General features: G+C 32.8%; 59 protein-coding genes (2 of these 59 running past the window's edge). 36 read left to right on the top strand and 23 right to left on the bottom strand.

The features are described 5' to 3' along the window. Positions 1-1,512 carry the 5' portion of an endonuclease MutS2 gene (locus TD18_RS04625; RefSeq protein ID WP_040249143.1) on the bottom strand. 654 nt of this gene lie to the left of the window's left edge, so the window shows 1,512 of its 2,166 coding nt (coding positions 1-1,512); it begins with the start codon at positions 1,510-1,512; its stop codon lies off the left edge, out of view. 87 nt (positions 1,513-1,599) lie between these two features. Then, the gene (locus tag TD18_RS04620) at positions 1,600-2,472 is read right to left on the bottom strand and encodes a cupin-like domain-containing protein (protein WP_040249140.1); all 873 of its coding nucleotides are present in this window, start codon (positions 2,470-2,472) and stop codon (positions 1,600-1,602) included. 96 nt (positions 2,473-2,568) lie between these two features. Between TD18_RS04620 and TD18_RS04615 the strand changes: the two genes are divergently transcribed. Then, a complete protein-coding gene (locus tag TD18_RS04615; protein WP_040249138.1) occupies positions 2,569-3,234 on the top strand; it encodes a uracil-DNA glycosylase in 666 nt (221 codons plus the stop codon). A 409-nt stretch (positions 3,235-3,643) separates the two neighbouring features. Here TD18_RS04615 and TD18_RS04610 read toward each other — a convergent pair whose 3' ends face one another. The 5 genes from TD18_RS04610 to TD18_RS04590 all read right to left on the bottom strand — a co-directional run bounded on the left by TD18_RS04610 (position 3,644) and on the right by TD18_RS04590 (position 7,689). Then, complete coding sequence (locus TD18_RS04610) at positions 3,644-4,501, bottom strand: substrate-binding domain-containing protein (protein WP_040249135.1); 858 nt, start codon at positions 4,499-4,501, stop codon at positions 3,644-3,646. A gap of 38 nt (positions 4,502-4,539) precedes the next feature. Continuing rightward, positions 4,540-5,412: a nucleoside phosphorylase gene (locus tag TD18_RS04605; RefSeq protein WP_040249132.1), complete on the bottom strand. Its 873-nt coding sequence runs from the start codon at positions 5,410-5,412 to the stop codon at positions 4,540-4,542. After that, positions 5,402-6,340, bottom strand: a complete 939-nt coding sequence (locus TD18_RS04600) for a DUF1835 domain-containing protein (protein WP_040249129.1) — start codon at positions 6,338-6,340, stop codon at positions 5,402-5,404. Before TD18_RS04600 ends, TD18_RS04605 begins: the two co-directional genes overlap by 11 nt. 2 nt (positions 6,341-6,342) lie before the next feature. Further along, entirely contained in the window at positions 6,343-6,675 is a 333-nt protein-coding gene (locus tag TD18_RS04595) for a translation initiation factor (protein ID WP_040249770.1), read from the bottom strand. A 66-nt stretch (positions 6,676-6,741) separates the two neighbouring features. Further along, positions 6,742-7,689, bottom strand: coding sequence for an isopenicillin N synthase family dioxygenase (locus tag TD18_RS04590; RefSeq protein WP_040249126.1), 948 nt, complete (start codon positions 7,687-7,689; stop codon positions 6,742-6,744). 152 nt (positions 7,690-7,841) lie between these two features. On the opposite strand from TD18_RS04590, the gene TD18_RS04585 reads away from it, so the two are divergent. Next, on the top strand, positions 7,842-9,842 hold the full coding sequence (locus tag TD18_RS04585) for an alpha-ketoacid dehydrogenase subunit alpha/beta (RefSeq protein WP_040249124.1): 2,001 nt from the start codon (positions 7,842-7,844) through the stop codon (positions 9,840-9,842). Positions 9,843-9,853: 11 nt separating this feature from the next. On the opposite strand, the gene TD18_RS04580 is transcribed toward TD18_RS04585, so the two are convergent. Continuing rightward, the gene (locus TD18_RS04580) at positions 9,854-10,126 is read right to left on the bottom strand and encodes a hypothetical protein (RefSeq protein ID WP_040249122.1); all 273 of its coding nucleotides are present in this window, start codon (positions 10,124-10,126) and stop codon (positions 9,854-9,856) included. Positions 10,127-10,214: 88 nt separating this feature from the next. Between TD18_RS04580 and TD18_RS04575 the strand changes: the two genes are divergently transcribed. Continuing rightward, positions 10,215-10,646, top strand: a complete 432-nt coding sequence (locus tag TD18_RS04575) for a 3D domain-containing protein (protein ID WP_241480641.1) — start codon at positions 10,215-10,217, stop codon at positions 10,644-10,646. On the opposite strand, the gene TD18_RS04570 is transcribed toward TD18_RS04575, so the two are convergent. Further along, positions 10,647-11,207: an ExbD/TolR family protein gene (locus TD18_RS04570; protein ID WP_040249119.1), complete on the bottom strand. Its 561-nt coding sequence runs from the start codon at positions 11,205-11,207 to the stop codon at positions 10,647-10,649. It abuts the gene before it with no gap. 582 nt (positions 11,208-11,789) lie between these two features. On the opposite strand from TD18_RS04570, the gene TD18_RS04565 reads away from it, so the two are divergent. The 3 genes from TD18_RS04565 (at position 11,790) to TD18_RS16590 (ending at position 14,770) form a co-directional block, all read left to right on the top strand. Next, the gene (locus TD18_RS04565; RefSeq protein ID WP_040249117.1) at positions 11,790-12,251 is read left to right on the top strand and encodes an Hsp20/alpha crystallin family protein; all 462 of its coding nucleotides are present in this window, start codon (positions 11,790-11,792) and stop codon (positions 12,249-12,251) included. Positions 12,252-12,382: 131 nt separating this feature from the next. Then, a complete protein-coding gene (locus TD18_RS04560; RefSeq protein WP_040249113.1) occupies positions 12,383-13,897 on the top strand; it encodes a DEAD/DEAH box helicase in 1,515 nt (504 codons plus the stop codon). Between the two features lie 168 nt (positions 13,898-14,065). Then, positions 14,066-14,770: a hypothetical protein gene (locus TD18_RS16590; protein WP_052461045.1), complete on the top strand. Its 705-nt coding sequence runs from the start codon at positions 14,066-14,068 to the stop codon at positions 14,768-14,770. 4 nt (positions 14,771-14,774) lie between these two features. Here the strand turns inward: TD18_RS16590 and TD18_RS04550 are convergent, their stop codons facing one another. From TD18_RS04550 to TD18_RS04535, 4 genes are read right to left on the bottom strand one after another with little or no spacing between them, the layout of a single operon-like run. Then, positions 14,775-16,190: a TolC family protein gene (locus tag TD18_RS04550; protein WP_040249110.1), complete on the bottom strand. Its 1,416-nt coding sequence runs from the start codon at positions 16,188-16,190 to the stop codon at positions 14,775-14,777. 8 nt (positions 16,191-16,198) lie between these two features. Continuing rightward, entirely contained in the window at positions 16,199-17,554 is a 1,356-nt protein-coding gene (locus tag TD18_RS04545; protein WP_040249107.1) for an HlyD family secretion protein, read from the bottom strand. Positions 17,555-17,558: 4 nt separating this feature from the next. Beyond that, positions 17,559-19,226 carry a peptidase domain-containing ABC transporter gene (locus TD18_RS04540; protein ID WP_040249106.1) on the bottom strand — a complete coding sequence of 556 codons (1,668 nt, stop codon included), beginning with the start codon at positions 19,224-19,226 and terminating at the stop codon, positions 17,559-17,561. Continuing rightward, on the bottom strand, positions 19,223-19,903 hold the full coding sequence (locus TD18_RS04535) for a TetR/AcrR family transcriptional regulator (protein ID WP_040249104.1): 681 nt from the start codon (positions 19,901-19,903) through the stop codon (positions 19,223-19,225). Before TD18_RS04535 ends, TD18_RS04540 begins: the two co-directional genes overlap by 4 nt. Before the next feature lie 167 nt (positions 19,904-20,070). On the opposite strand from TD18_RS04535, the gene TD18_RS04530 reads away from it, so the two are divergent. Further along, positions 20,071-20,529, top strand: coding sequence for a cold-shock protein (locus TD18_RS04530; RefSeq protein ID WP_040249101.1), 459 nt, complete (start codon positions 20,071-20,073; stop codon positions 20,527-20,529). 91 nt (positions 20,530-20,620) lie between these two features. On the opposite strand, the gene TD18_RS04525 is transcribed toward TD18_RS04530, so the two are convergent. From TD18_RS04525 to TD18_RS04515, 3 genes are all read right to left on the bottom strand, one after another. Next, positions 20,621-21,190: a pseudouridine synthase gene (locus TD18_RS04525; protein ID WP_040249098.1), complete on the bottom strand. Its 570-nt coding sequence runs from the start codon at positions 21,188-21,190 to the stop codon at positions 20,621-20,623. Between the two features lies 1 nt (position 21,191). Beyond that, positions 21,192-23,510, bottom strand: a complete 2,319-nt coding sequence (locus TD18_RS04520; RefSeq protein ID WP_040249095.1) for a type IA DNA topoisomerase — start codon at positions 23,508-23,510, stop codon at positions 21,192-21,194. A 94-nt stretch (positions 23,511-23,604) separates the two neighbouring features. Further along, positions 23,605-24,312 carry a DUF1853 family protein gene (locus TD18_RS04515; protein ID WP_052461044.1) on the bottom strand — a complete coding sequence of 236 codons (708 nt, stop codon included), beginning with the start codon at positions 24,310-24,312 and terminating at the stop codon, positions 23,605-23,607. A 210-nt stretch (positions 24,313-24,522) separates the two neighbouring features. Between TD18_RS04515 and TD18_RS04510 the strand changes: the two genes are divergently transcribed. Continuing rightward, a complete protein-coding gene (locus TD18_RS04510) occupies positions 24,523-25,149 on the top strand; it encodes an NADPH-dependent F420 reductase (protein ID WP_040249761.1) in 627 nt (208 codons plus the stop codon). Positions 25,150-25,212: 63 nt separating this feature from the next. Here the strand turns inward: TD18_RS04510 and TD18_RS04505 are convergent, their stop codons facing one another. Together TD18_RS04505 and TD18_RS04500 are read right to left on the bottom strand one after the other, a co-directional pair. Next, positions 25,213-25,491 carry a hypothetical protein gene (locus tag TD18_RS04505; RefSeq protein WP_040249090.1) on the bottom strand — a complete coding sequence of 93 codons (279 nt, stop codon included), beginning with the start codon at positions 25,489-25,491 and terminating at the stop codon, positions 25,213-25,215. Between the two features lie 22 nt (positions 25,492-25,513). Then, entirely contained in the window at positions 25,514-25,666 is a 153-nt protein-coding gene (locus TD18_RS04500) for a YqaE/Pmp3 family membrane protein (protein WP_040249087.1), read from the bottom strand. A gap of 171 nt (positions 25,667-25,837) precedes the next feature. Between TD18_RS04500 and TD18_RS04495 the strand changes: the two genes are divergently transcribed. From TD18_RS04495 to TD18_RS04425, 15 genes are all read left to right on the top strand, one after another. Next, positions 25,838-26,260 (top strand): PepSY-like domain-containing protein, encoded by a 423-nt coding sequence (locus TD18_RS04495; RefSeq protein WP_040249084.1) that lies wholly within the window; start codon positions 25,838-25,840, stop codon positions 26,258-26,260. Positions 26,261-26,382: 122 nt separating this feature from the next. Continuing rightward, entirely contained in the window at positions 26,383-27,129 is a 747-nt protein-coding gene (gene fabG / locus TD18_RS04490; protein WP_040249081.1) for a 3-oxoacyl-[acyl-carrier-protein] reductase, read from the top strand. Between the two features lie 7 nt (positions 27,130-27,136). Then, entirely contained in the window at positions 27,137-27,493 is a 357-nt protein-coding gene (locus tag TD18_RS04485) for a bleomycin resistance protein (protein WP_040249077.1), read from the top strand. Between the two features lie 16 nt (positions 27,494-27,509). Next, entirely contained in the window at positions 27,510-29,543 is a 2,034-nt protein-coding gene (locus TD18_RS04480) for a hypothetical protein (protein WP_040249074.1), read from the top strand. A gap of 12 nt (positions 29,544-29,555) precedes the next feature. Continuing rightward, entirely contained in the window at positions 29,556-30,368 is an 813-nt protein-coding gene (locus TD18_RS04475) for a prohibitin family protein (protein ID WP_040249070.1), read from the top strand. 257 nt (positions 30,369-30,625) lie between these two features. Continuing rightward, entirely contained in the window at positions 30,626-31,483 is an 858-nt protein-coding gene (gene hisG, locus TD18_RS04470; RefSeq protein ID WP_040249068.1) for an ATP phosphoribosyltransferase, read from the top strand. Next, the gene (hisD, locus tag TD18_RS04465) at positions 31,483-32,769 is read left to right on the top strand and encodes a histidinol dehydrogenase (protein ID WP_040249065.1); all 1,287 of its coding nucleotides are present in this window, start codon (positions 31,483-31,485) and stop codon (positions 32,767-32,769) included. Before hisG ends, hisD begins: the two co-directional genes overlap by 1 nt. Then, positions 32,766-33,812: a histidinol-phosphate transaminase gene (gene hisC, locus TD18_RS04460; protein ID WP_040249062.1), complete on the top strand. Its 1,047-nt coding sequence runs from the start codon at positions 32,766-32,768 to the stop codon at positions 33,810-33,812. Before hisD ends, hisC begins: the two co-directional genes overlap by 4 nt. Further along, complete coding sequence (gene hisB / locus TD18_RS04455; protein ID WP_040249060.1) at positions 33,809-34,942, top strand: bifunctional histidinol-phosphatase/imidazoleglycerol-phosphate dehydratase HisB; 1,134 nt, start codon at positions 33,809-33,811, stop codon at positions 34,940-34,942. The genes hisC and hisB overlap by 4 nt, the downstream gene beginning before the upstream one ends. Further along, complete coding sequence (gene hisH / locus TD18_RS04450) at positions 34,942-35,523, top strand: imidazole glycerol phosphate synthase subunit HisH (RefSeq protein ID WP_040249058.1); 582 nt, start codon at positions 34,942-34,944, stop codon at positions 35,521-35,523. Before hisB ends, hisH begins: the two co-directional genes overlap by 1 nt. Beyond that, entirely contained in the window at positions 35,520-36,236 is a 717-nt protein-coding gene (gene hisA / locus TD18_RS04445) for a 1-(5-phosphoribosyl)-5-[(5-phosphoribosylamino)methylideneamino]imidazole-4-carboxamide isomerase (protein WP_040249056.1), read from the top strand. The genes hisH and hisA overlap by 4 nt, the downstream gene beginning before the upstream one ends. A gap of 3 nt (positions 36,237-36,239) precedes the next feature. After that, positions 36,240-36,995: an imidazole glycerol phosphate synthase subunit HisF gene (gene hisF, locus TD18_RS04440; protein ID WP_040249053.1), complete on the top strand. Its 756-nt coding sequence runs from the start codon at positions 36,240-36,242 to the stop codon at positions 36,993-36,995. Positions 36,996-37,041: 46 nt separating this feature from the next. After that, positions 37,042-37,638, top strand: coding sequence for a bifunctional phosphoribosyl-AMP cyclohydrolase/phosphoribosyl-ATP diphosphatase HisIE (gene hisIE / locus TD18_RS04435; protein WP_040249050.1), 597 nt, complete (start codon positions 37,042-37,044; stop codon positions 37,636-37,638). Positions 37,639-37,740: 102 nt separating this feature from the next. Continuing rightward, complete coding sequence (locus TD18_RS04430) at positions 37,741-40,887, top strand: zinc-dependent metalloprotease (protein WP_040249046.1); 3,147 nt, start codon at positions 37,741-37,743, stop codon at positions 40,885-40,887. Positions 40,888-40,976: 89 nt separating this feature from the next. Next, a complete protein-coding gene (locus TD18_RS04425) occupies positions 40,977-41,759 on the top strand; it encodes a tRNA pseudouridine synthase A (RefSeq protein WP_040249043.1) in 783 nt (260 codons plus the stop codon). Between the two features lie 181 nt (positions 41,760-41,940). On the opposite strand, the gene tsaD is transcribed toward TD18_RS04425, so the two are convergent. Further along, positions 41,941-42,963: a tRNA (adenosine(37)-N6)-threonylcarbamoyltransferase complex transferase subunit TsaD gene (tsaD, locus tag TD18_RS04420; protein WP_040249040.1), complete on the bottom strand. Its 1,023-nt coding sequence runs from the start codon at positions 42,961-42,963 to the stop codon at positions 41,941-41,943. 112 nt (positions 42,964-43,075) lie between these two features. On the opposite strand from tsaD, the gene TD18_RS04415 reads away from it, so the two are divergent. The 4 genes from TD18_RS04415 to TD18_RS04400 all read left to right on the top strand — a co-directional run bounded on the left by TD18_RS04415 (position 43,076) and on the right by TD18_RS04400 (position 50,580). Continuing rightward, positions 43,076-47,479 carry a translocation/assembly module TamB domain-containing protein gene (locus tag TD18_RS04415; protein ID WP_241480640.1) on the top strand — a complete coding sequence of 1,468 codons (4,404 nt, stop codon included), beginning with the start codon at positions 43,076-43,078 and terminating at the stop codon, positions 47,477-47,479. Positions 47,480-47,616: 137 nt separating this feature from the next. Continuing rightward, positions 47,617-48,603, top strand: a complete 987-nt coding sequence (gene pfkA / locus TD18_RS04410; protein WP_040249037.1) for a 6-phosphofructokinase — start codon at positions 47,617-47,619, stop codon at positions 48,601-48,603. A gap of 44 nt (positions 48,604-48,647) precedes the next feature. Next, on the top strand, positions 48,648-49,640 hold the full coding sequence (gene gap / locus TD18_RS04405) for a type I glyceraldehyde-3-phosphate dehydrogenase (RefSeq protein WP_040249034.1): 993 nt from the start codon (positions 48,648-48,650) through the stop codon (positions 49,638-49,640). Between the two features lie 79 nt (positions 49,641-49,719). Then, positions 49,720-50,580, top strand: a complete 861-nt coding sequence (locus TD18_RS04400) for a BadF/BadG/BcrA/BcrD ATPase family protein (RefSeq protein ID WP_040249031.1) — start codon at positions 49,720-49,722, stop codon at positions 50,578-50,580. An 84-nt stretch (positions 50,581-50,664) separates the two neighbouring features. Here TD18_RS04400 and TD18_RS04395 read toward each other — a convergent pair whose 3' ends face one another. Next, positions 50,665-51,087, bottom strand: a complete 423-nt coding sequence (locus tag TD18_RS04395; RefSeq protein ID WP_040249028.1) for a hypothetical protein — start codon at positions 51,085-51,087, stop codon at positions 50,665-50,667. Between the two features lie 126 nt (positions 51,088-51,213). After that, positions 51,214-51,438, bottom strand: coding sequence for a hypothetical protein (locus TD18_RS04390; protein ID WP_040249025.1), 225 nt, complete (start codon positions 51,436-51,438; stop codon positions 51,214-51,216). A gap of 199 nt (positions 51,439-51,637) precedes the next feature. On the opposite strand from TD18_RS04390, the gene corA reads away from it, so the two are divergent. The 8 genes from corA to TD18_RS04355 all read left to right on the top strand — a co-directional run bounded on the left by corA (position 51,638) and on the right by TD18_RS04355 (position 56,466). Next, a complete protein-coding gene (corA, locus tag TD18_RS04385; RefSeq protein WP_040249022.1) occupies positions 51,638-52,708 on the top strand; it encodes a magnesium/cobalt transporter CorA in 1,071 nt (356 codons plus the stop codon). 119 nt (positions 52,709-52,827) lie between these two features. Further along, positions 52,828-53,331, top strand: a complete 504-nt coding sequence (locus TD18_RS04380; protein ID WP_040249019.1) for a Dps family protein — start codon at positions 52,828-52,830, stop codon at positions 53,329-53,331. A 141-nt stretch (positions 53,332-53,472) separates the two neighbouring features. Then, positions 53,473-54,375 (top strand): mechanosensitive ion channel family protein, encoded by a 903-nt coding sequence (locus TD18_RS04375; RefSeq protein WP_040249015.1) that lies wholly within the window; start codon positions 53,473-53,475, stop codon positions 54,373-54,375. 118 nt (positions 54,376-54,493) lie between these two features. Beyond that, the gene (locus TD18_RS16950) at positions 54,494-54,655 is read left to right on the top strand and encodes a DUF1328 family protein (protein ID WP_084205842.1); all 162 of its coding nucleotides are present in this window, start codon (positions 54,494-54,496) and stop codon (positions 54,653-54,655) included. A gap of 45 nt (positions 54,656-54,700) precedes the next feature. After that, positions 54,701-54,883, top strand: coding sequence for a hypothetical protein (locus TD18_RS04370; RefSeq protein WP_040249012.1), 183 nt, complete (start codon positions 54,701-54,703; stop codon positions 54,881-54,883). A 14-nt stretch (positions 54,884-54,897) separates the two neighbouring features. Next, the gene (locus TD18_RS04365) at positions 54,898-55,116 is read left to right on the top strand and encodes a YtxH domain-containing protein (protein WP_040249009.1); all 219 of its coding nucleotides are present in this window, start codon (positions 54,898-54,900) and stop codon (positions 55,114-55,116) included. A 44-nt stretch (positions 55,117-55,160) separates the two neighbouring features. Next, positions 55,161-55,706 carry a hypothetical protein gene (locus TD18_RS04360; protein WP_152611309.1) on the top strand — a complete coding sequence of 182 codons (546 nt, stop codon included), beginning with the start codon at positions 55,161-55,163 and terminating at the stop codon, positions 55,704-55,706. Positions 55,707-55,785: 79 nt separating this feature from the next. Beyond that, complete coding sequence (locus TD18_RS04355) at positions 55,786-56,466, top strand: DUF2461 domain-containing protein (protein WP_040249003.1); 681 nt, start codon at positions 55,786-55,788, stop codon at positions 56,464-56,466. On the opposite strand, the gene TD18_RS04350 is transcribed toward TD18_RS04355, so the two are convergent. Then, on the bottom strand, positions 56,459-56,908 hold the full coding sequence (locus TD18_RS04350) for a GreA/GreB family elongation factor (RefSeq protein ID WP_040249000.1): 450 nt from the start codon (positions 56,906-56,908) through the stop codon (positions 56,459-56,461). The two genes, TD18_RS04355 and TD18_RS04350, sit on opposite strands and share 8 nt — an antisense overlap. Then, complete coding sequence (locus TD18_RS04345) at positions 56,905-57,318, bottom strand: hypothetical protein (RefSeq protein WP_040248997.1); 414 nt, start codon at positions 57,316-57,318, stop codon at positions 56,905-56,907. The genes TD18_RS04350 and TD18_RS04345 overlap by 4 nt, the downstream gene beginning before the upstream one ends. Positions 57,319-57,617: 299 nt before the next feature. Here TD18_RS04345 and TD18_RS04340 point away from each other — a divergent pair, with 299 nt between their 5' ends. Then, positions 57,618-57,671: the start of an acyl-CoA thioesterase gene (locus tag TD18_RS04340; RefSeq protein WP_040248994.1), read on the top strand. It continues 339 nt past the right edge of the window; the window shows 54 of its 393 coding nt (coding positions 1-54); it begins with the start codon at positions 57,618-57,620; its stop codon lies off the right edge, out of view.

Genomic DNA, 57,671 nt, shown 5'->3' with positions numbered 1-57,671 from the left:
TTTTTGTGCAACTTCAAAAGTAAACGAACTTCCTGCTTGTCCGAGAGCCAGTTTAAACATAGGCTCTAATGATTTTTCATCAAACATCATATTTGCATTTTGCATATATGGCAACTCGTTTGCTAATACTTTTAAGTTGGAGTAGTGGGTTGTAATTATTCCGTAGGCTTCACGATGGTAAAATTCTTCTAAAAAAGTTTCAGCTAAAGCACCACCAAGTTCGGGATCACTTCCAGTTCCAAATTCATCAATAAGAAATAAGGTGTTTTTATTACATTTCTTCAGAAAGTAGTTCATCTGTTTCAAACGATAACTGTACGTAGATAAATGATTTTCGATAGATTGATTATCTCCAATATCGCTAATGATTCTGTTAAACAAACAGATATTACTCTTTTCATGTACAGGAATTAACAAGCCACATTGAATCATGACCTGAAGTAATCCAATCGTCTTTAAGGTGATACTTTTTCCTCCGGCATTAGGTCCTGAAATGACAATAATTCTATTTTCTGGATGAAGAATAATCGACTGAGGATAGGTTTTCTTGCCTTGATTTTTGTTAGATAAAAACAGTAGCGGATGAAATGCATCTTTAACCTCATAAATTTTAGCGTCATTTATTTGAGGTAATATGCCATTTATAGACTGCGCATATTTTGCTTTTGCATAAATAACATCTAGGGTTGCTAAAAATGATTGATATTCGTCTAAAACATTGGTATGAGGTCTAACATATTCTGTGAGATTGCGCAAAATACTATCAACTTCTTCCTTTTCCTCAAATTCTAGATTATTTAATTCTCTTGCATACTGAAAAGTAGTTTCTGGCTGAATGTAAACGATGCTACCTGTTTTGCTACTACCCATAATGCTTCCCTTAACTTTTCGTCTGTACATCGCTTTTACAGCTAAAACGCGTTTGTTTTCAACTACAGATTCTCGTATATCATCAAGGTAATCTAGATTATGATAGGTATTTAAAGCTGATGTAAAACTTTGGTTAATTCTTCCTCTAACCGAATTTATAGATTGACGGATTTGGAATAACGTAGGAGTAGCATTGTCTTTGACATCACCAAATCGATCAATGATAGCATCTATTTCTGAAACAAGATGGGAAACGATTTCAATAGTTGAGGCCGATTTGTATAACGAAGGATAATACTCTTCAAAGCTTTTTAAAAACTTAAGAATATCAGTTACTGTTATGGTTATCGAAGCTATTTTCTGAAAACTTTTGGTTTCCAGATATGAATTTTCAATTTTTAAAAGTTTGAGCTCTTTAGTAATGGGCTCAAAACCGTGATTAGGAATTCGGTTATCATTATAAAACGAAGAGACATATTCATTTGTGAATTGCAGTGATAGTAAAACACTTTCTTTTGAAGAAAAGGGTCTGATTTTCAAGGCTTCAATTCGTCCTAAATCTGTAATACACAATTCTGACACCTGTTTTAGAACCGTGTAAAATTCAATATCCTGTAATGTTTTGTCGTGAATATTAATCATTAAATATTTTCCCTAAAACCAAGTAAAGTTGCAAAGGTACTTATTAATGATGTAGTAATAAAATGAAAATGTATTGGTTATTAGATGTTATCGTCTAACACGTTTTCCTTCATTATTTACATAGTGACATACGCAATCTTTAGAGCCAAACAAACCTACACTATGTAATTTACGTTTGATGAGTTCAGAGGTTTTCATTTTAAAATTATCAATAGGCGTAAAGGCAAAATTGTTAGAGCTAATAGAAATATCTAGGCCATAAACACAATGCCACCATGTTTGTGGGATGAATAGCATTTCACCAGGATTGATTATGGTGTATTGCACATTAAGATCTTTAAAAGCTGCATGTTTGTTTTCATCAAAGTTTTCCATATTCACATCACTCAATCGTGAACCTGGTTCGTACTTTTCACTTGGATACATGTCTTTAGAGTCTTTCGGACTGACTAAAAACACTAATTTACGTCCTTCAATTAAAGCTAAAATATTATTAGCAAGACGATCTGTGTGCCAACCCGTTAAAGTACCAGGAGGACCTATCCATAATGAGGTTGAGTTTCTGACTGTATTCTTAGATATCAATGAAAAATCTACATGTTCTAAAAGTTCAGGAAACATTTGAGCAATTGGCATGTTACCGAGATATGTGTCTGTATTTTCACTTCTAATTTCATTTAAATAATCTTGAAAAGCGCCGAATTGCCAATTGGTGTCATTCTGTCTAATGTTACCTTTATACATGTAAGTTTCTTTGTCTTTCCCTATTTTTTCAAAGTAATCAAGAGACCAAAGTTCTGTTGCTTTCCAGTGATCCATCATTCGTGTGATTTTAACTGGAGTGTTCTTTTTTAGATAATTGTTAAAAAAATCATCATGCGAAATTTTATCTATAGTTTTAATATCCTGTAGTGGATTGTTTAAAATATTCTGTACGCGTTTAATAATCTCTTTTTCCATGATTTCAGGTTTTACAGAAACGAATATACTATATTTGTTATTACAATTTTATGACATTTTTCATATTTTAGACCATAGGATTCTTTTTTAGATAAAATGAATGTGAACATACACGAAAGCTGGCAGAAATTACTGATAGACGAATTCAATAAACCTTATTTCGAAACACTTGCTGCATTTGTAAAATCAGAATATACACATCACAAGTGTTATCCTCCTGGAAAGCAAATATTTTCAGCGTTTAATCAGTGCCATTTTGATAATGTTAAAATAGTTATTATTGGTCAAGACCCTTATCATGGCGCTGGTCAGGCTAACGGACTTTGTTTTTCGGTGAATGAAGGTATCTCACATCCACCTTCTCTAATAAACATTTTTAAAGAGATTGAAAAAGATTTAGATAAACAATATCCTAAATCTGGAAATCTTGAACGATGGGCAAAGCAAGGTGTTCTTTTATTAAATGCAACACTTACAGTTAGAGCTCATGAAGCTGGTAGTCACCAAAAAAAAGGCTGGGAAATATTTACTGATACAGTGATTAAAACCATTAGTGATCATAAAGAACATGTTGTGTTTCTTCTTTGGGGAGGATTTGCGAAACAAAAATCAAAACTTATAAATTCTAATAAACATCAAATTTTCACCTCAGGTCATCCATCACCATTAAGTGCGAATAGAGGCTATTGGTTTGGTAATAACCACTTCAGTAAAACAAATCTCTATTTAGCAGAAAAAGGTTATGAACCGATAAACTGGTAAATAAAATATATAGGAAAATTTAAATTCTAGCTTCCAGTAGGAGCGAGTTGAGTTCTACCAATATGTTTAGTAGGCAATGAGGATTTAGATGTTTTGACACGTTCAGTTGGTTTGAGTATCACAGAATGATCGCTAGTAGTTTTCTTTGTAGTTTTATTACAACTGAATATAAGTAATAAGAAATTTATGGCAACTAAGAAAGATATAGTTAGAGTAATAATCATTATCATAGTCTTTAAGTTTTGTTAAGTTAATAGCACGTTCGGGATATAACAAATGTAACTAAATTTTTGAAAAATAGAAACTTATGAGAAAAAACATTAAAATTATGTTAATTTTTAATTCTTCTAAATTTGGTTGTTCTTTCAATACTATAACAATAATCTAAGAAAAACTCCTACCTAAAAGTTTATTTTAAATCGTGAATCAAATCAGTATATTTTATGGCTTTGGGTATGATATCCAAATCTAAAAGTTTGTCTTGAACAGTCATAATAGTTTTTTCATTAATAAGATCTTGCGACCATTCAGTTAATGATAACCATTCTTGTACGTCTTCTAACTTTTGATCATAGCGATTGGCTATAGTAACATCAATACTTGGAATGTGCTTAAACTCTTTGGTTGTATTATTAATTATATTTAAAATGGTTTTAACATCGTCTTCATTTGATTTCAGAAAATCACTGTTTACAGCAATTACAAAACATGGCCAAGGTGTAGGGCAATCTGCTATACGTCTAAATACACCTTCATCAACAATGGGTTTTGTTGTAAATTTTTCCCACATAAAATAATCAGCTATACCATTTGACAATCCTTCAACAGCGCCATCAAGATTTTTTATGACCTGAAAATCTAAATCTTTTTCAAGATCCCAATCGTTATTTTCAGCATTGATATATGCCATTAAATGTGAGCCTGAACCATATCTGCTTATCGCAGCTTTGGTTCCTTTTAAATCTTCTATTTTATAAAAATTAGAATCGTGAGCTACATGAATTCCCCAGATTAATGGTGATTGAACAAAGGTTTGTACGATTTTACTAGGATTACCATCTATGATATCTTTTATAATACCTTCAGTGAGAATAACAGCCATATCGATTTCTCCCTCACGCAAACCTTTATTCATTGCGCCTGTGCCTCCAAAGTAATCTTTCCACCTTAGGTTGATGCCTTTGTCTTTATACTCTCCATTTTTAAGCGTTAAATACCAGGCCAAATTAAAATGCTCTGGAACACCACCAATATTTATTATTTTCATGTTATTATCCTGGAAATACGTTTTCGTTCTTAAATAACTTATATGTTTACAATACGCTTTAAGGCATAAATAATTAAGTTTTCAACAGTTTGCTTTGGATCTTTACTAAAATCACCATTTGGTCGGTTAGCAATTATAGCACTCAACGATAAAGCCTCATGTCCTAAAAGCTTTGATAGACCATAAATGACCGATGTTTCCATCTCAAAATTTGTGATTCTGAAATCTTTATATGAAAAGGAATCTAATTTTGAATTTAAGGATGCATCCTGAAGTGGCAATCTGAGCACTCTTCCTTGCGGTCCGTAAAATCCACCTGCAGTACCAGTCATACCTTTAAAAACCTGATCACTATCAAAATAGTTTTCTAAATATTTACTGTTATTAATAACAATTGGTCTAGCCTTGTTTTTATCCCAGTCTGTATGTGCGATAAACGCATTTTCAATTTCAGGATTACTAATAGCATCAATTTGATAAAAATGTAACATGCCGTTAATATCTAAACCATGTGTGCTAATCACAAACGAATCTACAGGAACATCTTTCTGAAGAGATCCTGATGTCCCAATTCTAATAATGTTCAAACTTGTTAAATCTGATTTTGGTTGACGCGTTTCAAGATTAATATTAACGAGTGCATCAAGTTCATTTAATACAATATCGATATTGTCTGGACCAATTCCGGTAGAAATTACAGTAATTCGCTTATCCTGATAATAACCAGTTTGCGTTTTAAATTCTCGCTTTTGTGTGCTAAATTCTACGCTATCAAAATGCTTTGTTATTTTTTCAACGCGATCTTGATCTCCCACAAAAATAATGGTATCAGAAATATTTTCAGGTTTCAGATTTAAATGGTAAACACTACCATCAGGATTAAGTATTAATTCAGAATTTTTAATGGACATTGACATTTGTTTTTACAAGTTTATTTTCATTCTTATTAAATTGAAAATCTAATCGATTTACACCTCCATAAGTCATATTATTATTGATTTCGATTGAAAAATTGTGTATTTTGACTAATGCTTCATGACCTTTTCTATTAAGCTTTATCCCATTTTCATTTTCGGTAAAAAACAGTGATAATTGATTTATCATACGTTCTAATTGCAAGTCACCATAACCATAAAATCCTTGATAATTCAATATGTAACCTAATAAATGATGCCTAGATTTAATATCGTTGTTTTTTACTATTTCAAGCGTATTTTTTTCCAAAATACCCAAACCACTTTGGGAATCAGGAAAACGTCTTAAGTGCGCTTTTAAACAATTACTCAGATATTTGAAAGATGATTTTTTCACAATGTAAGGCTTAAACAAATTATGATCTTTTCCACAATACGTTCTCCAAAGCGTAATCGCTAAATCTTTATCATCATCTGTCAATACTATGCGATCATCATAATGTTTAAGTAGTTGCTCTTGAGAAAGTTCGGTTAAACCTTTCAGATTTTTTTCACCTTCAACTCGTCCGCTACTAACCAGATAGAGTGGTAGATTGATTTGTTTTTGATGCAATAAACTCATCACACCAATAAGATTAATATGGCAAAATAAATCGTATTCAAACCATAAGATGATTTCTTTATAGTTTTCAATACTGTTCAATTTGTTCAATTCCTTTTTAAGTTCACTTACATCAATTTCAATGTTGTAAAACTCGCTTAAAAATTGTTTTCGTTTCTCTATAAATTCGTCAGAATCAATATGAGCAATTGTTGGTCCTTCACACAGCATTTCTTGCCAGGTAAGAATATCGCCTTGTATTTCAAGCTCATCGAGAACTGAGGTTAAGGCATTACCATTTGTAATATGTAGTGTTTTGCTCATAATTATCCACCAACTCGTTTAACCGAGAAACCTTTATCGCTAAGGATCTGCATAATTTTATCTCTATAATCTCCCTGAATGATGATTTTATCATCTTTAAAACTGCCACCTACACTTAATTTCTGTTTTAACTCTTTAGCAAGTTTTTTAAAATCTTCATCAGCACCTGTATAACCTTCTAAAATTGTTATTGGTTTTCCTTTACGTTTTTCGTATTTACAAATAATAGGATCGTCTTGTAGCCAAATATCCTGAGCTTTTGAATCCTTGTCATCAGAAACTTCTTCGGAAGCATGATCAGGAAACAGATTTTTTAATTGATCTTTTAAATCCATTTTATAATGATAAGTAATCAATATTTAGTAATTAGCTTGCCATGAAAGCAAACTCAAAACAACATACTATTTTTTAAGTCCTAGCTCAATTAATCGTTCATTCAAAAACTCTCCAGCTGTAATGTCTTCAAATTGTTTTGGGTTTTCTTCATCAATACAACTGTCTAACACATTCAGTTTCATTTCACTTATAGGATGCATAAAGAAAGGAATAGAGTAACGAGATGTGCCCCAAAGTTCTCTTGGTGGATTTACAACGCGATGTATGGTTGACTTCAATTTGTTATTGGTGTGTCTTGATAACATATCTCCAACGTTGATCATTAATTCATCTGGCTCTGCAATGGCATCGATCCATTCGCCTTTGTGGTTTTGAACCTGTAATCCTCGACCTTGAGCTCCCATTAATAATGTGATTAAATTAATATCACCATGTGCTGCAGCACGAACTGCATTCTCAGGTTCTGATGTAATTGGTGGATAATGAATTGGTCTTAAAATAGAATTTCCATTATGTATATAATTATCAAAATAAGTTTCTTCTAAATCGAGATGTAAGGCTAATGCTCTTAATACATATTTAGCAGTTTTTTCGAGCATACCATAGGCCTCTTTACCAACCTCATTAAATTCTGGCAATTCTTCAACGACCACGTTTTCAGGATATTCTTTTGCACGTTCAAGATCGTCTTCTACGTACTGACCAAAATGCCAGAATTCTTTCAAATCTCCTTCTTTTTTGCCTTTTGCGCTTTCTTTCCCGAAAGAAATATAACCACGCTGACCAGCAATACCTTCAATTTCATATTTGCGTTTAGTTTCGACTGGCAGACTAAAAAAGTTTTTAACCTCTCCATATAATTTATCAACTAAAGCGTCATCTAAAAAATGGCCTTTTAATGCGACAAAACCAATTTCTTCGTAAGCTTTTCCTATTTCATCAATAAATTTTTGTTTTCTATTTGGGTCGCCTGAAATGAAATCTTCAAGATTAACACTAGGTATTCTATCCATGATTAAGTTTTTAAGTTATTACTGCAATACTACAAAAATAACGAAAACATCGGTAAAATCATATAGCATTATATGCTTAAAAAAAATATGGTTTAAAGGCATTTCAATCAATTTTTAATTACATTTGATTTATCAATGCAATACAAATTACTATGCTGACTTCCACAAGGAGTACAATAACTTTTGACAAAAAGAATTTAGACGACCAAACGCTTTTAAAGCTATATAAAAACATGCTGAAGCCCAGGTTGATAGAAGAAAAAATGCTGATTCTATTACGTCAGGGAAAAATATCAAAATGGTTCTCTGGAATTGGTCAGGAAGCAATTTCTGTTGGCGTTACCATGGCTCTTGAACCTGAAGAATATATTTTGCCGATGCACAGAAACTTAGGTGTATTTACATCTAGAAACATTCCATTACATAGATTGTTTAGTCAGTGGCAAGGAAAAGCAAACGGGTTCACCAAAGGTCGTGATCGCTCTTTTCATTTTGGTACTCAAGAGTTTAATATTGTAGGGATGATTTCTCATCTCGGTCCACAATTAGGAGTTGCCGATGGTATTGCATTAGCAAGTTTATTAAAAAACAAGAATCAGGTGACTGCAGTTTTTACAGGAGAAGGCGGGACAAGTGAAGGTGATTTTCATGAAGCCTTAAATGTGGCATCTGTTTGGCAATTACCTGTGTTGTTTTGTGTTGAAAATAATGGTTACGGTTTGTCAACTCCAACCAATGAGCAATATCGATGTAAAGACATTGCAGATCGTGGTAAAGGTTATGGTATGGAGGCATTTGTATTGGATGGGAACAATGTTGTTGAAGTTTATTCAAAAATTAAAAAGCTTGTTCAGAGTATTCGTAAGCGTCCGAGACCAATTCTAGTGGAGTTTAAAACCTTCCGAATGCGTGGTCATGAAGAAGCCAGCGGAACGAAATACGTACCGAAGGAATTAATGCAGGAATGGGCAAAAAAAGACCCAGTTGAAAATTTTCAGGAGTTTTTAAAAAATGAAAAGATTTTGACTGAAAAACAAGAGGTTGCTATTAAGGAAGGAATTGTTCATGAAATTAATGAAAATTTACAGATAGCCTTTGATGAAGCTCCTATTGAAGCTGATTTAACTACAGAATTACATGACGTATATAAACCTTTTGAATATAAGGAAGTTAGTCCGAAATCAAAAACTGAAGAACTCCGTCTAATTGATGCTATTTCTCAAGGCTTACGGCAATCGATGCAACAACATAAAGATCTGGTCATTATGGGTCAGGATATTGCTGAATATGGAGGTGTTTTTAAAATCACAGATGGCTTTGTAAAGGAGTTTGGAAAAGACCGTGTTCGCAATACACCTATTTGTGAATCTGCTATTGTTGAAGCAGCCATGGGATTATCTATTGCAGGACTAAAATCTGTTGTAGAAATGCAATTTGCTGATTTTGTAACTTCCGGATTTAATCCTGTGGTGAATTATTTGGCTAAATCGCATTATCGCTGGAATCAGGAAGCCGATGTTGTTATACGTATGCCTTGTGGTGGAGGTGTTGCCGCAGGACCATTCCATTCGCAAACTAATGAAGCTTGGTTTACTAAAACGCCTGGTTTAAAAGTGGTTTATCCTGCATTTCCGTATGATGCCAAAGGATTATTAGCAACAGCAATTAATGATCCGAATCCAGTATTGTTTTTTGAACATAAAGCTTTATACAGAAGTATTCGTCAAGATGTTCCAACTGAGTATTACACGTTACCATTTGGTAAAGCTGCTTTATTAAAAGAAGGTAATGATGTTACTGTTATTTCTTATGGAGCAGGCGTGCATTGGGCTTTGGAAACTTTAGATAATAATATAGAGATTAATGCAGATCTAATCGACTTAAGAACGCTTCAGCCCTTAGATACAGAAACCATTTACAATTCGGTGAAAAAAACCGGTAAGGTAATTATTTTACAAGAGGACTCACTTTTTGGAGGTATTGCCAGTGATATTTCAGCTTTAATTATGGAACAGTGTTTTGAACATTTAGATGCTCCTGTAAAGCGAGTAGCGAGTTTAGAAACTCCTATTCCATTTATCAATCAGCTAGAAGATCAATATATGGCCAAAGGAAGATTTGAAGCTGCTTTGAAAGAATTACTAGCATATTAAAAATACATGATTTATCCTAATACAAGAAAAGCTATTCGATCTGCACTAACTACTGTTGTGCTCATTGTCTGCTTTATAATCCTGAAGACTCTAACAAATTTAGAAGTAATTGGTATAAATGTGTATTCGGTTGTAAGCGGTATTCTTATTTTACTCATCTTTTTCATGACAATAGTAGGTTTTATTTTTGCTCTTAAAACAATAAATGAACCTAGAACAAAACTAAAGACTATTGCTTTGGTGCTTAATTCAATTTTAATGGCTCTGTTGGTTGTTTCAGTCATTAATATAGTGATAGAACTATTTAATTATTCAAAATTGCATTGATATAAATATTGCAATGTCTACAATCAAAAAGTCTTATCTTTAGACATGATGTTCTTAAATGTAAGTCGGTTAGTAACTATTTTAAGTATTTGTCTATTTCTTTTTAATTGTAAAGATGATGAATCTCATAGTTATGAATGGAAAACACTTGAAGTCACTGCAACAGCTTATAATTCATTACCGTATCAAACTAATGACAATCCTTTTATAACGGCATTTGGAGATAGTTTAAAACCAGGTGTGCGATACATTGCCATTTCCAGAGATCTTTTAAAATTAGGTCTTACGCATAATACTTTAGTACAAGTTGAAGGTTTAGAAGGCACCTATCTTGTTAAAGATAAAATGCATTATCGCTGGAGAAATAAGATAGATATTTATATGGGAACTGATGTCAAGCTTGCAAAAGAGTGGGGCAGACGCAAAGTTAACATCACTTATAGAGTTAAGAAATTAAAAGATAGTTTGCAAAACTAATTATTTCAATTCCGCTTCAGATAAAATAAAAGGATAGGCTTCTCTAACTTCTAACAATTCCGCTTTTGTTAATGCGTTTACAGATTTCTTAAATTTAGTAGTAGCATAGTTTGACCTGAGCTCATAATAAGCATTGGTGAGTTCATCCTGTATCTGAATATAAAAGTCATACGAGGTTTGTGAATCGTTTTTTAGAGAAATAACAGCTTCTTTAGGATTATCAGATGACGCGTTTAAATTTTTGCCATTGCAATAATTACAAGACTTATCGCCATTATTATCTAAAAATTCTATAGCTAAAGCTTTTAAGTTTTCAATTTTCACAATCTCATTTTCGACGAAAAGCTCGTTGTTTGAATTTACATGAACTTCAAGCATATTTCTTTTATTTATTTGTGTGTCACATATTTCTCCATACGGACAAGGCGTTGGTAATTTTCGATTAATGCCTTTGTCTTTAGGTATCATCGCAGTAACTAAAAAGAAAATCAATAATAAAAAAGCTATGTCTGCCATTGATCCAGCATTAACCTGAGGCATGGAATGTCTTGAGTTTTTCATGAGTATAGTTTTTAAGATTCATTTAAAACTCTCAATAATGATACCAACTTTAAAACGCCAATAAGCACTTGTGAAATAAATTCTTAAGTGCTTATTCCTAATTTAAAACCAATTTAATGTAGGTTATTTTCCGGTATTTAAATCGTCGTTAGCTGTATGCGACGTGTTGATTATTCTATTTAATATTTTCATGGTAGATTGATGATTTGATTGATAATTGGCTACAGAATTTATCTATAACGTCTTTTCTGATTCCAAGTAAATGTTTTTGTTTCTGTTCTTGTACTTGTTAATTGATTACTGTTTAATGTTCTCATGATTGTTCGATTTTTAATTGATTGTTATACTAGATAGACGATGATAAATCAAAAATGTTACAGTACTATGCATTACAAAGTAGTAATTTAACATATTTTAACACTTAAATCCTTTATTAGTAGTGTTTTATATATACCCGTAAAAATGTCATTTTGACTTTTAAAATTGAAAATTTGTCAGATATCCTAGCTAAAAACGGTATTGGTATTTTATTTGTTTATTAATAAACGAATAAATAAATGTTTAACTTAAAACTGATTTACAATGAGTACATTAATGAAATCGCCAATTAATGGCAATGAAACTTCAACTCAAAAAAGTTTGTCGTCTTGGGTTGACAACTTCTTTGAAAACGGATTAGGAACAGGTTTTCTTTCGAATTTTAATACAGGAATTACATTACCTGCTGTTAATATTAAAGAAAATGCTGACGAATACATATTAGAACTTGCTATTCCTGGCATGAAAAAATCTGATTTTAACATCGACTTAGATAATAAAGTATTATCTATATCTTCTGAAGTTGAAACTGAAAATGAAGAAAATAACGATAACTATACGCGTAGAGAATTTGGTTATTCATCTTTCAAAAGAACGTTCACGCTTCCAGATACTATAGAGTCAGATCATGTCAAGGCAAACTATGAAGATGGAATCTTATGCATCACGCTTCCAAAACGAGAAGAAGCGAAGCAAAAACCACCTAAGCGAATAGAAGTTTCGTAATACGAATTCAAATTTTGACAAGAGGAGCTTTAAGTTCCTCTTTTTTTTTCATTTGTTTTTAACAATATGCCTAGATAACCTTATAAAACCTTAATTTTGTAAGAATTTTTTTTTCAGAAGCTATTAATTATATGTCCTCAACCTTAGAAATAGATAATCAAAAAATTGCCAAAAAGAGTCTCTATGACTATCAAATTGCCGATCTCAATCGCATTTTTGAAGTTTTAGAAAACGCTCCAGATAATTATAACTTGTTATACCAACTACCAACAGGAGGTGGTAAAACCGTTATATTCTCTGAAATTGTTAGGCGTTATATTAAAAAGCATAAGAAAAAAGTAGTGATTCTTACACATCGAATTGAATTATGCAAACAGACGTCAAAAGTGCTGCATGGTTTTGATGTGAATAATAAAATCATCAATAGCAAAGTAAAAGAGCTTCCTGATCAAGATCAGTACGAATGCTTTGTGGCCATGGTTGAAACACTAAACAACCGACTTAATGACGAGAAACTCAAATTAGAAGATATTGGTTTAGTGATTATTGACGAAGCACACTATAATTCGTTTCGTAAATTATTTAAGTTTTTTGATAATTGTTTTATTCTTGGCGTTACAGCGACACCATTAAGTAGCAATATCAAGCTTCCAATGAAAGATAATTATAAAGAGCTCATTGTTGGAGATGATATTTCTACATTAATAAAAAATGGTTTTTTAGCTACTGCAGATGTTTATAATTACGACGTTTCGCTGAACAGTTTAAAGATTGGTATTAATGGCGATTATACGGTAAAGTCTTCCGAAGCATTATACACCAATGCAACGATGCAAGGTAAATTATTGTTTGCCTATGAAGAGTTATCCAAAGGGAAGAAGACACTAATTTTCAATAACGGAATCAATACGTCTAAAGAAGTGTATTATACTTTTAAGCGTGCGGGTTATAATATTAGACACTTAGATAATACCTCTTCAAAACAAGACCGTAAGGATATTTTGAAATGGTTTAAAAATACACCTGATGGCATTTTAACTTCTGTTAGTATTTTAACCACTGGTTTTGATGAACCTTCAGTCGAATCTATCATACTTAATAGAGCGACTCGTTCATTAACACTTTATTTCCAAATGATTGGTAGAGGTTCCAGAATTCATAAAAATAAATCCACTTTTAAAGTGATTGATTTAGGAAACAATGTGATTCGTTTTGGTCCTTGGAGTCAGCCTGTCGATTGGCAGCATATCTTTAAAAATCCGGATTACTACTTAGAAAACCTAAGACTTGATGAGGATATTGAACGTGATTTCGTTTACGAAATGCCAGATTCATTACGTAAGCGATTTAAAAAGAATCCGAATGATGATTTTGATATTAAAGAGGAATACAAAAATGTTATTCGTCAAGGTCATAAATCTATGAAGGCTATCGAAAACTCCATTGCACAACATTCTGAACTCGTGATTGCAAACAGTGAAGATGTCTTTGAAGCCAGAGAGCTTGCCAAACTTTTACATGATGACATTTGTTATCGTATCAAGCAATACTGTTACTGTATCATGAATAGTACAAAAAACTACAAAGACTGGTTGCTTGAAGAATATACGCGTAAACTTCGATTAAGTTTTAACGGTAAGTTTTAAAGGTTCTTAACGACTTAACAAAATTATAACACCTAAATAAAGTGTTAATATTAAAATTTTTTAGGCTGAATGTCGTTATTTTGAATTAAGGAACGGTTTTTGATTTTCCGAAGTTATCAAGTTATAATACAAATGAAACTTAAAGCACTATTCGTATTTTTTTTATGTATGACATCACTTGTCTATGGACAAACTGATCCTGATGGTGAAAAAAAATCTATTAAAATTCCAGCGAAAGAAACTAAAGAAAAAGATTCTACGCCAACACCTATTAAAATAAAGCCAAATCCTAAAATTGATATTACTAAAACAGACGAAAACATAAGTGGTATTCCTGTAAAAATCAGAGAATTGAAACCTGAAAAGAAAGAATTTTCCATGTTTGACGATAGCAATCTAAGAGATCCAGGGGAAATTTTTGAAAAGCGTTACAATGCAAAACTTGAAGAGCAAGGTTTGAAAATAAAAACCATGTCTGATATGTTTTTAGGAGACGTAAGAGTTAATGGCGAATTTGCAAACATTAGATGTCGAGATCACGAATATCCAGATGGAGATTTGGTTCAAGTCGTTGTTAATGATGAAGTATTTATTCCAAGGCTTTTACTGACCTCAAATTTTAAATCTTTTGATATTCCACTAAAAGAAGGAATTAATACTGTTGTTTTTATTGCCTTAAATCAAGGTGAATCGGGTCCTAACACAGCTGAATTTTTAGTGTACGATGATAATGAAGTTCTTGTTTCTTCTAAACGATGGAATTTACTCACTGGAGTAAAGGCCAAAATATTAGTCATTAAAAGCAATGACTTTCCTCAATTAAAACAGAAAGAAAAGGTAGACACAGAGGGAACAAAAGACAACGAAAACTAACTTTTTAGAGGTTTTCTAAATCTCTTGCCAAACTGTTAAATAATTTTGCTTTAGCTTTCAAATACTTATTTTGTAATTCAATAGCTTTAAGTTGTGAATCGATTAAGCTTTTTTCTCGTGAATTAATCAAAAACAACGAGCTTTCACCAAAACTAAACTTACGTTCTTCTGCATTAAGCATTGTTGTATAATCGTCAACAATTTCACCAATTAATTGATTTTGAGTTTCAAAGGATTCTAATTCCCTATAAATTGCTAATACTTTGTTTTGAATTGAGATACGTTCGTTTTGGATGTCAAATTCCAAATCTTGAAGTTTGAACTTTGCCAGTTTTAAATCGCCACGCTCTTTGCGTAAGAATAAAGGAAATGCAATATTGAAACCTCCTTTGTAAGTATTACTATTGAACGAACGTGCGATATCAGGATTTTCGGTTAAAAAGTTATATTGAACATCTACAATGGGTAAGAGCTTATTAGCTTTAAGGCGTTTATCAACCTGCAATCCTTCATATTTTAAATTTAAAGATCTCAGTTTCGGGTGATTCTCTAAAATAAAATCTGTTAAAGGTAGACCAGCTATCTCTAGAACATCATCTATTGTTGTTTCTATTGTCATATCTGGCACAACATTATCTTGTATTTCTACAGGTATGTTGTCATTCAGCCACAAAAATGTCGATAGATCTAAAGCTGCTTTCATGAGTTTTACTCTAGATTGTTCTAAGCCCAAAGCTCTATTTTTTACAGTTATATTAGCTTCAGTGACATCAATTTGAGCTTTATCACCATTTTCTGCGCTTCGCTTTACACCTTCAGCTCTTATTCTGGCATTATTTAAAAAACGTTCGTAAGTTTTAACTTCTGTAAAGGCTTGTAACCAATTGAAATACGAAATAGAAGCCTCATATAAAATTTGATTGACCAATATTTCTCTATCTGCAATGGTTTGCTCTTTAAAAAATTTAGCCTTCTTAACGTCTGCCATTCTTTGATTTATGAATAAGCCTTGTCCTAAGGACGCAGAAATTCCTGCACTATACAAACCATCTTCTGGCACAAAGGCTTCAGGATTTAAGAAATCACCTTCGTTTTGTTCAAAATTACCTTTCAACTCAATACCATACCACGTTGGTATTTTAAATGTAGCATTAAGCTGATCATAATATGCTGTGTTTTTAAATTTTTTACGATTGTGATCAACTTCTACCTTAGGGTCAAATCCGCCACGTGCTTTCATAAGATTAGCCTGACCAATTTGAATGGTTAATTGAGCCTGTTTAGCTATAGGATGAAATTTCTTTACATAGCCTAAATACTCACTAAAACTAAATACCAGAGTATCTTTAAGTTGAGTTTGCTCTTGGGAAAAACCAACTGAAGCTAATACAAAGAATAAAATGCTAAAATGTTTATTCATAATTGGTCTTATTTATAATCAGATTTTGACGAATTACTACCTTCTGGTTGGTAATAGTTAGGAGGGAAGCCATTAAGTTTTCGCCATAATTCGAACCAAATAGGAACATCATCAAGTAAGGCAATTGTTAATGCACCTGAACCTACCCGAATAGCCTCTGGCCATTTGTGTGCATCTTCATCTGGTGCAAGTAAAACTCTAAACTTCCCATTCGGACTAATAAAGTTTTCAATAGCAACAACTTTTGCTCCATAGGTTCCATAGGATATGTTAGGCCATCCACTAAATACGATTGCAGGCCAGCCATCAAACTGAACCCTAACGTCTTCACCAATATGAATGAGTGGTAAATCAATAGGATTAACAAACATTTCTACTGCTAAATCGTAGTTTGCAGGCATAATACCAACCAGCTGTTCTCCTTCTTTGAATGTTTCTCCGATACCTCCTTTTATAGCTTTATTTATAAAACCATCTTGAGGTGCTCTTATGTAATATAAATCGTTTCGTATTTCGTAACTCGTAAAATCACTTTCTAATTTTGTTACCTGAGCTTCAGCATCAAATTGGTTGGATTGTGCCGTGAATTTATCGCTTTCAGCTTTTGAAATTTTATCGACATATTCTGCTTGTACGCGATTAATTTCAACCATAGCGTTTATCACCTCATTTTTTGACGATAAATATTTATTTTCTTGAGAAATTAATTTGGCTTGTTTCTCTTGAAATTTAGAACGTTTTTCTTCTAATTCGGTCAGAGATTTTAACCCTTCATCATATAAGTTTTGGATGGCACCAATTTGACGTTCAGCAATTTTTAAATCAATCTTTGCAGCTTCAAAATCGATACTATCACTCTGGACTTTTAATCGTGCCTGAAGCAATTTATTTTCGGCCTGTTGCAACTTTAATTTACGTTCGTTCTGTAAAGCTCCTATTTGATTATTCAAAGAATTCACCTTAGAACCATAGGAATTTACTGAAGCTTCTTTGGCTTTAATTTGTTGACCAGTTCTATTAACAAGATTAGGATCGAAATACTCATTTTTTATTTCAGAAATAAATAGAATTGTATCTCCTTTTTTAACACGATCACCTTCTCTTACATACCATTTCTCTATACGACCTGGAATAGGAGATTGTATGGTTTGCGGACGTTGGTCTGGTGTTAAGGTGGTAACATTACCACGACTGTTTATATTCTGCGTCCATGGTAAAAACATAATAATGATTCCAGTAATAGCAAAAGCCAATAAAAACCGGTTAAAATGTTTAAAATGCCTATTGTGAAACACTTTTTGAACAGACTTATAACCTGATAAGTCCACTTTTTTATTCAGTTTATTGTGTGAAATATTAAGCATCTTTTTATCTGTTTAAGAGTATTTTACCTTCTTCTAAATTAATAACTCTATTACAATTTGACTTCCATTCTAAATTGTAACTAACAACTACCAAAGACCAAGGATTGTTATTATCAGTTAAAAACGCCATGATACTTTTGGCTTCTTGTCTATCAAATTGATCTAATGGATCTTTAAGTAATAATAGCTTAGGTTTTTTAAGAATACTTCTGGCTAAAACAATTTTTTTAGATATTGTTCTAGACAGGCGTTGCCCTTCAGGATATAAAATAGTATTCAATCCGTTTGGTTGAGATTTTACAAAATCTACCAGTAATGTTTTCTTTAGAACGAAATTGATATTTTCGTCTGTGATAGATTCATCTCCAAAAGTGAGATTCTCTCTTATGGTTCCTTCAAAAGGTGATTCTTCTGGAAGTGACTGACCAATGAGCGCTCTGTAATTATTCAGTTTAATTCCACTTAGTGAAATATCATTGATATAAACGCCGCCTTTAGATGGTGCAATAATTCCAGCGATGAGTTTAAGCAAACTAGATTTTCCAGAGCCATGAGATCCATAAATTAGGATTCTGTCTTTAGGTTCAATCGTCATTGAGATATCTTCAAGAATTGGCGTAGTTCTTTCAGGTACAGAGTAACTTACTTTTTCAAGTTCTACTTTAATCGATTTATTGTCAGAGCACACAGCGTCACCTTCCTGAGGTTCTAATTCTTTATCAACCACTTGGCCGAGTTTTTCAATGGATGTTAAAACATCGTAAAAGGATTCCAAACCTAGTATTAGCTTTTCAACAGAACTAATAACCAATAAAATAATAATTTCAGCAGCTACAAATTGTCCAATATTCATTTGCTGATTTAGAACAAGAAATCCACCTATTACTAATAATCCAGCAGTAACGAGTATTTTAAATCCGATTAATTTAATAAACTGTTGAATTAAAACTTTAAAGTGACTTTCTCTGGCATCCAGATACTGTGAAACAAGAATATCATTTTTATTTAATGCTAAACTTGTTCTTCCAGAAAGTTTAAAACTTACGATTGAACGTGCAACTTCCTGGAGCCAATGAGCCACTTTATACTTTTGCTTTGACTCATCTAAACTGGTGTCTAAACCACGTTGTGCTGAAAATTTAAAAACGATATAGATTAAAAGAATAAGTAAGATTCCATATATGATGAAAAAGGGATGGTAGAACGAGAGCAGTAATAATCCAAAAATGATTTGAAGAATTGCTGCCGGAAAATCTACAAGAATTTTTGACAAGCCCTTTTGCACAGTCAAGGTATCAAAAAAGCGATTGGCTAATTCTGGTGGATAATAATCTCTCAATTCACTCATTTTTATCTTCGGAAAACGATATGCAAATTCAAATGATGATCTCGTGAATATTTTTTGCTGAACGTTTTCAATAATTCTCATTTGCATGAGTTGTAATAGTCCGACAAAAGCAACTCCTAAGGTCACTAAAATTACGAGAACAATCCACGAGCTACTTATTTGTGCACCTTGAATTAAATTTATAATCGCCTGAATTCCCAATGGAAGGGAGAGGTTTACGACACCTGCGAAAATGGCATAATAAAATACTTGCTTAATGTCTTTTCGATCTAATTTTAATAATCCTATTAAGCGTTGCCAAGCTGTTAATATGGTTTTTGTCATTTTTTGATATCTAAGGCATTAAAAACTAAATGTTTAAAATAATCTGAAGGCTGCACAACATTATCGCAATCGGTTAGCGATTTGAAATGATCTTTTAAAAAGTGCTGATGTAGTGCACCTTCTAAAACTGTACTAGCTAGACTGTTTGGAAATTTATAATCAGAATTGACATCAATTATCATGTCATGTAATCGACTAACTAAACGTTTATAGATGGCAAAGTATCCATCCTTATTTTCCTCATCAACCTCTTTAGTTAAGTATGATTTTGAATACTCGTTGATAATTACACGATTCAAAACAACTTCATCGATGTGCGCAAATGAAGAATCAGATTCTATCGTTCTGGTTAAAATATCGATGGCTTTTTCTAATTTTTCATTTGGATTTAAAATATTAGTCGTAGAAAATACCAATTGATACTCTAACCAAGCCCAGTACCAGGACGTTAAGTAGAGTAGGAGCTTGTGCTTACCTTCAAAATAACGGTAAATAGAACTTTCATTTGAGCCAATGATAATTCCTAATTTTTTAAAGGTAAAGCTATCAAATCCTATTTCATCTATAAGTTTAATACTGTGTTCAATGATTCTTTTACCAAGATCTGATGATTGCGGGTCTTTCAGGTAAATTTTATCGTTGATATCAATTTTTAAATTTGATAGTAAATATTTCATGTTAATATAAATTACACGCAAATATAATAGTAATACTATTAGAATATAAATCTTTAACTTTTGATTAACTTATTGATTTAATCCTATAATAATCCAATAATAACCGTTATCTTTACCGTAACTGTTGTATTGTACGACAGATAAATTAAAACCCTTTAAGATAAAGAATGGCAAAGTCGCAACAGACCTTCAACAAAAGTGAAAAAGAAAAAAAACGATTAAAGAAACGTGAGGATAAACGTAAAAAGATGGAAGCTCGCAAACTCGAAAAAGAGGAGAATGGCGGAGAAAGTATTCCTTTTGCGTACGTAGATCAATTTGGAAATCTTACAGATACACCACCAGATCCATCTGAAAAAATTAAAGTGAAGGCTAAAAATATTGTGCTTGGTATTCCTAAAAAAGAAGAAGGAGACGAAGAAGAATTTGATCCAATTCGTAAGGGAAAAGTGTCATTTTTTGATAATTCAAAAGGTTTCGGTTTTATTATCGATACCGAAGATCAGGAAAAATATTTCTGCCATGTAAGTGGTTTAATTGATGAGATTCAGGAAAATGATAAAGTACAATTTGAATTGGAAAAAGGACAACGTGGTATGAATGCTGTTCGCGTAAAATTGATATAGTTTTTACTAAATATTATAATGAAAGCCAAAGACTCGTCCTTGGCTTTTTTAGTTAGCTTACGTTTAAAAATACCGTAGATATCATAGGTTGCTAAATCTGACTCAATTCTTTAACTTCTCCCATTTTTAAATCTTCCAAAGTAATAGCACCAACCCGAACTCGAACCAATCGCAAGGTTGGAAATCCGACCTGAGCAGTCATTTTTCTAACTTGCCTAAACTTCCCTTCATTGATTGTGATAGAAATCCATGAGGTTTTTCCATGTCGCGCGTCACGAATTTTTTTAGCTCTTTCAGGAAAATCAGGTTCCTCTTTTAGTTGAGACACTTGACATGGCTTCGTTGTGTAAGTTTCACTTTTATGACTAATATTTACACCTTGTTTGAGTGCTAGAATTGCTTCATTTGTAATCTCTCCATCAACCTGAACATAGTATTCTTTATCTGTTTTTGAGCTTGTGATGTCAAAACTCACTTTTCCGTCAGTTGTCAACAGCAATAAGCCTTCAGAATCTTTATCCAAACGACCAATGGCCATAATTCCTTCAGGAAAATGGTATAATTCGCCTAAAAACTTCTTGTTAATCTCATGTCTGGCATTGGTTTGAAACTGGCTTAAGTAGCCATAAGGTTTAAAGAGTTTAAAATGTCTATGTTTCATCTTAGTAATCACCTTTTAAAATGGCATAGACCAAATCTTTGGTGAGCTTTCTATCTTGAGCTTTTGCACGAATGCTTTCGAAAGACATTTTAAAATCACAACCCAATTTATAGTTACTACAGCCATAAGCTGTTTTTCCTCTAATAATTTCTCCTTTATTGCATTTAGGACAAATTACGGTTTCTTTGGTTTTTATTTCTGAAGCTTTTAAAGCTTGTTTCTTTGGCTCCAGTACCAGTTTAAAATTATCATCAAAACGCAACAAACCTTCAGTTTTACCAGCTTCTGAATCGAAACCTTTCATATTTACCGTAGAACCTTTTTGTAATAATCGAATGCATTGTTTTTCAGAAATCTTTTTTCCGAAGACTTTAAAAGGCAATACAAAATCACAACCGGATTTAAACTGACTACAGCCATAAGCCGATTTCCCTTTTAATAAATTACCAGTTTTACATTTCGGACAAACTTCAGATGTAATTCCTGCAGCTTTTGTTGTTTTCGCTTTCACCTTGCGTTGCTTAACGACAGTCGCTTGAGAAATGTTCGCACGCGTAGTTTCGCTTCTAACTTCATACACCAGCTCGTCCACCATTTTTTTCATATTATTAATGAACAAACTTGCACTGTATTCACCTTTTTCAATATCCTTGAGTTGCTTTTCCCAAAGTCCGGTAAGTTCTGCAGATTTTAATAACTCATTTTGAATGATATCAATCAATGCTATTCCTGTAACCGTAGGAAGGATCTGCTTTTTATTACGCTTAATATACTGACGCTTAAATAAGGTTTCAATGATATTGGCACGTGTTGAAGGTCGACCAATACCATTTTCTTTCATCAAATCACGAAGTTCATCATCATCAACGTGCTTACCTGCTGTTTCCATAGCACGTAAGAGTGATGCTTCGGTAAATTGATTAGGAGGCTTCGTTTGTTTTTCAAGAAATGAAGGTTCATGAGGTCCTTTTTCGCCCTTCACAAAAATAGGAAGGATGTCTTTATCAGTTGTATTTGATGAAGTCGATGTGTCTTTTCCAAACTTAAAAACAACTTTCCAGCCCTCTTTTAAAATCTCTTTACCTGTGGTTTTAAAATTAACGTCATCTGCTTTACCAATTACTGTGGTATTAGACACTTCGCAGTCTGGATAAAACACAGCAATGAAGCGTTTTACAATAATATCATAAACCTGTTGCTGATTGTATTGCAAATTAATCTGGATTCCTGTTGGAATAATAGCATGGTGATCGGTAACTTTTTTATCATTAAAAACTTTAGACGATTTCTTAATCTTCTTACCAAGCAAAGGTTGTGTCAATTGAGAATAGTTGGTCAGTTTTTGAAGAATACCAGAAACCTTCGGGTAAATATCTGAAGGTAAAAACGTAGTATCAACTCTAGGATACGTCACTACTTTTTGTTCATATAACTTTTGAACAATCTTTAAGGTTTCGTCAGCTGAAAATCCGAATTTCGTATTACAATACACTTGCAATCCTGTCAAATCGAACAATTTAGGAGCGTATTCTTTGCCTTTCTTTTTAGTGATTGACACAATTTCGAAATCGTGTTCTTTAACTTTATTCGCCAGTAGTTCACCATCTTCCATGTTAAGGAAGCGTCCTTCTTCATAGGCAAATAAGGTATCTCGATAAAGGGTTTGCAATTCCCAGTAAGGCTGAGGCTGAAAGTTTTCAATCTCTTTAAAACGATTAACAACCATAGCAAGTGTGGGCGTTTGAACACGACCAACAGAAAGCACTTGTTTATATCCACCATGCTTCACAGTATATAAACGCGTAGCATTCATACCTAATAACCAATCTCCAATAGCACGTGAAAATCCAGCATAATATAAATTATCGTAGGCTTCAGAATTTTTAAGATGCTCAAAACCTTCTTTAATAGCTTCAGTAGTTAAAGAAGAAATCCAAAGGCGCTGTACTTTTCCTTTATAGCTCGCCTGGTCTAAAACCCAACGTTGAATCAGCTCTCCTTCTTGTCCAGCATCACCACAGTTAATTACAACGTCTGCTTTATCAAATAAAGATTTCACTATGTTGAATTGCTTTTGAATTCCGGAATTACTGACCACCTTCGTTTTAAACTTTTCCGGAAGCATTGGTAAGTTGTTTAAATCCCAGCTTTTCCAATACGGTTTATAATCGTTAGGTTCCATAAGTGTACACAAATGTCCAAACGTATAGGTTACAGCATAACCATTACCTTCATAATAACCATCTCGTTTTGAATTGGCTCCAAGTACTTGGGCAATTTCTCTTGCAACACTAGGTTTTTCGGCAATGCAGACTTTCATTTATTAAAAGAAGTGTTTTGATTAAAACAGACCTGCAAAATAGGAAATTGCATGAGTTTATTAAAAGAGATTTACAGAGAGTTATTAACGATTTTCACCACCAAACCAGAAAGCTTTTAAAAAGTTTCCCGTCGGTTTTCTTAATCCAAATTAATGGGGATTGCGATTCGCTTAAGAAGGTTTCAACGTCTATTTTAAAGTTTTCAAAACTTAGCCAATCAACGCTATCATTAACATCTAAAAACCATTCTAATTTTTCAGGAATATAAAATTTACAGGTGTCAAAATCGTTTAATTGAGAGGTTTTAAAATAAAATCCGTTAACACAATCTTCATTTAGTTGACTAAAATGAATCGATTTCTGATAAGGAATAAACAATTGTGCTTTAAATAAAACCTTTTGTTGAATGTTTGTTCGATCTAATTCCAGTGCGTTTAAAACAGATTCACATTCGGACGAGTAGAGAAGAGGAAGCTGCTTGGTTTTCAGTTTAGTAATTTTTTCAATTAAACTATCTTTTCGATTTGGGCCAATCCATCCTTCTAATTCAGATGTACCTATAGTATCATCATATACATAGAATTTGTATATGATTTCTAGGTGAATCGTTTCTTGGTTCAATTTAATTAAAGCATCAAGTTCTCCAAGTGTTTGCTTGTTTTTCTGAACCTGTAAGTTTTCAGCTAAAACCTTACAATCATCGAGTTGTTCCAGTTGATTGAATGCAAATTGTTCTGCCAACTGACCAAGACGACGTTTTTTAAGTAGTTGTCTGTTAAATTGTGTTTCAGGGATATCCATAAGATTCAATTGATTCAATCCCTTAAAACGATATTTCCACAACAGTTTAGTGTTACAAAACCCTTTGTATAAATTTTCAATATAATCTGACGGATACACCAAGTGTTTTTATTTGCGTTAAAATTATTCGAATTTACGTCTATTTCTTCAGTTGGATTTTAGCATATTGATAATTAAGAGTAAATGTTGAACAAAATAAAATCTAAAAGTATGAAAATTGGAATTATTGGAAGTGGAAATATTGGAGGAAATCTAGGGAAACACTGGGCTAAAGCTGGTCATGAAGTTTTGTTTAGTTCAAGGCATCCAGAAAATTTAAAGCCATTGGTTAATGAGACTAAAGGACATGCAAAAGCCGTTAGTATTGAAGATGCTTTTGAATCGAAAGCTGATGTGTATGTATTAGCGACACCATTTAAAGCTATTGATAGATTATCTGAGCTATATGCAGGTGAATATGGTAACACAACTATTATTGATGCTACAAATCCGTATCCTGAACGAGATGGTGCAATGGCTCAAGACGTTAGAGACAGCAACAGTAATGCGTCTGAATATACTGCAATGAAGTTTAATACTGCGAAAACTGCCAAAGCATTCAACACCATAAAAGCTGAACATTTAAGAGATAGAGCTTGGAGAAATTCAGATAAATTAGCTATACCGTTTGCAGCTCAAGATGAAGACAGTAAACAAAAAACTCAACAATTAATTGAGGATATTGGATTTGATGCTGTGTATATTGGTGATTTAACTAAAACTAATGTTATGGATCCAGATCAAAAATTATATGGTAAGTCTATGAATAGAAATGATCTTGAGAGCTTGTTAAGCTAGAACGGTTAAAAAAAAGACTGCTGTAATAGCAGTCTTTTTTAATTTCATAACAATTCTTTCTATTTATTTGATGTGTTCAGAAGGTAATTCAAGGTCTTCATTATCATCGCTTCCCTGACTATACAACTGATTTTCTTCGTCTTTCAGTGTGTTTTTCGCAGCACTATTTCTTCCTGGGATATCTAAATCTTTTCCAACAAAATCGACTTTCTTTTCTCTATTTTTAAGGAGTGTGTCATCACTCAATTCTGTTTTTAAATGTCCTGCTTTGTCTCCAAGAGCAATTTTGTCATCTTGTGTTATTTCAGGATTATATGTATTCTGTATATTTTCTTTTGACATAGTATTGATTTTAAATGAGTTATTATGAGTTTACTATAAAGGCATGAATGACTCCTGGCAACCAACCTATAAGGGTTAGAATTAAGCTGATTAAAAATTGTTTACCAATACCATGTTGCATAGCAACAGCTAAAGGTGGTAGTAAAATATTTAAAATAATGGTTAAAATTGACATAATTTGTGGTTTTTGATTTATTCAAATGTACACTATCAACACAGAGGATCTTTGTCGTATCAAACAAAATATTAATCCTTTAGCAATTAGCTTATGCGATATAATTATTAGTAAACGAGCTAAACATGAATATTCCAAAAATGTATCTTTAGATAAACAAATAATAGCAATATGAAACATTTAATAACAGTATTATTAGTAACCCTTTTTAGTTTTAACTGCCAAAACACAGTGAACGCTCAGGCACCTGATGCAGTAAAAGAAACATTTCAAAATTTGTATCCTGGTGAAAATGATCCAGATTGGGAGAAAGACTCTAATGGTAATTATGAATCCCATTTTAAAATTGATGGTATTAAATATCGTGCTGATTTTTCACCAGATGGTAAGTGGATAGAAACGGAAACCAGTATTGATAAGGACGATTTGCCTGAAGCCATCAAAGAGGTTATTAAGTCCAAATATAATGATGAAGAAATAACTGAAATTGAAAAAGTAGAGCATCATTCTAAAGGTTTATTCTATGACGTAGAATTTAAAAAGAAAGGTAAAAACATGGATGTAGAATTTAGATCTAACGGCGAAATTATTTAGATATAACCCAAATAAAATAGAATATTAAACCTCATAATTAAATTATAAATTTTGAGGTTTTTTTATTGATAGCAACTTCAATTTGCTATATTTGAAAACCAACTATTTTAAGACAATCATACATGAAATTATTAGAAGGAAAAACAGCAATTATAACTGGCGCAAGCCGTGGAATTGGAAAAGGAATCGCTGAAGTTTTTGCTCAACATGGTGCAAACATAGCATTCACATATAGCGCTTCGGTTGAAGCAGCAAATGAACTAGAAAATGAATTAAATGCTTTAGGTATCAAAGCTAAAGGATATCAAAGTAATGCCGCAAATTTTGATGATGCGCAACAGCTTGCTGAGCACGTTCTTGAAGAATTTGGTAGTATTGACATTTTAGTAAATAATGCAGGAATTACCAAAGACAATCTTTTAATGCGTATGGGAGAAGAGGATTTCGATAAAGTAATTGAAGTGAACCTGAAATCTGTTTTCAATATGACTAAGGCGGTTCAACGTACGATGTTAAAGCAACGCAAAGGCTCTATCATTAATATGAGTTCTGTTGTTGGTGTTAAAGGTAATGCAGGCCAGACCAATTATGCGGCGTCCAAAGCGGGTATTATTGGTTTTTCTAAATCTGTGGCTTTAGAACTTGGTTCTAGAAATATTAGAAGTAACGTCATTGCTCCAGGATTTATTGAAACTGAAATGACAGCGAAGCTTGATGAAGATACCGTTAAAGGTTGGCGTAATGCGATTCCATTAAAACGTGGAGGTACACCTGAAGATATTGCCAATGCTTGTGTGTTCTTAGCGAGTGACATGAGTGCATATATTACTGGTCAGACCCTCAATGTTGATGGTGGAATGTTAACATAATTGGGTTATGCTTGATGCTATTCATCCGAAATTGCCAATGCGTAATAAAGAAATAACTAAAAATTATTACATCAATAAGTTAGGTTTTAAAATGATTGGGAATGATGATTATGATCATTATTTAATGTTAGAACAAGACCACATTCAAATTCATTTTTTTGAATTTAAGGAGCTTGATCCTAAACAGAATTACGGTCAAGTTTACATAAGAACTAATACTATTGATAATCTATATCAGTCGATGCTGGATAATCATATTGACATTCATCCAAATGGTTCGTTAGTAACAAAACCTTGGGGAATTAAAGAATTCTCTTTACTGGATCCAGATCATAATTTATTAACTTTTGGAGAAACTATTTAATACATAATCATCGTAATTGCAAACAGACACCGTAGTATATATCATCATATCTGGATTATTAGCGCTAGTACTAGCGCTTTTTCAGTATATCTTCAAATCAAAAAAAACGACTAAAATCTACTGGTTTTTAGCATTTCTTAGATTTGTAAGTATCTTTTCTGTGTTGTTGCTTTTAATCAATCCGAAATTTGATAAAATGTCATTTTATGACGAAAAACCAAATCTAATTATTGCTGTAGATAATTCAGAATCTATTAGTTATCTCGAGCAATCCGATAACACTACCCGTTTAATTGAGAACATCAAGCAGAATGAGCAACTCAACGATAATTTTAATTTGAAGTTTTATACCTTCGGAAAATCAATTAATTCTACAGATTCATTAGCATTTAATGATAAACAATCGAACATTGCTCTGTTGTTTGATCGTTTGTCTGAAGTGTACAATAATTCTATTTCGCCAACACTATTAATCACAGATGGTAATCAAACTTATGGTTACGACTATGAGTTTATGACCAACCGTTATAAACAAGCGATTTTCCCAGTGATATTGGGTGATACAACAACGTACACTGATATTAAAATCCAACAACTTAATGTCAACAGATATGCCTATTTAAAGAATAAGTTTCCTGTTGAAATTATAGCGACTTACAATGGAAATATAGCGGTTGATACTCAGTTGAAAATTACTTCAGGTAATACAACAGTATATTCAAAACCCTTAAATTTTAGTAAAAGTCAAAGTTCGCAAATAGTTAATTTAAATTTACCAGCAAATCGCGTAGGCGTAGGGAGTTATAGAGCAGAAATTATTCCTTTAAACAATGAGAAAAATACCATCAATAACGTCAAAAATTTTGCTGTAGAAGTTATAGATCAAAAAACTAATGTAGCCATTGTTTCAGATATTATGCATCCCGATTTAGGTGCTCTAAAAAAGTCTATTGAGAGTAATGAACAACGAAACGCTGAAATTTTAACTTCAGTAAATTTTTTAAAACAATCAAATGATTTTCAATTGGTTATAGCATATCAACCAACTAATAACTTCAGGTTATTATTTAATGAAATAGACAGATTAAAACTGAATAAAATAGTTATTGCAGGTACCAAAACAAACTGGACACTTTTAAATCAGTTACAAAGTAATTACAGTCAGGAAGTCACTAATCAAACGGAAAACTTTCAGCCTTCAGCAAATCAAAATTACAGTACGTTTATTGTTGATGATTTAAACTTTGAGGCTTTTCCACCATTACAATCAGAATTTGGAGAAACTAAATTCACAGTACCTTTTGAAACGCTACTTTTCAAAACAATAAACGGAACTCAAATTGAAGAACCCTTATTATCAACTTTTGAAATTAACGATAGGCGAGAAGCTTTGCTTTTAGGTGAGGGCATCTGGAGATGGAGAGCACAGAGCTACTTAGATGAAAAGTCGTTTAATACGTTTGATAATTTTATTGGCAAATTGGTTCAGTATTTAAGCTCCAAACAACGACGTTCCCGATTAAATATCAATTACGAATCCTTTTATAATGGAAACGATAATGTAAAAATTACAGCGCAGTACTTTAATAAAAACTATGAGTTTGATGCAAATGCGAATATCAATATTATTTTATCAAATAGAGACACTGACAAAACCATAACATATCCATTTGTATTAAAAAACGCCAATTATCAAGTTGATTTAAGCGGATTAGAAGCTGGTGAATACACATTCACAGTAAAGACATCTGATGGAACAATTTCCAAATCTGGCGAGCTTAAAATTTTAGAGTATAATGTAGAACAACAATTCCTGAATGCAAATGTCGCAAAACTGGAGAGTCTCGCGTCTAAAAGCAATGGAAAGGCCTATTTTATTGATAATACAGATTCAATGATTAGCGATTTATTATCCGATTCCAGATTTGCTACTATTCAAAAGAGCAGTAAAAAAGTCGTACCTTTGATCGATTGGAAATATCTTCTCGCACTTATTGCTCTTAGTCTAGCAATGGAGTGGTTTATTAGAAAATATAACGGACTTATTTAAAAAACAAAAACTATGGAAAAATTACCTAAAGGAGGCGTGATCACAATACTTGTTATTCTCGCCGTTCTAATACTTTTATTTAAATCAGTAGTCACAATAGATTCTGGTCATGCAGGAGTTTTGTATCAATTAGGAGGTGGTGTTGATCCTGAGAGCGAGCCTCTTGGTGAAGGTATTAACTTTGTTGCGCCTTGGAACAGTGTTATTGATTATGAGGTTAGACAACAAGAATTACCAGAAAAAATGTCAGTATTGTCTTCAAACGGACTAGATATCAAGCTAGATGCATCTGTACTTTATCAACCTGATTATAAAAACTTAAGCAGACTGCATAAAGAAAAAGGTAAAGAATATATCAGCAGAGTTTTACAGCCTGCAATTCGAAGTGCTGCTCGTAGTGTCGTTGGACGATATACTCCAGAACAATTATATTCAAGTAAACGTGATGCTATACAAGATGAGATTTTTGAGGAAACAAAAAAAATTGTAGAGCCTCAATACATTCAATTAAACAACATTTTAATTAGAGACGTGACCTTACCTCCAACAATTAAAGAAGCTATTGAACGTAAACTTAAACAAGAACAAGAATCTTTAGAATACGAATTTAGATTAGTAACCGCTAAAAAGGAAGCTGAAAAAGTGATTATTGAAGCCCAAGGTAAAGCAGATGCCAATCGAATTTTAAGTGCATCTTTAACAGATAAAATTCTTCAAGACAAAGGTATTGAAGCGACTGTAAAACTTTCAGAATCACCAAATAGTAAAACCATTATTATTGGTTCAGGAGAATCGGGAATGCCAATAATTTTGGGTAATCAATAGTGTTAACAAAAATTTAGTAACCAATTATTAGGATTTCTAAATTATAATTTGCAAACTTTGTTTATTAATATTTAACAAATGACTTTTATTCAACTACATCATCATCATTTTCATACTAGCGCTCAAGCGAGATGAGAATGTATTGAATAAAATCAAGATATTTTAAAACCGTTTGAGTAAATCAAGCGGTTTTTTTATTCCTTCACATGTAGGAATTTCAACTCTAAAGATTTACTCAAACTTAATAAAAAGAAAACATGAGTAAATTAAAAATTGCTGTTCAAAAATCGGGAAGACTACACGACGATTCAATGAAAATTCTTCAAGACGTAGGAATTTCTATTGACAATGGAAAAGATCAATTAAAAGCATCTGCTAAAAACTTTCCTTTAGAAGTGTTTTACCTTAGAAATGGAGATATTCCACAGTATTTAAAAGATGGTGTAGTCGATGCTGCTATCATTGGAGAAAATGTGCTTATAGAAAAAGGTAATGGTATTTCTGTTATTGAAAAACTCGGCTTTTCGTCGTGTAAAGTGTCAGTAGCAGTTCCTAAATCTTCAAAATATAAATCTATCAAAGATTTAGAAGGCAAGCGTATCGCAACTTCTTATCCAAATACCGTCAATCAGTTCTTAAATCAAAATAAGGTGAGTGCTAATTTGCACATCATTAATGGTTCCGTTGAAATTGCACCTAATATTGGACTGGCTGACGCCATTGTTGATATTGTATCAAGTGGAAGTACGCTATTTAAAAATGGATTAAAAGAAGTTGAAGTTTTACTAAAATCTCAAGCAGTACTTGCTGTTTCTCCTTTAATAAGTTCTGAAAATCAAGATATTTTAAATAAGCTTCAGTTTAGATTACAATCGGTTTTAAGAGGAAGGCGAAACAAATACGTGTTACTTAATGCACCAAATGACAAACTGGAAGCAATTATAAATATTCTTCCTGGAATGAACAGTCCAACTCTATTACCACTTGCAAAAGAAGGTTGGAGTTCATTACATTCTGTTATTAATAAGAATGAGTTTTGGGAAGTCATCGATGAATTGAAACAACATGGCGCAGAAGGTATATTAGTTTGTCCAATTGAAAACATGGTATTGTAATGAAAACCTATTTAAATCCAAATAAAAACGAATGGTCAGCTATTTTAAAGCGACCAACACAAACGGTTGAAAATATTGAAGAAACTGTTAACGCTATATTTAATGATGTACAACGAAGAGGCGACGAAGCCATTTCAAAATATACAGAATTATTTGATGGTGTTTTGTTAGACAACACTGAAGTTTCCGAAGAAGAAATAGAGAAAGCTTCAAATCTTGTTTCAGCAGATTTAAAAAAGGCAATTCAAACAGCAAAATCAAATATAGAACGCTTCCATACGGCTCAACAAACAGAACGTGTATTAGTGCAAACGTCTGAAGGAATTGAATGCTGGCAGGAAAAACGCCCTATTCAGAAAGTCGGATTATACATACCTGGTGGAACGGCACCTTTATTCTCAACAGTACTAATGCTAGCCGTTCCAGCACAAATTGCAGGCTGTAAGGATATTGTATTATGTTCTCCACCTAATAAACAAGGAAAGATTGCAAACGAAATTCTTTATACGGCACAACTATGTGGTGTCACAAAAATCATTAAATCTGGTGGTATTCAAGCCATTGCTGGACTTACTTTTGGAACCAAGACATTTCCGCAGGTGTACAAAATTTACGGACCAGGAAACCAATTTGTAACAGTAGCAAAACAATTAGCAACTAAATACGGTGTTGCCATTGATATGCCTGCTGGTCCGAGCGAATTATTGATTGTTGCTGATGACTCTGCTAAACCCGAATTTGTGGCTTCAGATTTATTAAGCCAAGCAGAACATGGTGCAGATAGTCAAGTTATATTGGTTACAACATCAAAAACCTTATTAGCTTCTGTTGCAGCTGAAATTGAAATACAGCTTCAGGAATTACCAAGACGCATAATGGCACAACAAGCTATTGATAATTCAAAGCTAATATATGTAGAATCGAATCAAGTAGCCATGGACATGATTAATGAATATGCACCTGAACATTTTATCATTTGTACTAAAAATGAAGACTTCTATATTAATAATATTCAAAATGCTGGTTCGGTCTTTATTGGAAATTACACACCTGAAAGCGCTGGAGATTATGCATCAGGCACGAATCACACGTTACCAACAAATGGATTTAGTAAAGCCTATTCTGGTGTAAACCTAGACAGTTTCACAAAAAGTATTACGTTTCAGAAGATAACAAAAGAAGGACTAAAAAACATAGGAAATACCATAGAAATTATGGCTGAAGCAGAAGGCTTGCAAGCCCATAAAAATGCAGTTTCAATACGATTAAAAGATTTAGAATCATGAAGAATTTCAATCTTAATACATATGTAAGAAGCAACGTATTAAATCTAAAACCTTATGCTTCAGCTCGTGATGAATACAAAGATATTTCAGGCGAGATGGTGTTTCTTGATGCTAACGAGAATCCATTCGAAAATGGAGTTAACCGCTATCCAGATCCACAACAGAAAACTCTTAAAACACGATTAAGTCTTTTGAAACAAGTTTCAGAAAAACAGATTCTTTTGGGAAATGGGAGTGACGAAATATTAGATTTAATTTTTAGAGCTTTTTGTGAACCTAATACCAATCAAATCATTACGACACCACCAACATATGGTATGTATGAAGTTTTGGCAAATCTTAATGCTATTGCTATTAAAAAAGTTGAATTGAACTCTCTCTTTCAACCCAAAGTAGATGCAATCTTAGAAGCACAAAATGATCAAACTAAACTTTTATTTTTGTGCTCTCCAAATAACCCAACAGCCAATAGTTTTAATGTAGAATCAATCACGACTTTAATTTCTAAATTTAAAGGAATCGTAGTTATTGATGAAGCTTACATTGATTTTTCAACTGAAGAAAGCTGGGTAAAGAAACTTCATGAGTTTCCAAATTTAATTGTAACACAAACTTTATCTAAAGCCTATGGCATGGCTGGAATTCGTTTGGGGATTTGTTTTGCTTCTGAAGAAATTATTGCTGTGTTGAATAAAATCAAACCACCTTATAACGTGAATGAATTAACACAACGAAAAGCTTTAGAAAGATTGTCTCAACCTGAAAAGGTTTCAGAAGACATTCAGCACATACTTCAGCAACGAAAGCACTTACTAGCAGAATTAACGGCAATTAACTTTATAGAATTTGTATATCCATCAGATGCTAATTTCATTTTAGTAAAAGTAGATGATGCGAATACACGTTATTTTCAACTTATTGAAAAAGGAATTGTGGTGAGAAATAGGACAAATCAACCATTATGTCAGAACTGCCTCAGATTTACTGTTGGTACCGAACGAGAAAATAATAACTTAATTACAGCACTAAAACAACTACAATGAAACGCGTATTATTTATAGACAGAGACGGCACTTTAATCAAAGAGCCTGCAGATGAACAAATCGATTCATTTGAAAAGCTAGAATTTTATCCCAAAGTCTTTCAATACTTAAGTAAAATCACTAATGAATTGGATTTTGAAATCGTGATGATTACCAATCAAGATGGTTTAGGAACAAATGTTTATCCTGAAACCAATTTTTGGCCAGTACATAATTTCATTATAAAAACTTTTGAAAGCGAAGGAATTTCTTTTAAAGAGCAATTCATAGATAGAACGTTTGCTAAAGATAATGCACCAACGAGAAAACCTAATACAGGATTATTAACAAAGTATTTTTCATCAAACTACGATTTAGCTAATTCTTTTGTTATTGGTGATCGATTAACAGATATTGAGCTTGCAAAGAATCTAGGATCTAAAGGTATTTTTATTAATGATAATACAAATTTGGGTACTGATGAAATTACTGTAAAACGAGAAACCTTAAATAATGTAATTGCTTTGGAGAGTAATGATTGGGAGGTTATTTACAAGTTTCTAAAGACCGATGTTAGAACTGGAAGTATTGAACGAAATACGAATGAAACTAAAATTAAAATCGCTTTAAATCTCGACGGAACAGGAAAGAGCAATATCAATACAGGTCTTGCCTTTTTTGATCACATGTTAGATCAAATTGCACGTCATGGCCATTTAGATTTAGAAATTAATGTCATTGGTGACTTAGAAGTTGACGAACACCACACAATTGAAGATACTGCAATCGCTCTAGGTGAAGTATTTGCTAGTACTTTAGGAAATAAGTTAGGTATTGAACGTTATGGCTTTTCTTTGCCTATGGACGATTGTTTAGCTCAGGTTGCTATTGATTTTGGAGGCCGAAATTGGTTAGTTTGGGAAGCAGAGTTCAAACGCGAAATGATTGGTAAAATGCCTACAGAAATGTTTTTTCACTTTTTCAAATCATTTACTGATGGTGCAAAATGCAACCTTAATATCAAAGCAGAAGGCTCCAACGAGCATCATAAAATTGAAGCTATTTTTAAGGCCTTTGCCAAAGCCATAAAAATGGCTGTGAAACGCGATGTTGAAAAAATGATTTTACCATCAACTAAAGGCATGCTATAATGAACACAGTTATCATCAATTATGGTGCAGGCAACATCAAAAGTTTGGAGTTTGCTTTTAAGAGGCTAGGTGTGGAAACCATACTTTCAAACGATACTGAAATTATTAAAACGGCAGATAACATTATTTTTCCTGGTGTTGGCGAAGCAAGTTCGGCAATGAAAATGTTGAAAACAAACAAATTAGACACACTTATTCCACAATTAAAACAACCTGTTCTTGGAATTTGTTTAGGTATGCAATTGTTGTGTAATTATACTGAAGAGGGTAATACTAACGGATTAGGAATTTTTGATGTCAATGTAAAACGTTTTTCCAATAAGGTTAAAGTGCCACACATAGGTTGGAATACTATTAAAAATTTAAAATCAGATCTGTTTAAAAGCATTAATGAAAACGAATACATGTATCTTGTACACAGTTATTATGCTGAAAAATGTTATGAAGCAATTTCAACATCTGATTATGAATTTGAATATGCATCGGCTTTGAAACACAACAACTTTTACGGTGTGCAATTTCATCCAGAAAAAAGTAGTACTGCAGGAGAACAGCTATTAAAAAACTTTTTAGAATTATGAGAATTATTCCAGCAATAGATATTATGGACGGAAAATGTGTTCGTCTGAGAAAAGGTGATTACAATACAAAAAAAATTTATAATGAAAACCCTCTTGAGGTCGCTAAAGAGTTTGAAGGTGCAGGTATTCAATACCTCCATTTGGTAGACTTAGATGGCGCAAAGGCTCAGCATATAGTTAACTACAAAGTTCTGGAACAAATAACATCTAAAACGTCACTGAAAATAGATTTTGGTGGTGGTTTAAAATCTGATGAAGATTTACACATCGCATTTAATTCCGGTGCAAAACAAATCACAGGTGGAAGTATTGCCTTAAAACATCCTAAAACGTTTGAAGGATGGCTCTCAAAATATGGTGCTGTCAAAATTATTCTTGGTGCAGATTGTAAACACGAAAAGATTGCCGTTAGTGGCTGGCAGGAAGAAAGTGACAAAGAGGTCATTCCTTTTATTAAATCGTATGAAAAGAAAGGAATTAAATATGTAATCTGTACAGATATATCAAAAGATGGTATGCTTGAAGGACCTTCATTTGAATTATACAAACGTATTTTAACAGAATCACGTGATATCAAATTAATCGCATCTGGAGGAGTAACTTCATTAAGTGATTTAAATGCTTTGGAAGATTTGGGATGTGAAGCTGCTATTATTGGAAAAGCGCTTTATGAAGGTCATATCAGACTTAGAGATCTAGAAACCTATTCTTAAATTATGCTAACAAAACGAATTATTCCTTGCCTAGATATTAAAAATGGGAGAACCGTAAAAGGAGTCAACTTTGTTGGTTTGCGTGATGCTGGTGATCCCGTAGAATTAGCAAAGCAGTATGCGGCAAAAGGAGCCGACGAATTGGTGTTTCTTGATATATCTGCAACATTAGAACAACGTAAAACCATGCACAATATGGTTTTAAAAGTTGCTGAACATATTAATATTCCTTTTACAGTTGGAGGCGGCATCTCATCTATTGAAGACGTCGATGACTTATTACATTGTGGTGCAGATAAAGTCTCTATTAATTCCAGTGCTGTTAAACGTCCGCAATTGATTAATGAATTATCTAATAAATTCGGTAATCAATGCATTGTGGTTGCTATAGATGCCAAACAAATTGAGGATGAATGGTTTGTTCATTTAGCCGGAGGAAGTATTCCCACAAACTTAAGGTTATTTGATTGGGCAAAAGAAGTTGAACAACGTGGTGCTGGTGAAATTCTCTTTACTTCTATGAATAATGATGGCACAAAACATGGGTTTGCTAATAAGGCTTTGGCAAAACTGTCAGAAATGGTTAACATCCCAGTTATTGCATCAGGAGGAGCTGGAAGCGTTCAACATTTCATTGATGCCTTCAAAAACGGAAATGCTGATGCTGCACTTGCTGCTAGCGTGTTTCACTTTGGTGAGATTGAAATTTCAGATTTAAAACACGAATTAAGAAAACAAAATATCGAGGTCAGGCTTTAAGTTTGACATGCTGAATTTAATTTGGCAACTCATAATTAATTACGATATGACTATAGATTTTAATAAAAATAACGGACTTGTTCCAGCTATTATTCAGGATGCAACTAGTTACAAGGTGCTGATGTTAGGATATATGAATGAGGAGGCTTTAAAGACAACTCTGGAGACTAATTTGGTGACGTTTTTTAGTAGAACGAAACAGCGTTTATGGACTAAAGGTGAAGAAAGTGGTAATGTTCTCAATCTGGTAAGTATGAAATTAGATTGTGACAATGATACACTGTTAATTATGGTCGACCCTCAAGGCTCAACTTGTCACACAGGCTCAGACACCTGCTGGAATGAGGACAATTCTTCGAATTATGGCTTTTTATCCAAACTGGAAGGTATTATTAATGATAGGAAAATTAATCCCTCAAATGAAGATTCCTATGTAGCATCATTATTTTCTGAAGGTATTAATAAAATTGCACAAAAAGTAGGAGAGGAAGCTATTGAAGTTGTCATCGAAGCTAAAGATTCTAATGATGATTTGTTTTTAAATGAAAGTGCCGATTTGTTATTTCACTTTTTAATTTTATTGCAAGCAAAAGAATTTCAATTAGAAAATGTAGTCCAAGTACTACATAAAAGACACAATTAACTGCTGCCTTTTACAGTTACACGATGAATTAACCTTTTTTCTTGATTGTTTTTAATTGAATTGGATTATATTTGAAACAAATAGTCAACTAAAATCATCATTATGAAATCCTTTACTTATTTTGTAGCCTTAGTATTTTTATGCTTTGGTTATTTGTCTTTTGCACAAGAATGTGGATTTGACAGCCAAAGAGAATTACTTCGCCAAAATCCAGAATTTGTTGAGCAAGAAGAGCAAATGGAAGAAAAGATTCAAAAATATATTGAGTCTTTCGAGAGTCAAAATAGATCTGGAAATATGCAAAATAGAATGGGTGGAGTAATCACTATTCCAGTAGTAGTTCATGTGCTTCATTTAGGTGAATCTGTTGGTACTGGTACTAATATTTCTGATGCTCAAATTCAGAGTAGTATTGACAACCTCAATGATTTTTACAGAGGCCTCACAGCGGCTAGTCCTATAGATTTTGAAATACAATTTGCTTTAGCACAGCGTGATCAAAACTGTTTAGCAACCACTGGAATTAATCGAATTGATGCTTCTGGTGTTCCTAATTACTCCTCTGATGGTGTTTCGTTTTTAGGTCCTGGAGCAGATGAGACCACTTTAAAAGATTTAAGCCGTTGGCCAGAAACCGACTATTTTAATGTGTGGATTGTCACCGAAATTGATGGTAACAATGGAGGTGGCGGATTTCAAGGCTATGCCAATTTTTATAATGGAAATCCGTATGAAGGTTCAGTAATGATGTATTCTGTTTTTGGATATGATCCTACTAATGCCAATCCGTCTTGGCCTTTAAACTTTGCACGAGATAATAGTACAGTGGTTCATGAAGCTGGACATTATTTTCATTTGTACCACACCTTTCAAGGCGATGATGCTAATGGTGATGGTGTTTCTGACCAGTGTCCGGACGATAGTGATGTAGGAACTAATGGTGATGGTTGTGCAGATACTGTCCCTCACCAAAGAGAAACGAGTACTTGTCCTACAACTAATTTTTGTGACAGTGGAAACCCTTGGGCAGATAATAATACCATCAATAATATCATGAGTTATTATTGGTGTACAGATTTAATGACAAATGATCAAAAAACTAGAGTAAGAGGCGCTATGGAAGGCACAGCAATTGCTAATTCTAAAGGTGATGAACCTGTTGATCCTACTTATAGTTCACCTGTTTCTGCGTGTAATAATAACGCAACATCTACTTTTTCTTCTGGAATTGTTGGTGTAGAATTAAATGGAGTAGCATTTACATCTTTTAGCTCGGGAAGTGATGGTGGTAATATTGATAATTCTGGAAATTGTTCTAATTACTTTGAAATAGATGCTTCAACTTCAAACACAGTAAATGTTACGATGTTTCCTGTTAATTGGCAACAATTGGGCGTTTGGATTGATTGGAATGATGATGGTGATTTTGATGATGAGGCTGAGCAACAATATTTAGCAAATGACTTAGCAGAAGATACTACGACACCAGTATTACTAACTTATCCTACTGCAATACCTTATGGTGATTATGTTAGGATTCGATTAATTTCTGAGTTAGACGACAGATATGGTGGTGTCAGTTTGATTGATTCAGCATGTTATACATCTTTAGTAACTGGTCAGTCTGAAGATTATACAATTTACATTCAACCTTCGGCTGGTCCAACAATCTATACGTATAATAATGGCTGGTCACCAAGTGATCCAACAGGTGTGGCTTTAGCTACTGATATGATTAATGTGGTTGCTGGAGACATAACATTAACAGCGAATACGCAATGTGACGAATTAACGATAGAAGCAGGTGCTTCAGTAACCATAAATTCTGGTGTAACGATGACAACAACAACTGTTGAATTAAATTCATCATCAAGTCAGTTCTCCAGTATGATAGTTAACGGAACTCTTACAGGGACTGTAAATTATAATAGATATGCAGCTCAAGTTGGTCCTGTAGGATCTAACGATTTAATTTCAGCACCACTCTCAGGACAAAGTTTTGGCACATTTGAAACTTCAAATCCGAACTTACCAGCCTCAGGAACTCTAAGAGCATTTGCTGTTTACAACACCGTTACTGGAGCTTATGAAAATTACGATGCTGTTGCAAATTCAGCAACAACGATGAATTCAGGTCAAGGATATCGAACAGCATCAACTGATGGAAGTTCATTAACCTTTACTGGAACCGTTTTAAGTTCAGATGTATTAAACGTTCCAATTTCTGATGCTGAACCAGGTAATGCTTGGAACCTTATTGGCAATCCATATGCAAGTTATATTGATTTTAGTGAATTCTTCTCTGTTAATCAATCTCAATTTGATTCTGCAAGTGCTTATCAAGCCATCTATGGCTATGATGGTGATGCTTCGAATGGCTGGACCGTTTGGAATCAAGCAACTATTTACGACAAGGCAATAACCGAATTAATTGCTCCGGGACAAGCATTTTTTGTTAAAGCGAAATCAACAGGAGGATTAGTCGATTTTACCACAACAATGAGACGGACTGGTAATGCTGATGATTTTATTTCTGGACGTTCGGCAGAAAACATCAATATTGTATTGAGTAAAATTTCGCTTATAAGTACAACAAATAATGCGTATACAGACATTTACTTTATTGATGGAACAACTAGAGGTTTGGATCATGGTTTTGATGCTGGTTCATATCAAGGTGCGGCCGGAGAATTTTCGATATTCACCAACCTTGTTGAAGATAATGAAGGTTTAGATATGGCCATACAATCTTTACCATTTAATGATTTTAATGACGTTGTTATTCCATTAGGTGTAAATGCCGTCGCTAATGGAGAAATGACCATTAGCATTAATGATGCTTCATCTTTACCACCAAGCGTAAATGTGTATCTTGAAGATACTGTAGCAAACACATTAACCTTATTAAGTAGTACAGATTATACATTTACACCAGCTGGTAATCTAACAGGAACAGGTCGCTTCTTTTTAAGATATTCTGCCGACACCTTATCGTCGTTAGAATCTCAATTAGAAACGGTATTGATATACTCAAATCATTCCACTAAAGAACTGATTATCAAAGGTCAGTTAACAGAAAATAGTATTGCTACGCTTTACGATATTCAAGGTCGAGTAGTCCTAAATAAAAACTTAAATGTTTCAAATACAGTTAACACGATTAATGTTCATGATTTGAGTGCTGGAGTTTATATTGTACAGCTGTCAGATGGAAACACTACTAAAACTCAAAAACTTGTTATAAAATAAGTTCAAATATTTTGAAATATGAACAGTCACTAATCTATTTTAGTGGCTGTTTTTTTTGGAATATATATTAAAATAACGTTCTTGTTATCATGTTCAATAAGCGCTTTTATTATTTAATTAAGATTCAGTATTTAGGATATCGGTTTCATGGATGGCAAAAACAGCCAAAATTGAAAACCATACATTTTATGATTGACAGAACACTAAATTTCATTCTTGACGGAAAGCAATTTAAAACCCTTGGCTCTGGACGTACTGACGCTATGGTGTCTGCAAATGAATCGGCTTTTGAATTGTTCGTTTACGAGAAAATTGAAGACGAAACTGCTTTTTTAAATCTGTTTAATCATAACCTTCCTCAAGATTTAAGAGCCTTAGCGATTGAAGAAGTCAATGCCGAATTTAATATCATTCAGCATTCTAAAATTAAAGAATATGTTTATTTGTTTACATTCGGACAGAAATGTCATCCGTTTTGCGCGCCTTTAATGACAACGATTTTAGACGATTTAGATATTGAGATTATGAAAGAAGGTGCTCGACTTTTTGAAGGCGAACATAATTTTAAACCCTATTGCTTCAGAGCTACAGATCAAGGTTTATATACCAGAACAGTGGATAGTTGTAAATTAATTGAAAACACATTATTTACTGCAAATTTCTTTCCAGAGAACACATATACATTAATTGTAAAAGGAAAAGGTTTTGGACGAAATCAAATTCGTTTAATGATGGGAACGCTCATCAAATTGGGTAGAGGAGAAGTCGATTTAAATTATATTGAAAACTCCTTAAAACAGGACAGCTCAGAAGTGATGGATTTTATTGCACCTGCTTCAGGCTTGATTTTGAATTCGGTAGAGTTTGAGTAATTTTTTACATAGAGGTGCAAAGTCGTATTGAATTATGTGATTTCACTTGCCCTTTAGTTTTGTTAAGATGTAAAGTTGTTTGTTGTTGAGTAGGTTGATTATTATAAAAACCATAATCTCTTTTTTTAATATGATTAAACTTTTCACACGAGTGAGCTACAGCTTTACAACTAACGACTTATCAAATTTTCAGTCTGGCTGAAGCCATCACATTTTGTTCAGCATAATTACCTTCTAAAAATTTCAAATGACCAACAATAGCAATCATTGCGGCATTATCTGTAGTGTATTCAAACTTCGGAATGTAAGTCGTCCATCCAAATTTCTGTTCTCCTTTTTTAAGAGCTTCTCGAATACCAGAATTTGCCGAAACACCGCCACCAATAGCAATATGCTTGATTCCTGTTTGCTTAACTGCCAACTTAAGTTTGTCCATTAATATGCCAATAATCGTATATTGAATAGACGCACAAATATCATTCAAGTTGTTTTCGATAAAATTGGGATTGGATTTTACTTCTCTCTGAATAAAATATAGAATAGCTGTTTTCAATCCTGAAAAACTAAAATTCAATCCATCGACCTTGGGTTTCGTAAACTGAAATGCTTTTGGATTTCCAAGTGTTGCTCGCCGATCAATTTCGGGTCCAGCAGGATATCCTAAACCCAGAATCTTTCCACTTTTATCAAAAGCCTCACCAACGGCATCATCAATTGTTTCACCAATGACTTCCATATCAAAATAAGATGTCACTTTAACAATTTGCGTATGTCCACCTGAAATCGTCATCGCTAAAAACGGAAAAGGAGGTTTTTTAAAATCGGCTTCTTCAATAAAATGTGCTAAAATATGAGCTTGCATATGATTCACATCAATGAGCGGAATTTCTAATCCGTAAGCCAACGATTTTGCGAAAGATGTGCCTACTAGTAATGAACCCATCAATCCTGGACCACGAGTGAAAGCTATTGCACTCAATTGGGATTTATCAATATTTGCTTTCTTAAGTGCCTGATCTACAACAGGAACAATGTTTTGCTGATGTGCCCTCGAAGCCAATTCTGGAACCACTCCACCATATTCCTCATGTATTTTTTGACTGGCTACAATGTTGCTTAAAATTTTACCGTTTAACATTACTGCAGCTGCAGTATCATCGCAGGACGACTCAATAGCAAGAATATATATATTTTGTGAACTCATTAATATAAATTAGGCACAATAATTGTTAATTTTGAGGTCAAAGTTATAACTTTAAAGGCGTATCAAAAAATTCCTAAAAATACTATCCAAAATAATAGCAATTTTATTGCTTTTGTTCATCATTTTGGTGCTCATATTATCTATTCCACCTGTTCAAACTGCATTGGGAAAATATGTTACTAATAGATTGAATGAAGATTTTGGCACAAATATCAATATAGGTAAAGTTGGATTACAATTTAATGGCGACGTTGAACTCAAAGAAATTTACATTGAAGATTACAAAAAAGATACCCTTATAGCCATTCAAGAATTAAACACTTCAATTTTAAATTACGGAAATCTCGCTAATGGCAAACTTAATTTTGGGGATATTGACATTTATGATTTAATTCTTAATATCAAAACCTATGAAGGTGAACAAGATACTAACCTAGATGTTTTTGTTGCTCGATTTGATGAGGACAATCCTAGACCTGAAAAAAGTGGGTTCTTATTATCTTCCAGTGATGTGTCTATTTATAATGGTATTTTTCGGCTTATTGATGAAAATAGAGAAAATCACAAGGTTTTAGAGTTTAACGAACTGAATATAAACGCAACTAATTTTGTTATAGATGGTAGTGATGTCAAAACGCGAATCAATACTTTAGCTTTTAAAGATAGTAGAGGTGCACATATTCAAAATTTGATGACCGATTTTGAATATACACTAACCTATATGAATTTTGAAAATTTAAGTATTAAAACCGAAACATCAATTTTGCAAGGTGATTTACGCTTTGATTACAATCGCGAAGATTTTAAGAATTTTGAAGATAAAGTTCTGGTTACAGCTAATTTCATAGACTCAGAAGTATCGCTTAATGATTTAAATACCTTTTACAACGAATTTGGGGTAGATCAAAAAGCCACACTCAATGTTAATTTAAAAGGGACATTAAATGATTTGAATGCCAATAACCTACAATTGAATGCTAGTGGCAGAACAAAAATTTTTGGTGATCTGAATTTTAAAAATTTGTTTAGCAGCGCAGAAGGTGATTTTTCTATGAATGGTCGCTATGACAACCTTTCGTCAAACTACTATGATTTAAAAGCACTACTTCCAAATATATTAGGAGAATCAATTCCATCAGTATTTTCTAAACTCGGCGATTTCAGAATCACAGGCACCTCGTATATAACAGATAGCACTATAGATGCCGATATTAAAATCAATACCGATTTGGGTATTATTGTGTCTGATATGAAAATGACTCATATCGATGACATTGATAATGCCAATTATATAGGGAATGTTGTGTTTGACGAGTTTAATTTAGGTGAGTTACTTAATGATCCTAATGTAAAAACAACATCGTTTGACTTAGATGTAGATGGAAAAGGTTTTACTATCGATAACCTTAGTACTCAAGTTTCTGGTAAGGTATTTCAAATAGAGTATAACGATTATAACTATCAGGATATTGATGTTTCTGGTAAATTAGGAAATCAGGTATTTAATGGACTCCTAGAATCAAAAGATGAAAATTTCAAATTCAAGTTTGATGGTTTAGCCGATTTGTCTAAAGATGTAAAAAGCTTTGACTTTAATGCAGATGTGGACTACGCAAATCTTAAAGCTCTAAATTTTATTGATAAAGATAGTCTATCAGTGTTTAAAGGTAATGTAAGTATCTCAATGAAAGGCTCTGGAATTGATGATGCGTTTGGAACCTTAAATTTTAAAAATACGACCTACATTAATGAAAATGACAGTTATTTTTTTGAAGACTTTATCATTACATCAACATTCGAAAATGAACAGCGAACAGTAATTATCAATTCTCCAGATATCATTGAAGGCACAATGAAAGGGAATTTTAAATTTGAAGACCTTGCAAAACTAACAGAAAATTCGGTCGGAAGTATTTATACAAATTATTCGCCTCACCAAATTAAAACGGACCAATATGTCGAATTTAATTTTAAAATTTACAATAAAATTGTTGAAGCGTTTTATCACGATTTAGAATTGGGTCCCAATACAACTATTAAAGGTAGAATTGAAACCAATGAGAAAAAATTCAACCTCACATTCAAATCACCTCAAATTAAACTTAAAGAATATTTTGCGAAAGATCTATCGGTATTAGTTGATAATAATAATCCTGTTTTTAATACGTATATCGAAATAGACTCTTTAGGAACTAACTTCTATAATGTTTCTGAATTTAGTTTAATCAACGTCACACAAAGGGATACTTTATTTATAAAATCTGAATTTAAAGGTGGTAAGCAAAACAGAGATAATTTCGATTTAAACTTGTTTTACACCATAAATGAAGATCAAAATTCAGTAGTTGGTTTTAGAAAATCTGATATCACGTTTAAAGAAAATACCTGGACTATAAACGAAGAAAAAGATGCTGCCAATAAAATAATTTTCGATAGAAATTTAGTCGCTTTTGATATTGATAATATAATCATGACTCACTTTGGAGAACAAATTGAACTTTATGGTAATATTGATAATGACATTTCGAAAGATATCAATCTTAATTTTACCAATGTTGATTTGACCAAAATCACACCTCGTATCGATAGTTTAACCTTAGAAGGAAGAGTTAATGGCAAACTAAAAATTTTACAAGATAATGGCATTTACTTACCAAGTTCAAATGTTATTATCAGTGATTTAAAGGCAAACGATTATGAATTAGGAGAACTCAAGGCTAATGTGTCTGGAAATGAATCATTAACCAATTATGTTGTTGACCTGAGTCTTAAAAATGACAATCTAAAATCTTTAGCAGCTAAAGGAACTATAGATGTGAGCGATACTAATTCTAATATCAATTTAGACGTTACTTTTGATGAGTTTTTACTCAATCCGTTAAACCCTTTTGGAGAAGGTGTTATCACCAATATAAGAGGCTTGGTAACTGGTAGAGCTAAAGTCACAGGTAGCTTAAAAGATCCTCAGATTAATGGTGACCTTTTATTAGATAATGCTGGTCTTACGATTCCATATTTGAATGTAGATTACAGCTTCGATTTTGATTCTCGTGTAAAATTAGAATCACAAAAGTTCATTTTTCAGGATGTAGAAATTACAGATTCCGAATATTTCTCAAAAGCAACGTTAAACGGTTTTATTAGCCATAAGAATTTTTCAGATTGGAAATTAGGATTAAATGTCGATACGTCAAGACTTTTAGTTTTAAATACCGATTATGACGAAGAAGAATTGTATTACGGAACAGCTTTCGTCAATGGTCAAGCTGACATTGTTGGGCCAACCGATGCGCTTAAAATTGAATTCAATGGAAGTACTGCAGAAGGAACCATCTTTAAAATACCTTTAAGTGATTTAGAAACCTATGGCGACAACTCCTATATTCGGTTTTTAACTCCCGAAGAAAAGAATGCCAGAAAGAATGGAGAAATAATAAGAGAAAATGAATTTAAAGGCTTACAATTAGAATTCAACTTATTTGTTAATCCTTATGCAGATATAGAAATCGTTATCGATAAAAATTCTGGCAGTACCATTCAAGGAAAAGGGAATGGTAATTTATTGTTTGACATCAATACCAATGGTAAATTTCAAATGTTTGGTGATTTTCAAATTACTGAGGGCACGTATAATTTTGCCTATGGAGGCTTAGTTCAGAAAAAATTAACCGTTGTGCCTGGTGGCTCAATGCGCTGGGAAGGTGATCCTTTAAAAGCGCAAATTGGATTAACAGCCATCTACAAAGCTCAAGCAAATCCTTCTGTATTATTAGATAATCCTATTAATAGGAACATTGATGTTGAAGTAAAAATAAATCTGGCAGGACAACTAGAGCAGCCCGAGCCTGACTTCAGTTTTGATTTTCCTGGAGTAGATTCTAATATCAGATCTGAGTTAGAATACCGATTAGAAACCAAAGAGTCTCGAGAATTTCAAGCTTTAAATGTATTGTCTTTTGGCTCATTTGCGAGCGAGTTTAATTTAGGACAAAGTGCTTACGGTACAATATCAGATCGTGTTAATTCGCTATTTAATAGTATTTTAGGAAACGATGGTAGTGATAAAATTAATATTGGTGTGAATTATCAAGTTGGTCAACAAACAACCGAGTATGAAACTAATGATGAAATCGGACTCACCTTAAGTACGAAAATAAGTGATAGAGTTCTTATAAATGGAAAAGTTGGTGTTCCCATAGGAGGTGTAAGCGAAACGGTCATTGCTGGAGATGTACAAATTGATGTGCTTTTAAACGAAGAAGGAACGCTTACTGCCAAATTTTTTAATAGAGAAAATAATATTCGAAATTTTGGTGAAGAAATTGGTTACACACAAGGTGTAGGTTTATCCTATAATGTGGAATTTGATACATTTAAAGAATTAATTGAAATCATCTTCTCTGGAAAAAATAAAAAGGAAGAGAAGGACGAGAAGAAACCACCCAAAAAAGAAGACGATAATTTACTTCCAGAATTCATTACTGTGACATCAGAAACAGATAAAAAAAACAATTAAACATCGCCTTTTTATCACAATCATCAATTAGTTATTAACGAAAACGTTTGAATTTTTTTCGTGCCGTTAAATTATCATAAATACAACGGTTTATATAGATTTTGTTTACTAATTTTACTAAAACAAAAGTGGTTTTTATGTTACATACCATAAAGAAAATAGGAGTAATGACCTCTGGAGGAGATTCTCCAGGAATGAATGCAGGTATACGTTCTGTCGTTAGAGCCTGTGCGTTTCATAATATCGAATGTATCGGGATTTATAGAGGATATGAAGGTATGATTGAAGGGGATTTCAAATCTATGGATGCGCGAAGCGTAAAAGGAATCATTAACAAAGGAGGCACAATTTTAAAGTCGGCACGCTCTAAAGAATTTAGAACAGCAGAAGGACGTAAAAAAGCCTACGATGAGTTAACGAAAGCTGGTATCGACGCGTTTATTGTTATCGGTGGAGACGGAAGCTTTACGGGAGCCATGATTTTTAGTCAGGAATATGGCATGCCAGTTATGGGAATTCCTGGGACTATCGATAATGATATCTTCGGTACAACACATACCTTAGGTTACGACACTGCCTTAAATACTGTCGTTGATGTCATCGATAAAATTCGTGATACAGCAAGTTCTCATAACCGATTATTTTTTATTGAAGTGATGGGAAGAGATGCTGGTCATATTGCTTTAAATGTAGGTGTTGGAGCAGGAGCAGAAGAAATCTTAATTCCGGAAGAAGACCTTGGCCTTGACCGACTTTTAGAATCTTTACGACGCAGTAAGCAGTCTGGTAAATCGTCAAGTATTGTTGTCGTTGCTGAAGGTGATAAAATTGGGAAAAATGTCTTTGAACTAAAAGATTACGTAGAAGAACACATGACAGAGTATGAAGTAAGAGTTTCGGTTCTCGGGCACATGCAACGCGGTGGATCACCTTCTTGTTTTGATCGTGTACTGGCAAGCAGAATGGGCGTAAAAGCTGTAGAAAGTTTAATTACAGGAAAAACAAATTGTATGGTTGGTTTAAAAAATGATGTGATGACTTTAACACCTTTAGATCAAGCTGTAAAAGGAAAGTCAAAAATAAATTTAGAATTATTACGAGTATCAGATATCATGTCGATATAAGTGATAGAACCTTATTAAATATTAACACTAGAAAATTATAAAAGATGAAATTAGGAATAAACGGATTTGGTAGAATTGGTAGAATCGTATTTAGAGCAACTGTAAAGCGTAATGATGTAGATGTTGTCGCTATTAACGATTTATTAGATGTAGAACATTTAGCATACTTGTTAAAGTATGATTCTGTTCATGGAAGATTCGATGGAGACGTTGAAGTTAAAGATGGCAACTTGGTTGTTAATGGAAAGACTATTAGAGTTACAGCTGAAAGAGATCCAAAAAATTTAAAATGGGATGAAGTTGGAACAGATGTTGTTGCAGAATGTACCGGGATTTTTACAACATTAGAAACTGCTCAATATCATATTGATGGTGGTGCAAAAAAAGTAGTAATTTCTGCTCCAAGTAAAGACGCTCCAATGTTTGTTATGGGTGTTAATGATCATGAACTAAAAGGTAGTCAGAACATTGTTTCTAACGCCTCTTGTACAACTAACTGTTTAGCGCCTTTGGCTAAAGTTATTGATGATAACTTTGGATTAGTAGAAGGCTTAATGACTACAGTTCACGCTACTACTGCTACTCAATTAACAGTAGATGGACCATCTCGTAAAGATTTTAGAGGTGGACGAAGTGCTTTATTAAACATTATACCTGCGTCAACAGGTGCGGCTAAAGCTGTAGGTAAAGTAATTCCTAAGCTAAATGGTAAATTAACAGGTATGGCATTTAGAGTGCCAACAGCTAACGTATCTGTAGTTGATTTAACATTTAAAACTGAAAAAGAAACTTCATTAGCAGAAATTAAAGCGGCTTTCAAAAGTACTTCAGAAGGAGCTATGAAAGGTGTTTTAGGTTATACTGAAGAATTGGTAGTATCTCAAGATTTTGTTAGTGATGCACGTACAAGTATTTTCGATGCTGATGCAGCGATTGAGTTAAATTCGAAATTCTTTAAAGTTGTATCTTGGTATGACAATGAATTTGGTTATTCTAATAAATTAGTTGACTTAGCTCAAAAAGTTAACAGTCTATAAAAATGTATTTCTATAAAATCCGTAGGTATTGAAACGACTGGTTTCTTTAACTACGGATTAAATTTTCTAACTTTTTAGCATGATTTTAATAACAGATAGTGGCTCAACAAAGTGCGATTGGATTGTCATTGATGATAACGGCAATCAACTGCATGAAAAAATTCGAACTAAAGGTCTTAATCCTGCCATTCTAAAAGAAAAAAAACTAAATAAAATCATTAGAAATAGTGATGATTTAATGCAGTTTAAAGACAAGGTTACACATGTATTTTTTTATGGAGCTGGTTGTGGAACAAGTAAGCCAAGATTAATGCTTGCAGAAATTCTTGAATCTATTTTCACTAATGCTACTATTGAAGTCCAAGAAGATACAATGGCAGCTGTTCGAGCAACCATAAATCATAGCAATGAAGCTGCTGTTGTTTGTATCATGGGAACAGGCTCAAACTGTAGCTATTACGATGGTAAAAAACTACATCAGCGCGTCGTATCACTAGGATATATTTTAATGGATGATGCTTCAGGAAATTACTACGGAAAGGAATTAATCAAAGATTACTACTTTAATAAAATGCCAGAAGATATTAAAGTGGCATTTGAGCATAAATATAATTTAGATGCAGATTATATCAAATACAATCTTTATAAACAACCCAACCCAAATGCCTATTTAGCTAGTTTTGCTGAATTCATGTTCTTAAATAAAGACTCTGAATACATCATAGAATTAATAAAAAAAGGTATTCGTGTGTTTGTTAAAAATATGATTTTTCAATTTAAAGAAGAATTGAAAACAGTTCCTGTGCATTTCGCTGGTTCTATTGCATTCTTTTCTGAAAATGAAATTCGACAGGTTGCCAATGAATTAGGCTTTACCGTTGGAAATTTTGAAAGACGTCCGATTGAAGGTTTGGTGGCTTATCATACCAATCAATTATAAGTAACAGTTTAAAAACATTATAACACAAAAAAAGGCATTCAATTACCGAATGCCTTTTTTTTATACTTTAACATCAAATATATATTATTTAAGCCATCCTTTTGTGCTAGCCATTTTTGAAAACCACACTAAGAATGCGCAAATTATAATAATCATGATAGGCATCACTACACTAATGCCTTCAACCGTTACCATGAGGTACACTTGCTGAATCGTAGCTGATATAAATGAAACTACAAACAGCATATACGCCCATTTCTTTCTTAGAAGTAAGGCAAGGCAGCCCAAGGCTCCGCAAAAAACTGCTAAAGCAAATGCTGCAGTATACCAAGCAGGATGTTCAATTAAAAACTCTGCTTGTTGTTCTTCAGGTAATGATGCAATTGCTTCATCTGTTATAAAGGCCTGAACAAGATAAGCCATAACACCCATAGCATTCCAGATAAGGGCTACAACTGCAATAATCCAAAACCCAACAGGTGGTTTCGTAGTAGAAATAGTCGTCATAATATTTATGATTTTAGTTAGTTATTGACAACAATTTAAGAAAATTAATAATAATACATAAAAAAACCTCTCTAAGATTTACAGAAGTTGTAAATCTAAGAAAGGTATATTCTAAAAAATTTATTGCTAATCTTCTACAACGTGTAAAACAGGTGTTTTATTAACCCACTTTCCGTTTTTCGATTCACCAAGAATAAGAACATCCTTAGTTTGTTCATATTCTTTGATTGTTCTTAACATTTGTTCTTTGGTATCTCGATGTAACTTGATCCCTGTATTTTTTCCTTTGTTTCTTATTTCGATATAAAATCCGTCTCTGAATTTTATAGGTTTAGTTGGAGGTCTTCCCATGAATTATATTTTATGAAGGATTAATTTGCATATTAGTAAAAATATAATCAATATGCAAGCCTTACTTTAATTTATCAAAGGTAAATGTATAATATACGACTACAATGTATTTATAATAGCTAATACTTATAAATAAATAGACTAATGCTATCCGAAAAAGTTTTTATACTTTTAACACACGTCAATAATCTCATATTTAATGAAAGTCAAAAAGAAAAAAAGAGCTTATAAAGCATCCAATTTACCTCCAGGCACAATGGCCTACAAAGGAAAAAAGACCTCTTTAAAAACTGTCATTGATATCATTAATTATTCTAATCAAACGTTTACAAAACTTGATTGCAATGATGTTGAAGATGGCTTTCACTTTGAAGGAAATGAACAGGTAACATGGATTAATATAAACGGACTCAATAATATAGAAGATATTGAAAAACTTGGAACCCATTACAAACTACATCCTTTAACCTTAGAAGATATTGTAAACACAAGCCAAAGACCTAAACTTGAAGAATTTGAGAACTATTTTTTTGTAGTGTTTAAAATGCTCTATTTTAAGGATGATGATGATTTGCAATATGAGCACTTAAGTATGGTCGTTGGTTCAGATTATGTGTTAACCTTTCAAGAATCTGATGGTGATGTTTTTGATGATTTGAGAGAACGAATCAAAGCTGCTAAAGGCCGAATTCGATCACAAGGTGCAGATTACTTAATGTATGCTATATTGGATGCTATTGTCGATAATTATTTTACTGTTATTGAAGTCATAGGTGATAAAATAGAAGATTTAGAAGCCAGTATTTTTGAATCTCAAACCGATAATTCAACCACACCTGGACAAATTCAGCAATTAAAACAGGAAGTATTAAAAATAAGACGTTCCATATTTCCTTTGAGGGAAGTCATCAACAGACTTGAGAAATCTGATAATTCAATTATTAACGAAAAATCGGTAAGCTACATAAGAGATTTGTATGATCACATCATCCAAGTGAATGAAGCTATCGATTTATATCGCGAGATGGTTTGGAGTTTGATGGATATGTACATGACTATCATTAGTAATAAAATGAATGAAGTCATGAAAGTCTTAACCATTATTGCTACTATTTTTATTCCGTTAACGTTTATTGCTGGTATTTATGGTATGAATTTCACATACATTCCTGAATTACAATACAAAAATGGCTACTTCGTTTTACTGGGTGCAATGTTGGTTCTCTTCATTATTATGTTAATATATTTTAGAAGAAAGAAATGGCTTTAACATAATTTAAGTTAATTGATTCTTAATACAGTTAAAGGTCGTTAAACCGCTTGACAAAGTTCAAATAACCTATAGTTTATATAGTGTAATTAATTATTAACACTAAAAAACATAGAACCATGAGTTATTTGAACATGAAAGACGAAAATTTAATACCTGTTGTTGTAGAATTAAATACATTATCTGCAAATTACCACGTATACTATCAAAAATTAAGAAGTTTCCATTGGAACATTCTAGGAGAAAACTTTTTCGATTTACACAATAAATTTGAAGAATTATACACTGACGCACGCACTAAGATTGATGAAATCGCTGAACGTGTGTTGACACTCAGACATCATCCAATGAGTAAATTGAGTGATTATTTAGAAATTTCAGATGTTAAAGAGGTATCACCATTAAAATCTGATAGAGACATGGTTTTAGAAATTTTAAACGACCATAAAATCTTGCTGCACCAAATGAGTGTCGTTATTGAAAAAGCTGAAAGTGCTTCAGATGAAGGTACTATTGATTTAATTGGAGCTTACATCAGAGAGATGGAGAAATCAAGCTGGATGTTAAATGCATGGACTAAAAACACTTCCGATAAATTGAAAGTGGATACCATCACCTCATAACACTGAAACATCACGAATTGCTTATTAGAGCAAAGAATAAAATCAAATAAGCAAACCCTACCAAACCAACATAACTATATTGCGTATGTTGGTTTGATGCTTTAAACCTCCAACATTATTAAATAATAAAAAGAAACGAAAATGGAAGAACAATTGAGCACAGCATTCGGTAATTTAAAAGATAAACTTTTAGGTTGGTTTAATGCTATTATAGAGAATTTACCAAATTTAGTTTTGGCAATCGTAGTATTTGTCACTGCGTTTTTTGTAGCAAGATATGTAAGTAAGCTAGTAGAAAAACTAGTGGGCAAACGCGTTGAACAAAAATCTATAAGTTTAGTAGTTTCTAGAATCGCTTCAGTTATAACAGTATTAGTGGGATTATTTTTGGCATTAGGGATACTTAATCTAAGTCAGGCATTAACATCGCTTCTCGCTGGTGCAGGTGTTATTGGTTTAGTCGTAGGTCTTGCTTTACAAGGCACACTATCAAACACGGTTTCTGGTATTGTGTTATCCTTCAGAAACAGAATTAGAATAGGCAACTGGGTTGAAACCAATGGGTATTCTGGTGAAGTTATAGATATCAATTTGAACACGTTTATTCTAAAAGAGGCTGATAATAATATTGTTGTTGTTCCGAATAAAATGATATTAGAAAACCCTATCAAGAATTATTCTTTAACAACAAAAATGAGAGTGTTTTTAGAATGTGGTGTGGGTTATGAATCCGATTTAGAATTGGTTGAAAAATTAACCAAGTCAACTATTGCAAATACTTTCGATCAAGTTGAAAGTCCTGAGGATGTAGAGTTCTATTACACAGAATTTGGAGATAGTTCCATCAATTATTTATGTCGTTTCTGGATTGATGCTGAAAGCATGCTTGAAAAATTGAGAGCTAAAACCAAAGCCATCATTGAAATTAAAAAGGCCTATGATAATGAAGGTATTAATATTCCATTCCCTATCAGAACCTTACAATTTGACAACAATTTAAATGTCAAAGCTGATACTCTAGAAGAATCATTTTCTAATAACTAAAAATTCGTCATGCAAACGTATGTTAACTCACATATCATAGAGTAAGCTGCTAAGCTTGATTTCAAAGAGTACTGATCGACAGTGACTCATATATACTAATTATTAAAACCATAAAATTATGTTACGTTGGACAATCACATTTATAGTAATAGCAATAATTGCTGCAATTTTAGGATTCGGTGGAATCGCTGGAGCAGCTGCAGGCATTGCTAAAATCATCTTTTTCATATTTATAGTACTATTTGCACTATCATTATTAAAAGGACTAGTAAAAAAATAAACGCACGTTTTAAAACAAATTATATTAATCTAAAATCAATTCAAAATGAAAAAATTAACCTTTGTATTTATCGCATTATTTAGCTTAAGTTTATTAACCACAAGCTGTAGAGAAGAGAAATCTGCTGGAGAAAAAGTAGAAGAAGCTGTAGAAGATACAGGAGATGCTATTGAAGATGCTGCAGACGACGTTGAAGATGAAGTTGAAGACCTTGCAGATGATAACTAATTAATCTATTTATTATGAAAAAAATAATCACAACATTCACAATCATATGTGCTTTAGGACTCATAATGATTGGCTGTAGAGAAGAGAAAACACCTGAAGAGAAAATAGAAGCTGCGATGGAAGAGGTCAATGAAGATCTTGAAAATACCGCAGATGACGTTAAAGATGCTGCTGAAGATTTACAAGATGAAATCGAAGAAGTCGCTGAAGAAGCAGGTGATGACAATAATTAATTAGAAAGACTGATTAATAACGAATAACCATTAAACACAAAAAAATGAAATATTTAATTTATGCATTTTCTTTACTAATGGTAACTGGAGCTTATGCTCAAAATAAACCAGTTGATAAGGTAGAGGAGACGAAAACAAAAACTATAAAAGTTAATAAGGACGGTAAAATTGTTGAAAACAAAGTTAAAGTTACGACTTCCAAAACTCAAGAAGTTATGACAACTCCTAAAGACAGTAGTACCATAAATAACCAAAGAGTGTTTCCAAAAGTCAAAGTCACTAAAACAATTAGTGTAGATAACGACAACGATCCGTTTTACGACACGACAGATAAAGTCATTTATTATACAGATGAAAATGGAAAGTATCTGTTTACATCCAATAAAAAAGGATTTACAATGAGTGATGCCGAGAGTAACGATATTGGATTCGCAGCTCGCTCAACAAACAACGAATACTATATTCTTACTATGGATAATTATTCGGGAGTTGGATATTTTAATGAAGCTGGTAATTTTGTCGTAGAATATTATAATGCTGATTTAGAAATGTTAGTAACTAAAGAGTTTAAAAGTGACACTAAGTTCTAATACATCTCGGTAGTAATTACTGGAAGTCTCGATATCTTGTCGGGACTTTTTTTGTACTTTTAAACTTCAAATGTAAACCATGGCGACACCTAAATTCTCAAAAGATATTCTTGACTTTTTTAATAAACTAGAACACCATAATGACAGAGACTGGTTTAACGACCATAAAAAAGAATTTAAAACTCTTGAGGCTAAAGCTAAAGAGGCCTACAAATTCATTTACGAATCTTTAAATACACATGATCTCGTTGATGAATTTAAACTGTTTAGAATTTATAGAGATGTTCGTTTTTCTAAAAATAAATTACCATATAAAACGTACTTTGGTGGTTCATTCAAAAGAAAAAAACCTGAATTAAGAGGTGGTTATTATGTACACATTCAACCCAATAACAAATCATTTATCGCCACAGGATTTTGGGAACCTAACAAAGAGGATTTATTGAGAATCAGACGTGAATTTGAGCAAGATGATCAGGAAATTAGAGCCATCATTAATGACAATACGTTTAAATCTGTTTGGGGCAAATTTGTTGGAGATGAATTAAAAACAGCACCAAGAGATTTCGACAAGGATCATCCTGCCATTGATTTAATCCGAAAGAAACAATACATTTTTACCAAGAATTATACAGATAAAGAAGTTATAAGTGATGACTTTTTAAATGATGTCAATACATCATTCAAAACCATTCGACCATTTTTCGATTATATGAGCGATGTATTAACTACCAATCTTAATGGAGAAACAATTATTTGATGTCTAGAATTTTATAACGGTTCTCATTAAAAGCAATTTCGTCTCCCACCACTTTGTTTAGTAGCAATTGTCCAATTGGTGAAGATTTTGAAATAATAAAATAAGGTTCATCGTCAACATCCACTTTGCCAATACTTACAGCGATATAAAAGTTAGCCGAACTAGTCTTTACCAAACTTCCTAACACCACATTTTGATGTGTTGTTTTCGGATTAATCAATTTAATAATGTCTAGCATTTTATGAGCATCACTCAAATATTGTGCATTTTTTTCTAAATCGTTCATGAGTTTTCCATTTCCAGAATCATCATCTTCATCTGTACTTTTATCATTACTGTCAATCGATTCTTTAATGGTTTCAATTTCGTCTTTATAACTTGAAATACGCTTATTCACATGAGTCAAACAGATGTCGAACAATTTAGATTTTAAAGTACTCATATAGCTTGCGCAAGAGGTTGTGTGAATAATTGAATGTTGCTTACCAAGCGTTCTTTTACAATAGACATCATGCGTTTATTTAAAGCTGAAGAATTTTGGATATACAAATCATACTCTTCCACAGTAAATTGTCCGATAATCATGCCTTTGACTGAATTTCTAAACTTCATATCTTTCTGAATAGCATTTTCAATATAGTCCAACTGCTTAACTAAAGACAAATCATAAAAGACATTTTTTCGTTTAGCGATATAATTTCTAAATACGACAATTAACAGGTGATTTTGCATTTTGATAATAGGTCGTAACGTAGCATTCTGAAAGCACTCATCAGCAGACATTGTATCATTTACTTGCGCTGAAGCAATTACAGGTCTGATAGATTTTAAATTGGTAGATCGATCATTCATGGCTTTAATTTTAAATAAAAATAGAGATTATGAGAGGCTAATTTGCCGACTTGACTATATCTTGTTAACTGCGTTATTAACAAATCTGTTTTTTATATTAAACTATAGCGTATAGTAATATCAATAGCTTTAGTTTAAAGCTACAAACAATTATCTTTGGTACACGTATTATCATAACATCTGGAAGCTTGAATAATCTTTAAGATTTTGATGTAAGTTTTTCGCAAGTATTAATTGATACATTATGTTAAACTACATAGAACAACTTTAAAAATTAACGACTTAATAACAAAACATATATGAGATTTCATACAAGAAAATGGGTAAAACCCGAAGATTTAAATCCGAATCAA

The sequence above is a fragment of the Psychroserpens mesophilus genome, from assembly GCF_000826645.1.
Lineage (GTDB): Bacteria > Bacteroidota > Bacteroidia > Flavobacteriales > Flavobacteriaceae > Psychroserpens > Psychroserpens mesophilus.
The sequence above is the reverse complement of the archived record's forward strand: the minus strand, read 5'-3'. Positions and strand labels throughout refer to the sequence as shown.

Excerpts from the sequence above, each read along its gene's own strand:
- TD18_RS04620 (WP_040249140.1), bottom strand. The coding sequence starts at position 2,472 with ATGGAAAAAGAGATTATTAAACGCGTACAGAATATTTTAAACAATCCA.
- TD18_RS04615 (WP_040249138.1), top strand. The coding sequence starts at position 2,569 with ATGAATGTGAACATACACGAAAGCTGGCAGAAATTACTGATAGACGAA.
- TD18_RS04610 (WP_040249135.1), bottom strand. The coding sequence starts at position 4,501 with ATGAAAATAATAAATATTGGTGGTGTTCCAGAGCATTTTAATTTGGCC.
- TD18_RS04605 (WP_040249132.1), bottom strand. The coding sequence starts at position 5,412 with ATGTCCATTAAAAATTCTGAATTAATACTTAATCCTGATGGTAGTGTT.
- TD18_RS04600 (WP_040249129.1), bottom strand. The coding sequence starts at position 6,340 with ATGAGCAAAACACTACATATTACAAATGGTAATGCCTTAACCTCAGTT.
- TD18_RS04595 (WP_040249770.1), bottom strand. The coding sequence starts at position 6,675 with ATGGATTTAAAAGATCAATTAAAAAATCTGTTTCCTGATCATGCTTCC.
- TD18_RS04590 (WP_040249126.1), bottom strand. The coding sequence starts at position 7,689 with ATGGATAGAATACCTAGTGTTAATCTTGAAGATTTCATTTCAGGCGAC.
- TD18_RS04585 (WP_040249124.1), top strand. The coding sequence starts at position 7,842 with ATGCTGACTTCCACAAGGAGTACAATAACTTTTGACAAAAAGAATTTA.
- TD18_RS04580 (WP_040249122.1), bottom strand. The coding sequence starts at position 10,126 with ATGACTGAAACAACCAACAGAGCCATTAAAATTGAATTAAGCACCAAA.
- TD18_RS04575 (WP_241480641.1), top strand. The coding sequence starts at position 10,215 with ATGATGTTCTTAAATGTAAGTCGGTTAGTAACTATTTTAAGTATTTGT.
- TD18_RS04570 (WP_040249119.1), bottom strand. The coding sequence starts at position 11,207 with ATGAAAAACTCAAGACATTCCATGCCTCAGGTTAATGCTGGATCAATG.
- TD18_RS04565 (WP_040249117.1), top strand. The coding sequence starts at position 11,790 with ATGAGTACATTAATGAAATCGCCAATTAATGGCAATGAAACTTCAACT.
- TD18_RS04560 (WP_040249113.1), top strand. The coding sequence starts at position 12,383 with ATGTCCTCAACCTTAGAAATAGATAATCAAAAAATTGCCAAAAAGAGT.
- TD18_RS16590 (WP_052461045.1), top strand. The coding sequence starts at position 14,066 with ATGACATCACTTGTCTATGGACAAACTGATCCTGATGGTGAAAAAAAA.
- TD18_RS04550 (WP_040249110.1), bottom strand. The coding sequence starts at position 16,190 with ATGAATAAACATTTTAGCATTTTATTCTTTGTATTAGCTTCAGTTGGT.
- TD18_RS04545 (WP_040249107.1), bottom strand. The coding sequence starts at position 17,554 with ATGCTTAATATTTCACACAATAAACTGAATAAAAAAGTGGACTTATCA.
- TD18_RS04540 (WP_040249106.1), bottom strand. The coding sequence starts at position 19,226 with ATGACAAAAACCATATTAACAGCTTGGCAACGCTTAATAGGATTATTA.
- TD18_RS04535 (WP_040249104.1), bottom strand. The coding sequence starts at position 19,903 with ATGAAATATTTACTATCAAATTTAAAAATTGATATCAACGATAAAATT.
- TD18_RS04530 (WP_040249101.1), top strand. The coding sequence starts at position 20,071 with ATGGCAAAGTCGCAACAGACCTTCAACAAAAGTGAAAAAGAAAAAAAA.
- TD18_RS04525 (WP_040249098.1), bottom strand. The coding sequence starts at position 21,190 with ATGAAACATAGACATTTTAAACTCTTTAAACCTTATGGCTACTTAAGC.
- TD18_RS04520 (WP_040249095.1), bottom strand. The coding sequence starts at position 23,510 with ATGAAAGTCTGCATTGCCGAAAAACCTAGTGTTGCAAGAGAAATTGCC.
- TD18_RS04515 (WP_052461044.1), bottom strand. The coding sequence starts at position 24,312 with ATGGATATCCCTGAAACACAATTTAACAGACAACTACTTAAAAAACGT.
- TD18_RS04510 (WP_040249761.1), top strand. The coding sequence starts at position 24,523 with ATGAAAATTGGAATTATTGGAAGTGGAAATATTGGAGGAAATCTAGGG.
- TD18_RS04505 (WP_040249090.1), bottom strand. The coding sequence starts at position 25,491 with ATGTCAAAAGAAAATATACAGAATACATATAATCCTGAAATAACACAA.
- TD18_RS04500 (WP_040249087.1), bottom strand. The coding sequence starts at position 25,666 with ATGTCAATTTTAACCATTATTTTAAATATTTTACTACCACCTTTAGCT.
- TD18_RS04495 (WP_040249084.1), top strand. The coding sequence starts at position 25,838 with ATGAAACATTTAATAACAGTATTATTAGTAACCCTTTTTAGTTTTAAC.
- fabG (WP_040249081.1), top strand. The coding sequence starts at position 26,383 with ATGAAATTATTAGAAGGAAAAACAGCAATTATAACTGGCGCAAGCCGT.
- TD18_RS04485 (WP_040249077.1), top strand. The coding sequence starts at position 27,137 with ATGCTTGATGCTATTCATCCGAAATTGCCAATGCGTAATAAAGAAATA.
- TD18_RS04475 (WP_040249070.1), top strand. The coding sequence starts at position 29,556 with ATGGAAAAATTACCTAAAGGAGGCGTGATCACAATACTTGTTATTCTC.
- hisG (WP_040249068.1), top strand. The coding sequence starts at position 30,626 with ATGAGTAAATTAAAAATTGCTGTTCAAAAATCGGGAAGACTACACGAC.
- hisD (WP_040249065.1), top strand. The coding sequence starts at position 31,483 with ATGAAAACCTATTTAAATCCAAATAAAAACGAATGGTCAGCTATTTTA.
- hisC (WP_040249062.1), top strand. The coding sequence starts at position 32,766 with ATGAAGAATTTCAATCTTAATACATATGTAAGAAGCAACGTATTAAAT.
- hisB (WP_040249060.1), top strand. The coding sequence starts at position 33,809 with ATGAAACGCGTATTATTTATAGACAGAGACGGCACTTTAATCAAAGAG.
- hisH (WP_040249058.1), top strand. The coding sequence starts at position 34,942 with ATGAACACAGTTATCATCAATTATGGTGCAGGCAACATCAAAAGTTTG.
- hisA (WP_040249056.1), top strand. The coding sequence starts at position 35,520 with ATGAGAATTATTCCAGCAATAGATATTATGGACGGAAAATGTGTTCGT.
- hisF (WP_040249053.1), top strand. The coding sequence starts at position 36,240 with ATGCTAACAAAACGAATTATTCCTTGCCTAGATATTAAAAATGGGAGA.
- hisIE (WP_040249050.1), top strand. The coding sequence starts at position 37,042 with ATGACTATAGATTTTAATAAAAATAACGGACTTGTTCCAGCTATTATT.
- TD18_RS04430 (WP_040249046.1), top strand. The coding sequence starts at position 37,741 with ATGAAATCCTTTACTTATTTTGTAGCCTTAGTATTTTTATGCTTTGGT.
- TD18_RS04425 (WP_040249043.1), top strand. The coding sequence starts at position 40,977 with ATGTTCAATAAGCGCTTTTATTATTTAATTAAGATTCAGTATTTAGGA.
- tsaD (WP_040249040.1), bottom strand. The coding sequence starts at position 42,963 with ATGAGTTCACAAAATATATATATTCTTGCTATTGAGTCGTCCTGCGAT.
- pfkA (WP_040249037.1), top strand. The coding sequence starts at position 47,617 with ATGTTACATACCATAAAGAAAATAGGAGTAATGACCTCTGGAGGAGAT.
- gap (WP_040249034.1), top strand. The coding sequence starts at position 48,648 with ATGAAATTAGGAATAAACGGATTTGGTAGAATTGGTAGAATCGTATTT.
- TD18_RS04400 (WP_040249031.1), top strand. The coding sequence starts at position 49,720 with ATGATTTTAATAACAGATAGTGGCTCAACAAAGTGCGATTGGATTGTC.
- TD18_RS04395 (WP_040249028.1), bottom strand. The coding sequence starts at position 51,087 with ATGACGACTATTTCTACTACGAAACCACCTGTTGGGTTTTGGATTATT.
- TD18_RS04390 (WP_040249025.1), bottom strand. The coding sequence starts at position 51,438 with ATGGGAAGACCTCCAACTAAACCTATAAAATTCAGAGACGGATTTTAT.
- corA (WP_040249022.1), top strand. The coding sequence starts at position 51,638 with ATGAAAGTCAAAAAGAAAAAAAGAGCTTATAAAGCATCCAATTTACCT.
- TD18_RS04380 (WP_040249019.1), top strand. The coding sequence starts at position 52,828 with ATGAGTTATTTGAACATGAAAGACGAAAATTTAATACCTGTTGTTGTA.
- TD18_RS04375 (WP_040249015.1), top strand. The coding sequence starts at position 53,473 with ATGGAAGAACAATTGAGCACAGCATTCGGTAATTTAAAAGATAAACTT.
- TD18_RS16950 (WP_084205842.1), top strand. The coding sequence starts at position 54,494 with ATGTTACGTTGGACAATCACATTTATAGTAATAGCAATAATTGCTGCA.
- TD18_RS04370 (WP_040249012.1), top strand. The coding sequence starts at position 54,701 with ATGAAAAAATTAACCTTTGTATTTATCGCATTATTTAGCTTAAGTTTA.
- TD18_RS04365 (WP_040249009.1), top strand. The coding sequence starts at position 54,898 with ATGAAAAAAATAATCACAACATTCACAATCATATGTGCTTTAGGACTC.
- TD18_RS04360 (WP_152611309.1), top strand. The coding sequence starts at position 55,161 with ATGAAATATTTAATTTATGCATTTTCTTTACTAATGGTAACTGGAGCT.
- TD18_RS04355 (WP_040249003.1), top strand. The coding sequence starts at position 55,786 with ATGGCGACACCTAAATTCTCAAAAGATATTCTTGACTTTTTTAATAAA.
- TD18_RS04350 (WP_040249000.1), bottom strand. The coding sequence starts at position 56,908 with ATGAGTACTTTAAAATCTAAATTGTTCGACATCTGTTTGACTCATGTG.
- TD18_RS04345 (WP_040248997.1), bottom strand. The coding sequence starts at position 57,318 with ATGAATGATCGATCTACCAATTTAAAATCTATCAGACCTGTAATTGCT.